Annotated in this window: 56 protein-coding genes; 18 read left to right on the forward strand and 38 right to left on the reverse strand. The window is 30.5% G+C overall.

Annotation, left to right across the window (positions count from 1 at the left end):
* Positions 1 to 61: 61 nt before the first annotated feature.
* The 6 genes from acs to SMGD1_RS02185 form a co-directional block, all read right to left on the reverse strand.
* Complete coding sequence (gene acs, locus SMGD1_RS02160; protein WP_008337757.1) at positions 62 to 2,011, reverse strand: acetate--CoA ligase; 1,950 nt, start codon at positions 2,009 to 2,011, stop codon at positions 62 to 64.
* A complete protein-coding gene (locus SMGD1_RS02165; RefSeq protein WP_008340505.1) occupies positions 2,012 to 2,629 on the reverse strand; it encodes a 3'-5' exonuclease in 618 nt (205 codons plus the stop codon).
* Positions 2,629 to 4,443, reverse strand: coding sequence for a putative nucleotidyltransferase substrate binding domain-containing protein (locus SMGD1_RS02170; RefSeq protein ID WP_008337697.1), 1,815 nt, complete (start codon positions 4,441 to 4,443; stop codon positions 2,629 to 2,631). Before SMGD1_RS02170 ends, SMGD1_RS02165 begins: the two co-directional genes overlap by 1 nt.
* Positions 4,444 to 4,585: 142 nt before the next feature.
* Positions 4,586 to 6,256, reverse strand: coding sequence for a cation acetate symporter (locus tag SMGD1_RS02175; RefSeq protein WP_008337816.1), 1,671 nt, complete (start codon positions 6,254 to 6,256; stop codon positions 4,586 to 4,588).
* Positions 6,257 to 6,571: a DUF485 domain-containing protein gene (locus SMGD1_RS02180; RefSeq protein WP_008340506.1), complete on the reverse strand. Its 315-nt coding sequence runs from the start codon at positions 6,569 to 6,571 to the stop codon at positions 6,257 to 6,259. It abuts the gene before it with no gap.
* 21 nt (positions 6,572 to 6,592) lie between these two features.
* Positions 6,593 to 7,921: an OprD family outer membrane porin gene (locus tag SMGD1_RS02185; protein ID WP_008337706.1), complete on the reverse strand. Its 1,329-nt coding sequence runs from the start codon at positions 7,919 to 7,921 to the stop codon at positions 6,593 to 6,595.
* 243 nt (positions 7,922 to 8,164) lie between these two features.
* Between SMGD1_RS02185 and SMGD1_RS02190 the strand changes: the two genes are divergently transcribed.
* A complete protein-coding gene (locus tag SMGD1_RS02190; protein ID WP_008338006.1) occupies positions 8,165 to 9,031 on the forward strand; it encodes a hypothetical protein in 867 nt (288 codons plus the stop codon).
* Here the strand turns inward: SMGD1_RS02190 and SMGD1_RS02195 are convergent.
* Positions 9,028 to 9,684 (reverse strand): response regulator transcription factor, encoded by a 657-nt coding sequence (locus SMGD1_RS02195; RefSeq protein WP_008337767.1) that lies wholly within the window; start codon positions 9,682 to 9,684, stop codon positions 9,028 to 9,030. The two genes, SMGD1_RS02190 and SMGD1_RS02195, sit on opposite strands and share 4 nt — an antisense overlap.
* A complete protein-coding gene (locus tag SMGD1_RS02200) occupies positions 9,684 to 10,901 on the reverse strand; it encodes a sensor histidine kinase (protein WP_008337810.1) in 1,218 nt (405 codons plus the stop codon). The genes SMGD1_RS02195 and SMGD1_RS02200 overlap by 1 nt, the downstream gene beginning before the upstream one ends.
* Before the next feature lie 111 nt (positions 10,902 to 11,012).
* Here SMGD1_RS02200 and SMGD1_RS02205 point away from each other — a divergent pair, with 111 nt between their 5' ends.
* The 13 genes from SMGD1_RS02205 (at position 11,013) to SMGD1_RS02265 (ending at position 23,634) form a co-directional block, all read left to right on the forward strand.
* Entirely contained in the window at positions 11,013 to 11,516 is a 504-nt protein-coding gene (locus SMGD1_RS02205; protein ID WP_008337781.1) for a peptidylprolyl isomerase, read from the forward strand.
* Positions 11,517 to 11,522: 6 nt separating this feature from the next.
* The gene (locus SMGD1_RS02210) at positions 11,523 to 12,605 is read left to right on the forward strand and encodes an epoxyqueuosine reductase QueH (RefSeq protein WP_008340510.1); all 1,083 of its coding nucleotides are present in this window, start codon (positions 11,523 to 11,525) and stop codon (positions 12,603 to 12,605) included.
* A gap of 47 nt (positions 12,606 to 12,652) precedes the next feature.
* Positions 12,653 to 13,102, forward strand: coding sequence for a 3-hydroxyacyl-ACP dehydratase FabZ (gene fabZ, locus SMGD1_RS02215; protein WP_008337906.1), 450 nt, complete (start codon positions 12,653 to 12,655; stop codon positions 13,100 to 13,102).
* An 11-nt stretch (positions 13,103 to 13,113) separates the two neighbouring features.
* Complete coding sequence (gene lpxA / locus SMGD1_RS02220; protein WP_008337780.1) at positions 13,114 to 13,902, forward strand: acyl-ACP--UDP-N-acetylglucosamine O-acyltransferase; 789 nt, start codon at positions 13,114 to 13,116, stop codon at positions 13,900 to 13,902.
* Positions 13,899 to 15,143 carry an ATP-dependent Clp protease ATP-binding subunit ClpX gene (gene clpX / locus SMGD1_RS02225; protein ID WP_008337734.1) on the forward strand — a complete coding sequence of 415 codons (1,245 nt, stop codon included), beginning with the start codon at positions 13,899 to 13,901 and terminating at the stop codon, positions 15,141 to 15,143. The genes lpxA and clpX overlap by 4 nt, the downstream gene beginning before the upstream one ends.
* 11 nt (positions 15,144 to 15,154) lie before the next feature.
* Entirely contained in the window at positions 15,155 to 16,192 is a 1,038-nt protein-coding gene (locus SMGD1_RS02230; RefSeq protein WP_008337815.1) for a rod shape-determining protein, read from the forward strand.
* Entirely contained in the window at positions 16,185 to 16,946 is a 762-nt protein-coding gene (mreC, locus tag SMGD1_RS02235) for a rod shape-determining protein MreC (protein WP_008337907.1), read from the forward strand. Before SMGD1_RS02230 ends, mreC begins: the two co-directional genes overlap by 8 nt.
* The gene (locus tag SMGD1_RS02240; RefSeq protein WP_008337694.1) at positions 16,943 to 17,680 is read left to right on the forward strand and encodes a MipA/OmpV family protein; all 738 of its coding nucleotides are present in this window, start codon (positions 16,943 to 16,945) and stop codon (positions 17,678 to 17,680) included. Before mreC ends, SMGD1_RS02240 begins: the two co-directional genes overlap by 4 nt.
* An 86-nt stretch (positions 17,681 to 17,766) precedes the next feature.
* Positions 17,767 to 21,024, forward strand: a complete 3,258-nt coding sequence (gene carB / locus SMGD1_RS02245; protein ID WP_008337892.1) for a carbamoyl-phosphate synthase large subunit — start codon at positions 17,767 to 17,769, stop codon at positions 21,022 to 21,024.
* Between the two features lie 3 nt (positions 21,025 to 21,027).
* A complete protein-coding gene (locus tag SMGD1_RS02250; protein WP_008338011.1) occupies positions 21,028 to 21,459 on the forward strand; it encodes a hypothetical protein in 432 nt (143 codons plus the stop codon).
* On the forward strand, positions 21,456 to 21,899 hold the full coding sequence (locus SMGD1_RS02255; protein ID WP_008337848.1) for a hypothetical protein: 444 nt from the start codon (positions 21,456 to 21,458) through the stop codon (positions 21,897 to 21,899). Before SMGD1_RS02250 ends, SMGD1_RS02255 begins: the two co-directional genes overlap by 4 nt.
* Entirely contained in the window at positions 21,896 to 22,459 is a 564-nt protein-coding gene (locus tag SMGD1_RS02260; protein WP_008340514.1) for a Cj0371 family chemotaxis-regulating polar lipoprotein, read from the forward strand. Before SMGD1_RS02255 ends, SMGD1_RS02260 begins: the two co-directional genes overlap by 4 nt.
* Positions 22,456 to 23,634 carry a glutathionylspermidine synthase family protein gene (locus SMGD1_RS02265; RefSeq protein ID WP_008338001.1) on the forward strand — a complete coding sequence of 393 codons (1,179 nt, stop codon included), beginning with the start codon at positions 22,456 to 22,458 and terminating at the stop codon, positions 23,632 to 23,634. Before SMGD1_RS02260 ends, SMGD1_RS02265 begins: the two co-directional genes overlap by 4 nt.
* A 29-nt stretch (positions 23,635 to 23,663) precedes the next feature.
* Here the strand turns inward: SMGD1_RS02265 and SMGD1_RS02270 are convergent, their stop codons facing one another.
* From SMGD1_RS02270 to SMGD1_RS02290, 5 genes are all read right to left on the reverse strand, one after another.
* Positions 23,664 to 23,915 (reverse strand): ComEA family DNA-binding protein, encoded by a 252-nt coding sequence (locus SMGD1_RS02270; RefSeq protein WP_008337783.1) that lies wholly within the window; start codon positions 23,913 to 23,915, stop codon positions 23,664 to 23,666.
* A gap of 69 nt (positions 23,916 to 23,984) precedes the next feature.
* Entirely contained in the window at positions 23,985 to 25,715 is a 1,731-nt protein-coding gene (gene pglF / locus SMGD1_RS02275; RefSeq protein WP_008340516.1) for a UDP-N-acetylglucosamine 4,6-dehydratase (configuration-retaining), read from the reverse strand.
* A gap of 52 nt (positions 25,716 to 25,767) precedes the next feature.
* Positions 25,768 to 26,730: an MraY family glycosyltransferase gene (locus SMGD1_RS02280; RefSeq protein WP_008338023.1), complete on the reverse strand. Its 963-nt coding sequence runs from the start codon at positions 26,728 to 26,730 to the stop codon at positions 25,768 to 25,770.
* A 12-nt stretch (positions 26,731 to 26,742) separates the two neighbouring features.
* Complete coding sequence (locus SMGD1_RS02285) at positions 26,743 to 27,924, reverse strand: glycosyltransferase family 4 protein (protein WP_241761427.1); 1,182 nt, start codon at positions 27,922 to 27,924, stop codon at positions 26,743 to 26,745.
* A 20-nt stretch (positions 27,925 to 27,944) separates the two neighbouring features.
* On the reverse strand, positions 27,945 to 28,967 hold the full coding sequence (locus SMGD1_RS02290) for a lipopolysaccharide biosynthesis protein (protein ID WP_008340520.1): 1,023 nt from the start codon (positions 28,965 to 28,967) through the stop codon (positions 27,945 to 27,947).
* Positions 28,968 to 29,327: 360 nt separating this feature from the next.
* Here SMGD1_RS02290 and SMGD1_RS02300 point away from each other — a divergent pair.
* Positions 29,328 to 30,484 (forward strand): IS3 family transposase gene (locus SMGD1_RS02300; protein ID WP_430738971.1). Its coding sequence is split into 2 segments (ribosomal slippage): positions 29,328 to 29,577 and positions 29,577 to 30,484, totalling 1,158 coding nucleotides; the frame shifts between segments, so codons are not numbered across the junction.
* Positions 30,485 to 30,539: 55 nt separating this feature from the next.
* Here the strand turns inward: SMGD1_RS02300 and SMGD1_RS02305 are convergent.
* From SMGD1_RS02305 to SMGD1_RS02425, 25 genes are all read right to left on the reverse strand, one after another.
* Positions 30,540 to 31,574 carry a polysaccharide biosynthesis protein gene (locus SMGD1_RS02305; protein ID WP_008338090.1) on the reverse strand — a complete coding sequence of 345 codons (1,035 nt, stop codon included), beginning with the start codon at positions 31,572 to 31,574 and terminating at the stop codon, positions 30,540 to 30,542.
* Positions 31,567 to 32,691: a glycosyltransferase family 4 protein gene (locus tag SMGD1_RS02310; protein WP_040766395.1), complete on the reverse strand. Its 1,125-nt coding sequence runs from the start codon at positions 32,689 to 32,691 to the stop codon at positions 31,567 to 31,569. The genes SMGD1_RS02305 and SMGD1_RS02310 overlap by 8 nt, the downstream gene beginning before the upstream one ends.
* The gene (gene asnB, locus SMGD1_RS02315) at positions 32,691 to 34,502 is read right to left on the reverse strand and encodes an asparagine synthase (glutamine-hydrolyzing) (RefSeq protein ID WP_008337847.1); all 1,812 of its coding nucleotides are present in this window, start codon (positions 34,500 to 34,502) and stop codon (positions 32,691 to 32,693) included. The genes SMGD1_RS02310 and asnB overlap by 1 nt, the downstream gene beginning before the upstream one ends.
* Before the next feature lie 2 nt (positions 34,503 to 34,504).
* Complete coding sequence (locus tag SMGD1_RS15120) at positions 34,505 to 34,867, reverse strand: GtrA family protein (RefSeq protein ID WP_039920104.1); 363 nt, start codon at positions 34,865 to 34,867, stop codon at positions 34,505 to 34,507.
* Positions 34,868 to 34,885: 18 nt separating this feature from the next.
* A complete protein-coding gene (locus SMGD1_RS02325) occupies positions 34,886 to 35,536 on the reverse strand; it encodes a class I SAM-dependent methyltransferase (protein ID WP_008338003.1) in 651 nt (216 codons plus the stop codon).
* Positions 35,520 to 36,743, reverse strand: a complete 1,224-nt coding sequence (locus SMGD1_RS02330) for an ArnT family glycosyltransferase (protein ID WP_008337678.1) — start codon at positions 36,741 to 36,743, stop codon at positions 35,520 to 35,522. The genes SMGD1_RS02325 and SMGD1_RS02330 overlap by 17 nt, the downstream gene beginning before the upstream one ends.
* Positions 36,744 to 36,747: 4 nt before the next feature.
* Positions 36,748 to 38,376, reverse strand: coding sequence for a hypothetical protein (locus SMGD1_RS02335; protein ID WP_241761428.1), 1,629 nt, complete (start codon positions 38,374 to 38,376; stop codon positions 36,748 to 36,750).
* Positions 38,377 to 38,480: 104 nt separating this feature from the next.
* Positions 38,481 to 39,236, reverse strand: coding sequence for a class I SAM-dependent methyltransferase (locus SMGD1_RS02340; RefSeq protein ID WP_008337710.1), 756 nt, complete (start codon positions 39,234 to 39,236; stop codon positions 38,481 to 38,483).
* Positions 39,226 to 39,615: a GtrA family protein gene (locus SMGD1_RS15125; protein WP_316680468.1), complete on the reverse strand. Its 390-nt coding sequence runs from the start codon at positions 39,613 to 39,615 to the stop codon at positions 39,226 to 39,228. The genes SMGD1_RS02340 and SMGD1_RS15125 overlap by 11 nt, the downstream gene beginning before the upstream one ends.
* Positions 39,606 to 40,529: a glycosyltransferase family 2 protein gene (locus SMGD1_RS02350; protein WP_008337687.1), complete on the reverse strand. Its 924-nt coding sequence runs from the start codon at positions 40,527 to 40,529 to the stop codon at positions 39,606 to 39,608. The genes SMGD1_RS15125 and SMGD1_RS02350 overlap by 10 nt, the downstream gene beginning before the upstream one ends.
* Positions 40,519 to 41,604, reverse strand: a complete 1,086-nt coding sequence (locus SMGD1_RS02355) for a DegT/DnrJ/EryC1/StrS family aminotransferase (RefSeq protein ID WP_008337660.1) — start codon at positions 41,602 to 41,604, stop codon at positions 40,519 to 40,521. The genes SMGD1_RS02350 and SMGD1_RS02355 overlap by 11 nt, the downstream gene beginning before the upstream one ends.
* Before the next feature lie 83 nt (positions 41,605 to 41,687).
* Positions 41,688 to 42,617: a glycosyltransferase family 2 protein gene (locus tag SMGD1_RS02360; protein WP_008338058.1), complete on the reverse strand. Its 930-nt coding sequence runs from the start codon at positions 42,615 to 42,617 to the stop codon at positions 41,688 to 41,690.
* Positions 42,614 to 44,284, reverse strand: coding sequence for a glycosyltransferase family protein (locus SMGD1_RS02365; protein WP_008340525.1), 1,671 nt, complete (start codon positions 44,282 to 44,284; stop codon positions 42,614 to 42,616). The genes SMGD1_RS02360 and SMGD1_RS02365 overlap by 4 nt, the downstream gene beginning before the upstream one ends.
* Positions 44,272 to 45,009: a glycosyltransferase family 2 protein gene (locus SMGD1_RS02370; RefSeq protein WP_008340527.1), complete on the reverse strand. Its 738-nt coding sequence runs from the start codon at positions 45,007 to 45,009 to the stop codon at positions 44,272 to 44,274. The genes SMGD1_RS02365 and SMGD1_RS02370 overlap by 13 nt, the downstream gene beginning before the upstream one ends.
* Before the next feature lie 2 nt (positions 45,010 to 45,011).
* Positions 45,012 to 45,581, reverse strand: coding sequence for a VTT domain-containing protein (locus tag SMGD1_RS02375; RefSeq protein WP_008337985.1), 570 nt, complete (start codon positions 45,579 to 45,581; stop codon positions 45,012 to 45,014).
* Positions 45,575 to 46,720: a non-hydrolyzing UDP-N-acetylglucosamine 2-epimerase gene (wecB, locus tag SMGD1_RS02380; RefSeq protein WP_008337949.1), complete on the reverse strand. Its 1,146-nt coding sequence runs from the start codon at positions 46,718 to 46,720 to the stop codon at positions 45,575 to 45,577. Before wecB ends, SMGD1_RS02375 begins: the two co-directional genes overlap by 7 nt.
* Positions 46,710 to 47,723: a dTDP-glucose 4,6-dehydratase gene (gene rfbB, locus SMGD1_RS02385; protein ID WP_008337720.1), complete on the reverse strand. Its 1,014-nt coding sequence runs from the start codon at positions 47,721 to 47,723 to the stop codon at positions 46,710 to 46,712. The genes wecB and rfbB overlap by 11 nt, the downstream gene beginning before the upstream one ends.
* The gene (rfbD, locus tag SMGD1_RS02390; RefSeq protein WP_008340530.1) at positions 47,720 to 48,586 is read right to left on the reverse strand and encodes a dTDP-4-dehydrorhamnose reductase; all 867 of its coding nucleotides are present in this window, start codon (positions 48,584 to 48,586) and stop codon (positions 47,720 to 47,722) included. Before rfbD ends, rfbB begins: the two co-directional genes overlap by 4 nt.
* Positions 48,579 to 49,154 carry a dTDP-4-dehydrorhamnose 3,5-epimerase gene (rfbC, locus tag SMGD1_RS02395; protein ID WP_008337729.1) on the reverse strand — a complete coding sequence of 192 codons (576 nt, stop codon included), beginning with the start codon at positions 49,152 to 49,154 and terminating at the stop codon, positions 48,579 to 48,581. Before rfbC (SMGD1_RS02395) ends, rfbD begins: the two co-directional genes overlap by 8 nt.
* Entirely contained in the window at positions 49,151 to 50,041 is an 891-nt protein-coding gene (rfbA, locus tag SMGD1_RS02400; RefSeq protein ID WP_008337809.1) for a glucose-1-phosphate thymidylyltransferase RfbA, read from the reverse strand. Before rfbA ends, rfbC (SMGD1_RS02395) begins: the two co-directional genes overlap by 4 nt.
* Positions 50,038 to 51,087: a glycosyltransferase gene (locus tag SMGD1_RS02405; protein ID WP_008337640.1), complete on the reverse strand. Its 1,050-nt coding sequence runs from the start codon at positions 51,085 to 51,087 to the stop codon at positions 50,038 to 50,040. The genes rfbA and SMGD1_RS02405 overlap by 4 nt, the downstream gene beginning before the upstream one ends.
* Positions 51,084 to 51,695, reverse strand: coding sequence for a class I SAM-dependent methyltransferase (locus tag SMGD1_RS02410; RefSeq protein ID WP_008340537.1), 612 nt, complete (start codon positions 51,693 to 51,695; stop codon positions 51,084 to 51,086). Before SMGD1_RS02410 ends, SMGD1_RS02405 begins: the two co-directional genes overlap by 4 nt.
* Before the next feature lie 6 nt (positions 51,696 to 51,701).
* Positions 51,702 to 52,427: a glycosyltransferase family 2 protein gene (locus SMGD1_RS02415; RefSeq protein ID WP_008338022.1), complete on the reverse strand. Its 726-nt coding sequence runs from the start codon at positions 52,425 to 52,427 to the stop codon at positions 51,702 to 51,704.
* Entirely contained in the window at positions 52,417 to 53,379 is a 963-nt protein-coding gene (locus SMGD1_RS02420) for a GDP-mannose 4,6-dehydratase (RefSeq protein ID WP_008337784.1), read from the reverse strand. Before SMGD1_RS02420 ends, SMGD1_RS02415 begins: the two co-directional genes overlap by 11 nt.
* Complete coding sequence (locus SMGD1_RS02425; RefSeq protein WP_008337992.1) at positions 53,376 to 54,452, reverse strand: glycosyltransferase family 4 protein; 1,077 nt, start codon at positions 54,450 to 54,452, stop codon at positions 53,376 to 53,378. The genes SMGD1_RS02420 and SMGD1_RS02425 overlap by 4 nt, the downstream gene beginning before the upstream one ends.
* Positions 54,453 to 54,601: 149 nt before the next feature.
* On the opposite strand from SMGD1_RS02425, the gene rfbC (SMGD1_RS02430) reads away from it, so the two are divergent.
* The 3 genes from rfbC (SMGD1_RS02430) to SMGD1_RS02440 are packed head-to-tail and all read left to right on the forward strand — an operon-like array spanning position 54,602 to position 57,667.
* A complete protein-coding gene (rfbC, locus tag SMGD1_RS02430) occupies positions 54,602 to 55,165 on the forward strand; it encodes a dTDP-4-dehydrorhamnose 3,5-epimerase (protein WP_008337689.1) in 564 nt (187 codons plus the stop codon).
* A gap of 13 nt (positions 55,166 to 55,178) precedes the next feature.
* The gene (gene lhgO / locus SMGD1_RS02435) at positions 55,179 to 56,384 is read left to right on the forward strand and encodes an L-2-hydroxyglutarate oxidase (RefSeq protein ID WP_008337941.1); all 1,206 of its coding nucleotides are present in this window, start codon (positions 55,179 to 55,181) and stop codon (positions 56,382 to 56,384) included.
* 56 nt (positions 56,385 to 56,440) lie between these two features.
* Complete coding sequence (locus SMGD1_RS02440) at positions 56,441 to 57,667, forward strand: class I SAM-dependent methyltransferase (protein ID WP_008338047.1); 1,227 nt, start codon at positions 56,441 to 56,443, stop codon at positions 57,665 to 57,667.
* The last annotated feature ends 4 nt before the right edge of the window (positions 57,668 to 57,671 follow it).

A 57,671-nucleotide genomic window follows, 5' to 3' on the forward strand; every position in this document is an offset into this window, starting at 1 on the left:
TTATATCTGGGTATTGCTAAAGAGTAAGAGAGGAGAGTAAATGGTGGAAAAGTAGGAGAACCTACTTTACCATTGCTGCTATTTTTTCAACTATACTTGGATCTTCAAGTGTTGAAATATCTTGAGTAATCTCTTCGCCTTTAGCAATAGCACGAAGAATACGACGCATGATTTTACCTGAACGTGTTTTTGGAAGTCCTGGAGCAAATACCATATCATCACAAAGAGCGATATTACCAATCTCGTGCTTAATGATATTGTTAATAGCTTTAACTTCTTCAACTTCATCAGCAACACCGTCATCTGATTTAAGAACGATATATGCGAAGATGCCCTCACCTTTTAGTGGGTGTGGCTTACCAACAACTGCAACTTCTGCTACATTTGGATGTTTCTTGATTGCTGCTTCAACTTCAGCTGTTCCCATTCTGTGTCCAGAAACATTTATAACATCATCTGTACGACCGGTAATAGTAATATAACCATCCTCATCATAAACAGCACCGTCACCTGTAAAGTATACTGGTTTACCATCTTTTTTAACATCGCCGAAATATGATTTTACATATCTCTCTTCATCACCCCACACACCACGGATTTGCGAAGGCCATGGACGAGTTACACACATATAACCTTTTTCACCAGCTTCAACTTTCTCACCTGTTTCAGGATCTAATATCTCAGCCATGATTCCAGGTAATGGGAATGTAGCACAGGCAGGCTTAATAGGAGTAGCACCAGGAAGTGGAGAAACTATATGCCCACCAGTCTCAGTTTGCCAATATGTATCAACGATTGCACATTTACTTTGACCTACTTCTTCATAATACCATTTCCATGCTGGAGGATCAATCGGCTCACCAACTGTTCCAAGTACTTTTAATGAACTCATATCATACTTAGCCGGTTCGTGTTCACCCATTTTATGTAAAACACGGATGGCAGTTGGAGCTGTATAGAATTGGTTGATTCTATGGTTTTCAACCATTGACCATGGACGACCAGCATCTGGGAAAGTAATAACACCTTCAAACATTACAGTAGTTGCACCCATAGCAAGCGGGCCGTAAACTATGTAAGTATGACCTGTAATCCAACCAACATCAGCTGTACACCAGTAAGTGTCATTTTCTTTAACATCAAATACCCATTCCATAGTCATTTGAGCCCAAAGAATATAACCTGCAGAGTTATGTTGAACACCTTTTGGTTTACCAGTTGAACCTGAAGTATAAAGTAGGAAAAGAGGATCTTCTGAATCCATTACTTCTGGTTCACATATAGAACTTTTTTGCTCTATCATCTCATTATAAGAATAATCTCTACCAGCTACCCATTCAACATCTTCAAAATTTCTCTGAACAACAATAACTTTCTTAACTGGTGTATTACCTTCTAAAGCAGCATCAACAACTGGTTTTAGCATATATGGTTTTTCTTTTCTAAAAGCGCCATCTGCTGTAATTACTACTTTTGCCTCAGCATCTTCAATTCTATCTTTTAGAGCTTCAGAAGAGAATCCACCAAAAACAATAGAGTGAATAGCACCGATTCTAGCACATGCAAGCATTGCGTATGCAGCTTCAGGGATCATTGGCATATAGATAATAACTCTATCACCTTTTTTAACACCAAAATCCTCTTTTAAAAGGTTTGCAAATCTATTTACATGCTTATATAGGTCTAAATAAGTAATAGTCTGTACATCACCTCTATCACCTTCAAAAATAATTGCAGCTTTATTTTTGCGAGTATCTAAATGACGGTCAATACACTGAGATGCTACATTTAATTTACCACCATCAAACCATTTTACGAATGGAGCTTTACTCTCATCTAAAACATTAGTAAATGGTTCAATCCAATCAATTTTTTCTTTTGCAAAATCACCCCAGAAACCTTCATAATCTTCCATCGCCTTATCTTGAAGCTCATGGTACTCACACATATTTTTAATACGCGCATCTTTAGCAAACGCTCTGTTTGGTTTAAAAACTTGTTTTTCTGACATTTATTTTTCCTTTGTTAATTTTAAATATATCATTGCTGTCATAATTGCATCATTTACAGCATTGTGTGCTCCCATATCAGGAACATCACACTTTTTTAAGATTGTATCGAATCGTAAATCAATATTTCCTTGTGGAATTAAAGAAATTGTTTTATCAAAGTAAATTTCAGATACTTCTATCTTTTTGTTTGGAAGAGTTACTCCCAACATTGGCTTTATATACTTGTTAATCATGTTTACATCGAACTCTAGATAATACCCTATTAACGGGCGTGAACCTATAAAATTTAAGAACTCTCGTATAGCTATCTCTGTTGTTTTAGCATTTTCTAAATCTATAGGACGAATTCTATGAATTTCAATACTTTTTGAGCTGATTTCACCAGAATTTTTTATAAAAACTTCAAAAGTTTGTGAAGTAAGAATTTTATTATCTTTTATCTTTACGGCTCCAATAGAAAGTATCTCATCTTTCTTTGGATTTAGACCTGTTGTCTCTGTATCAAAAACAACATATTCACCACTCGTATCTTCTTCGAACAAGAACTCATACTCTTTATCATTGAGCTTTGAACGATTTGCTTTTGCTTTTAAATCGTTAATAAAAGAAAAAAACATTATGCAACCATATTTAAATGAAAGTGAAAAACCATAAACTTTTTAAACTTATTTATAATTTTAAAACTGTCTTTTAATAAATCTCTCTGAATCTTTTCAAGATTTTTTGGATTTATATAGTTGCTGTCTTCAATAGATTTTGCTTCTAACATCGCTTTTAAACGAATAGAACTTATAGTATCAAAACTCTCTATAAGCTCTGTTGCAAAATTCTTATCAATGACCCCTTTATTGTTTAGTTCTTTAATTCTTTCTATTGTGTTTGTTTGAGTAATTTCATATTGCAAACATAGAGTTCTAACTCCATGAACAAGTGCAAATGCCCCTCCTTTTTTTAAGTCTAATTTATTCTGATGCTCTTTTTCTAGAACAAATCCTGAAAATAGTGAAAGCGGAGTGTCAAAATAGAGTACAGCTTTCGCTATGTGAGCCAGTACATCATCTCTTTGATGAAAATGCTGGTGAAGATATCTAGTCAACTCATTCAGAAGTTCTATATCTCCTGCCACACATTTTGCATCTACAAATATACTGAGATTTTGAACATCTGAATCACTCATACTGGTAGACCATTCATTTATTAAACTTTTATAGCCAGTTACGTTTCTTCTCCAAAACTCATTGCTAACCATCACATTTCCAAGACATTTAGGAAAACCTAATTCTAGCAAGTAAGAGTTTAATTTCATCATTGGTTCACGATAAAGTTCTACATCAATTCCATCTCTTACAACAAGCGCATTGTCTTGATCAGATTTTACTGTCTGCTCATCACGACCCTCGCTTCCCATAACCAGAAGAGCACAATCTGTTTGTAGTTCTTTATCAACACACATATCAAAAACTTTTTTATAAACTTTAAGGTTTAGTGTTGATACCAGTTTTGTAATATATCTTACTTTTACACCCTTAACTCTGAGTGTAGTAATAAGATTTTTTAAATCTTCTTGAAGAGCTTTTAAATCATCGATAGTTTTAGCCTTATCGATTTGAACTGCTACAAGATGGGAGTGGTTGGCGAAGTAACTAAGTAGATCCAACTGTTCAAGAACGCCTAGTATTTCATTATTTTTCATTACAACAACTCTTTTTATCTCACTATGAGTCATTATCAAAAGAGCATTAAATAAAAAATCTTCTATATCAATACTTATAAGTCCTTTAGTAGCTATCTTGCTAATGTCTTCTTGAATATCAATCCCACCTAGAAGTACGTGAGTTCTAAGATCACTGTCTGTAACAATGCAGTAGTCATCATCATGTTTGACAATAATCACATGAGCTTTTAAATCTTCTTGTTTTTTTAAAGCACTGTATATGCTTTCATTATGCTCAACAACACAAGCTTTATGTAAAAACATATCTGATACTTTTGCTATTAAAAATCCAGATAGATCACTTTGCATATCGTAGTTTTTAAGATGCTGATGGCGAGTAACAAAATCTTGTAAGAAATAGCTTTGTACTTTTTTGTTCTGCATTAGTTCTAAAAAATCATCTTTTTTTATCTCATAACAGATAAGATCTTCATCTACAAAAAACTTTCCTTCACATTTACCATAGATTAAAGCATCTGCATCAAATGTATCTCCATGCGAATATACATTATGAATTTCGTCATCAATTGACTCTGTAACAGAACCTTTAATAATAATATAAAAAGCGATTGAAGGGAGGTTTTTAGAAATAAGAAGTGTATCTTTCGGGTAGTAGGCTATATCTATTTTTTTCATAAGATTATCGAGCGTGGTTGTACTTAATAGTTCAAATGGATGTATAGACTCAATAAGTTTTCGCTGATCTAAAATACTCAACTTTTTATTCCTTTATTTACTTTATAAAATGAAGAAAACCTATTTGTTCGTCTCAAACAATAGGTTTTCTTCAACAGGAAGAACTACGCAATGATGCCTATTTTAATTGCTATATGAAAATCTAATTTCACATAGCAAAAGATTAATGCTCAGATGCACCCTCAGCGCCTATACCAGTTTGACTTCTTATATATTGAGCTTCAAATGCTTCGATTTCTGCCGCAGCATTATGACTCTTATCAGTAATAGAGAAGAACCAAATACTTACAAATGCAGCAGTTACAGAGAACAATGCTGGATATTTATAAGGGAAAATTGCTTCTGCATTTCCTAAAATTTGTACCCATACAATTGGACCAAGTATTACAAGTAAAACAGCAGTTGCCAGTCCTATAGAACCACCAATTACAGCACCACGAGTTGTAAGTTTTTTCCAGTACATAGAAAGGAATAAAATTGGGAAGTTAGCAGATGCAGCAATAGCAAAAGCAAGACCAACAACGAACGCGATATTTTGTTTTTCAAACATAATACCCATGATAATAGCAACAATACCTAAAATGATAGTAGCAATTTTAGAAACTTTCATTTCAGCTAAGCCATCTGCTTTACCTTTTTTGATTACTGAAGCATAAAGGTCATGCGAAATTGCAGATGCACCAGCTAGAGTAAGACCAGACACAACAGCTAAGATAGTTGCAAATGCAACAGCTGAAATAAAGCCTAGGAAGAAATCTCCACCAACAGCGTGTGATAAGTGAATTGCAGCCATGTTATTTCCACCAAGAATTGGTGAACCACCGCTAACAGCTTCTTTAGCCATATCTAAGTATTGTGGATTTTTAAATACCATAACTATTGCACCAAAACCGATGATAAAAGTTAAAATATAGAAATAACCAATAAAACCTGTTGCATAAAAAACTGATTTACGAGCTTCTTTAGCATCAGCAACTGTGAAAAATCTCATAAGAATATGAGGTAGACCAGCTGTACCAAACATAAGAGCTACCGCAAGCGAAATAGCTGAAACAGGATCGCTTACAAGTCCACCAGGGCTCATAATATCAATACCTTTCATCTCAACAGCTTGAGCAAAAAGTGAACCAAAACTAAAGTCATAGTGTGCCATAACAGCTAATGCCATAAATGTTGCACCTGAAAGTAGTAAGAATGCTTTAATGATTTGTACCCATGTAGTAGCAAGCATACCACCAAATGTTACATAAAGAATCATAAGAACACCAACAAGAATTACCGCGACTTCATACTGAAGACCAAATAAAAGTTGAATAAGTTTACCAGAACCAACCATTTGAGCGATTAGGTAAAGAATAACTGTTGCGATTGAACCAGATGCCGCTAAAGAACGGATTGGAGTTTGACGAAGTCTATAAGAAGCAACATCAGCAAAAGTATATTTACCTAAGTTTCTTAGAGGCTCAGCAATCATAAAAAGAATAATCGGCCAACCAACTAAAAAACCAATAGAATAGATAAGACCATCATATCCTTTTGCGTAAACAAGACCAGAAATTCCTAAGAACGACGCAGCTGACATATAATCACCAGCGATAGCCATACCATTTTGAAAACCTGTGATTCCACCACCAGCAGTGTAGAAATCTTTTGCAGATTTTGTTCTTTTAGCTGCCCAGTAAGTAATACCTAAAGTACCACCGACAAATAGCAAGAACATAACGATAGCAGACATATTAAGTGATTGTTTTTCAACTGCACCTTCAATTGCTCCAGATGCAAATACAGCGATTGTTCCCAGTATTAAAAATAAAAATATTCTATTCATATTCATTTAGTCTTCCTTTATGCTTTGTTTGATTTTATTATTTAAGTCATCAAACTCACCGTTTGCACGTTTAGTATATATACCAGTTAAGATAAATGCGAAAACGATAATTGCCATCCCTAAAGGAATACCAACAGTTGTTACTGAATCAGAAGATAGAGGAGTCCCTAGTGCTGATGGGTTGAATGCTATTGTTAGAATAAATGTAAAATACACCACTAACATAGCAATTGATAGTTTTATCGCGAAACCAGATCTTTTAGATACTAGTTCCTGATAATCCGGATTTGCCTTGATTTTATCAACAAGTTCTTTGTTCATATTGTTTCCTTATTTTTCTAACTAGAAATTATAGTTAGCTATAAATCTATACTCTGACCAGTCTCTGTTATCACCAAAATCTGTTGGAAAGTTTCCACGAACACGTAACTGAAGTTTTTTAACAACATCTGGATAATATATAACATCAAAACCAGGTTCTTTAGCTGTTCTAGCAGTACCATATCCACTATTTGCATCCATATCAAATGAAGCATAGTAACCAGTAGCAGATAAATTAACTCCGTGTTCTTTGAAACTATAAGTTGCAGCAACTTTAGTAGCTTTAGTTCCAGCTAAGAACATGTGGCGTGTAACCATACCTTGAGTAAATGCCGGCATACCACCCCATGGAGTAATAGTTGAGTTTTCTAATGACTTTCCTGCTTCTGCATCACTCTGCTGAGAATATGCAACATATGCTTTAAATCCACCGATTCCAGCACCAACTTTAGCGCCCCAATACATACTATCTATATCTTTAACAGATGCAACTGAACCCATTCCGTCTTCTTTAATGAACTGAACAGATGCAAACGGTTTAACTGAATCACTTAATAAACATTTCCATTTAGCATCTACTTGTGCATATACTGCATTCAAAATATCGTAAGCGTAGTAATCCCATAGTTGAACTTTAAAGTTGTCATTTTTAAAAATTGCACCAACAGTAGATACACCAGCTGTCTCTTTTCCAACTGCCCATGTACCCATGTTAGTAAATTCACCTTGATACTTTGCTGTATTACCTGCAACTGAAGTATAACCACCTGTAGCACCTACAATACCACCATTATAAGCATTGGCAAATGTACCTGCAGCAAATTTAGTAACATGAGCTGCTACTACAGTTGTATTAGATATATCACTATTAGTTAAAACATATGCTTCAAACATATTTGGAATCATTCTAGCGTCATCTGCACCAGCTAATGGTGTATTTAACATTTGACGACCCATTTTAAATGTAGTCTTCGTTCCTAAATCTTTAGCGTTGTATTGAATAAATGCTTCACCTAAAATTGAATAAGATGAACCGTCATTTTTTAATAACGTAGTATTTGGTCCCATTACATCGTCTTCTAAACCTTGCAGAATACGGTTAGTTGTATGGAATGCTGCTCCAAGGCTTAAACCTTTGTATGCTGCTGTTTCATACTTTAAATGTCCACCGACAGCTGTAGCTATTTGATTACCAGCTTTAGTATTATCATCACGATTAATGTAAAAAGTACGGATTTGACCGCTTGTTTTACCTTCACTAAACATTGTACTCAAGTCTTCAGCCGCTTGAACATTAACAGAACCTAAAAGTCCTACTACAATTGCACTTAATGCTATATGTTTTTTCATATATCTTCCTTCTGAATGTATTTAACACCTCTATACTAAAATATAAATATAGCATGAACATAGCATGACAAATATTTTAGATAAATATGGACAAATTTTTATTTTTTGAGTAGATTTGTAACTTTTTTCAACATTTAATCTAACTTAAGTAAATAAGCACTCCATAATTTTTTCTAATAATATAAATATACTAGACTATAATTTTAATCTGCATAGACAAAATCTATATCATGGATAAAAGTTATGAAAGAAGTTATAAACGCTTATAGAACACAAAAAATAAATGTTGATTATTTTTTAAAAACATTTATAAATAGTCTTCCTAAAAATTATATTGACAACCCTTTGGAGATTGTAAAAAAAAATAGATTCATACAGTTGATGTACGGAGTTGATTCAAACTTTAAGCAAGCAACGCCAATTTTCTCAAAAAAAGATTCTGATTCTTCTCAAATTGGGAATGACAAGAGTCACTACTTTATGAAACTTCAACTCGATGATGATAGCATCTACATATCAAACCCATATATACACCACAAAACAGGAAAAGCAAGTCTTAGTATTGTTCAGTTAATTGGTTCTGATTATTATGTTTTTGATATCAACCTTATACATCTTTTGGAAGATTTAAAGCTTATACAATACAACAGTATTCATGATAAAGTAAAAAGAACAGTCTACTTCTTTGGTTCAACAATGCTTGCTATTGTTGCTATTGCACTTATAGCTTATGGTGGATATATTTTTTTTGCATTACTGTTTTCACTCTCAACTTCAGATTTTTTACATGACATATTTACTTCCATCATATCTATGACACTTGGTCTTGCCATTTATGACCTTGCAAAACAGATTTTTGAGCATGAGGTTATGTATCAGTCTTTTCATCAGACAGAAGACAAACAGTATAAAGTTCTTGGAAAGTTTCTAATCTCAATCATCATCGCTCTTTCAATAGAAACATTGATGGTGGTATTTAAAATAGCTTTGGATGATACTTCACAGATGCTAAATGCGTTTTATCTGCTCATTGGAACAACTATTATGCTCATAGGGCTTGGTTATTTTTATAAAACTATTCAGGAATCAACACCAAAAGATGATTGCTAGGGCTTATCTATCATGTAGCCCATACCTCTTACATTTATGACTACATCTTCTTGTAAAAATTTCTTTAGCCTGTTTATTTCAGTTCTGATTGTGGCGTTATCTATGATCTGCTCATCCCAAACATATATTCTAAACTGCTCAAAATCAACTACCATTCCTCTATTTCTTGAAAGTAAATCAATAATTTGTGACTGCTTTTTTGTGAGTACTTGAGGTTCATTATTAAAAAGAAGAAGGCTGTGTTCCTGATCGTAACTATAATTTTTAGAGAGTCTTAGATGCACTCTTGGTGTTTCTTTGTCTAGTTTCACTCTATCGATGCGAAGAGCCAGCTCTTTTAAATGAAATGGTTTTTTTAGATAATCATAGCATCCTAGATTATAAGCACGTGAAATATCTTCTATATCTACTAATGCACTAATATATATAGCAGGAACATGAATTTTAAGTGAGTGAATCTTTTCTAAAAAACTAAGTCCATCAATACCTGGAACATTTATGTCTAATAGTAACAGATCATAAGAATTATTTTTAATAGCTTCGTAAGCTTGCGAACCATCAAAAAAAGTTTCTACCTTATGTCCATCAGATTCTAAATACTCACATATTGATTCATTTAACATTACCTCATCTTCAAGCAGCAAAATTTTCATTATTCACCCATCAATTTAAATCTATATTTAAATACTGTCTGATCATCATCAGAAGATACAGAAATCATAACATCTTCTTCATCACATATTGTTCTTACTAGTCTAAGTCCAATACCAAAACCGTCTATATTTTCTTCTTCTCTATAATACTCATCAAAAACTCTATTGGTATCTTTAATAATCTTTGATTTTGATCCCATTGAAAATTCTATATATGCACCGATTTGTTCTATTTTTACATTAACTACTTCATTAGGCAGTGTGTATTTTATTGCATTTGTAATTGTGTTATCTACTATACGTTGAAGTTTTGTCTCATTAAAATATATATGTAGCCCTTTAGCATCTGGCATATAATTAAATGTAATTCTTGAATGCTGAGCGACTTCTGTAAAAAAATCTATTCTGCTGTTTGTATAGTTTTCGATATTTATTACTATTTTTGGATATTCAATCTGATCTTTTTTAACCAAATAACTCAAATCATCGTAGATACTAAATATATTTTTAACAGCTGCTTCTATTTTAGATAGCTGTCTATCTTTTGGATGATTCATTACATATAGCTCTATTGAAGTCAGTATTACACTAAGTGGAGTATTTGTCTCATGAACTGTATATCTCAAAAACTCTTTTTGTGATTTTAGTAAATCTTGGGAAAACTTTTTCTCTTCTTCTAAGTTTTTGTTTATAAGTTGAAGTGTGGCAGTTTTGTTTTTAACTCTATCTTCTAGACCTAGGTTAAGTTCTTGTAGTGAGTTTTTTTGTGCATTAATTTTTCCAACCATCTCGTTCGCATACCCAACCATAATCTTAAAATCTTTAAAAAACATAGTTTTTGGATTTATAACCTGATCTTTATGTGCAGCTTGTTCAAAAAAATCTAAAAAACTCTGTGTATCTCTATGAAGAAGTTTGTTAAAAAGATTGTGTAATCCAAGAAAAAGTGCAAAAAGTATAAAAGAGAGAGTAACAATAACTAGAACAGTCTTTATCATAAGCGCTTTTAATCTTTTTTGTTTTTGCGCTAATATTTCATTTTGAGAATTCAATTCACCATTTGTTACATAACTCTGTTCTAATGCTCTTTCATAGTCTTCATACATCTCTTCAACTAGAAGACCGACAAAAACCATAGTAAAGAAAAAGATAACCAATATTGTAAAAATATTAGCTTGTTTGATAGTTACATTTCTATAGAGTGAACTTATTTTCATGAGTGCAATTATACAGTAAATACCATGCTTCTATAAATTAAAGTGATATTTTTCTAATACTCTAAGATTAAATCATTATAATTTCAAAAATACATATATATAAGGATTCAAATGTTTGGAAGAACTGAATTAAAAAATTACGACTTAAGTGCTGATGAATTAAGTAAATTACAGTGGGCTAAAGTATCTACAAGCAAGGGTGATATCTGGATTAAACTATTTCCTGAGGAGACTCCAAATACAGTTGCGAACTTTGCACACTTAGCAAATACTGGTTTTTACAATAATCTTAACTTTCACCGTGTAATCCCTGGTTTCATGGCTCAAGGTGGTTGTCCGACTGGAAGTGGAACTGGTGGACCAAACTGGGCTATCCCATGTGAGACTGCTCTTAACACTTCTCGTCACACAAGAGGAACTCTTTCAATGGCTCACGCAGGACCAAACACAGGTGGAAGCCAATTTTTCATTACTTTTGTTCCTACTCCTCACTTAGATGGTGTTCACACTGTTTTTGGCGCGATTGAAAAAGACGATGCAGAAAGTTTTTCAGTTCTTGATTCTATCCAAGGTCAAGATGCTATCAACTCTATAGAAGTTTTAGAAACTAAATAATACAAAATGTTGGTACATATCTGTTGTAGCGTTGACTCTCACTTTTTTTTAGAAAAGCTACAACATGACTATCCACAGGAGAAGCTAACAGGCTTCTTCTACGACCCCAATATTCACCCCTACTCTGAATATCAACTTAGACTCCTTGACGTACAACGATCTTGCAAAAAACTTGGAATTGAAGTACTTGAAGGTGAATATGATTTTGAAGCTTGGATGCAAGCTGTACGTGGCTTAGAAAAAGAGCCTGAAAAAGGTGCCAGATGCGAAGTATGTTTCGATAAGCGCTTTGAAGTAAGTGCTAAAAAAGCTTTAGAACTTGGCGAAAATAAAATCACAACTACCCTACTCGTAAGCCCTCTAAAATCTCAAGAACAACTAAAAAAAAGCGGTGACGCATTTTATGAAAAGTATGGTGTTGAGTTTATAGCAGTCGATTACCGTGCTGATGGCGGGACACAAGATCAAAGCAGAGTAACAAAAGAAGAACAACTCTACAGACAAGATTATTGTGGATGCATCTACGGTCTTACTATGCAAAGAGAACAGCAAGAGCGTCTTATGGATGAGATGTTTTCCCCAATATCAAAACAAATACTTCCAGCATCTATAGAAGAACGTCTAGCGATGTACAAGAAGAGAATGCTTCTTGAAGATGAAGGTATTGAATACAAGATAATTAAAGAGAAATTTTTAAACTACAGACAATTTAACTTTAAACTTATCAAGGGCAAAAAAGAAGTTATTCCTGCCTATGCACTAACTTATTCTACACTTCCACGAAAACGTGCACAAGGACAAATAGAATTTGAAGATAAAAACATTCACTATTTTAACCGTGAAGAGATTAAATTTATAACATTAGATTATTTTAATTCCTTATGCAACTCTGAATATAAAAATATAAAAGAATTGATTTTCAATCCTCCAAATTTTGACGAAGAACTAAAGATAAGAGCTTCCATAGAGTCCAATAACTATGCCCTATCCCCAATCATAGTAGTAGAATATTTGATAGATGCTAAGCTAACTGTAGCAATAGATGCAAAAACTTACGAAGACACCAAAGAAAAACTAATCATTTTATAATCTTTTTTTAGCTAAAATATCCAAAATTATTTACAAGGCTTCTACTTATGACTATGGATGTTATGGAAATTCAAAAAATTATACCTCACCGCTACCCTTTTTTACTTTTAGATCGTGTTACTGATCTTGTAAAGAATGAAACTCTAGTCGGTTTTAAAAATGTAACTATTGGCGATAATATTTTTCAAGGCCACTTTCCAGGTCATCCAATCTACCCAGGTGTTATGATTTTAGAAGGAATGGCTCAAGCTGGTGGAATCTTAGCATTCAAAAGTATGGATGGAATGACTGAAGAAGAAGTTGCAAATAAAGTTGTTTATTTTATGAGTATAGATAAAGCAAAATTTCGCGCTCCTGTAAGACCAGGGGATAGACTAGAGTATAGAATCAGCGTTATCAAGCAAAAAGGATCTATCTGGATGCTAGATGGCAAAGCTTATGTTGATGATACTTTAGTTTCTCAAGCTGAATTAAAAGCTATGATTGTTGATAAGTAGGCACATAGATTATGAGTTGTAAAATTTCCCCACAAGCTATTATAGAAGATGGCGCAGTTATAGGTGAAAATGTTGAGATTGGAGCTTTTTGTTTTATTTCAGCCCAAGCCACTATAGGTGATGGTACCAAAATTGCACAAAATTCTTGCATCTATGGCAAAACAACTATAGGGAAAAATAACACTATCTTTTCTCATGCTGTAATTGGTTCCATTCCTCAAGATTTGAAATTTGCCGGTGAAGAAGTTGAGCTAATCATTGGTGATAATAATAAAATCAGAGAGTTCACGCTCTTTAACCCAGGAACAAAAGGTGGTGGTGGAAAAACTATCATCGGTAATCATAATCTTTTTATGGGTTACGTTCACTTAGGTCATGATGTTATCATCGGAAACCACTGTATTTTAGCAAATGCAGCAACTTTGGCTGGACATGTTGAAGTTGGAGACTATGCTGTTATTGGCGGTATGACACCTATTCATCAGTTTGTTCACATCGGTGACTATGCTATGATTGGAGGAGCTTCAGCACTAGCTCAAGACGTACCTCCATTTTGTATGGCTGAGGGTAATCGTGCATCTCTTAGAGGTTTAAACCTAACAGGACTGAGAAGAAATCTAAATAGAGACGATATAAATGAACTTAAATCTGCTTATAGAGAGCTTTTCGAATCTGGAAGACCTCTAAAAGATAGTGCAAGTGAACTTTTAGAAAGTAATAAAAATCATTATGTAAATGATTTATGTAACTTTGTTCTAAAAACAAAAAGAGGAATACCATTTGAAAGGAAAAGCATATGATTCATAGACACTGTAGTTTTTGTGATGCAAGCGAGAGTGAAGAAAATCCACTAATAGCCGGAAATGGTGTATATATCTGTAAGAACTGTGTTATTTCTGCATATAAGATCATGTTCGGTGATGAAAAAGAGAGTGAAATCTCAAATTCAGATGAACTTCTTGAAGCAGTAAATAACCTTATGACTCCAAAAGAGTTAAATAACTTCTTAGGTGATTATATCATTGGTCAAGAACGTGCCAGAAAACTTCTAAGCGTAGCAGTATATAACCACTACAAAAGAATTTTTAAAACAAAAAATATAACTGATGATGATACAGAGATTGCAAAATCAAATGTTTTACTTATAGGCCCAACTGGAAGTGGTAAAACACTTATGGCTCAGACTATTGCAAGAGTTTTAAATGTTCCTATCGCTATCGCAGATGCAACTAGTCTTACTGAAGCTGGTTATGTTGGTGAAGATGTTGAAAACATCCTTACAAAACTTATACAAGCTGCTGATGGTGATGTAGAAAGGGCTCAACAAGGAATCGTATTTATTGATGAAGTAGACAAAGTTTCACGTATGAGTGAGAACCGTTCTATAACAAGAGACGTTTCAGGAGAAGGTGTTCAACAAGCACTTCTTAAAATCGTTGAAGGTGCAGAAGTAAATATTCCACCAAAAGGCGGAAGAAAACATCCAAACCAAGAGTTCACTTCTATTGATACTACAAATATACTATTTATCTGTGGTGGAGCATTTGATGGTCTAGATGAGATTCTAAAAAGAAAACAGGGCAATAATGTTTTAGGCTTCGGTCATGACAAGAAAAGTAAAGATGAGCAAAAAATAACTTATGATATGGTAGAACCTGATGACTTGGTTTCTTATGGTCTTATTCCTGAGTTAGTTGGAAGATTACCTATTATCGCTTCACTTAACGAGATTAGCGAAGAAGATATGGTTCGCATCTTAACTGAGCCGAAAAACTCTCTTATCAAACAGTATAAAAAACTATTTTCTATTGATGATGTTGAGCTTAACTTTGAAGAAGACGCACTTAAAGCTATTGCGGCTAAAGCAATCAAAAGAAAAACAGGTGCACGTGGACTTCGCGCAATTTTAGAAGAGAATATGATAGATATTATGTATGAGCTTCCTGAATATGCTGGTTATGAGGTATTAATTACTCCAGAAGTTATTAATGGCAATGAAGAACCTGTATATATTAAAAAATCAACAAAAAAAATAGCATAAGGTAATTAAAGATGATATTTAACAAACTAATTGGACTTTTTTCAAATGATCTCTCAATCGATTTAGGAACAGCAAATACAATTGTAATTGCAAAAGGTCGTGGAATTATTATTAATGAGCCATCTGTTGTTGCAGTTAAAACTGAGAAGTTTGGTCACCAAAGAGTTCTTGCGGTTGGTAAAGAAGCTAAAGAGATGGTTGGTAAAACTCCAGGAAACATAAAAGCTATTCGTCCAATGAGAGACGGTGTTATTGCTGACTTTGATATGACAGAGAAGATGATTAGAAAGTTCATTGAAAAAGCTCATGGAAGAAGCACTTTAATTAGTCCAAGAATTATTATCTGTGTTCCTTATGGGTTAACTCAAGTTGAGAGAAAAGCAGTTCGTGAGTCAGCTTTAAGTGCCGGAGCTAGAGAAGTTTTTCTTATTGAAGAGCCGATGGCAGCAGCTATAGGTGCAGGAATCGATATTCGTCAGCCTCAAGGGAATTTGGTTGTTGATATTGGTGGAGGTACTACTGAGATAGGTGTTGTTTCACTTGGTGGATTAGTGCTTTCAAAATCAATTAGAACAGCCGGTGATAAACTTGACAAAGCTATAGTTGACTATGTAAAGAAAAAATACAATCTTTTAATCGGAGAAAGAACAGCCGAAGAGATTAAAATCAACATTGGAACTGCTGTTGCATTGACTACAGAAATCACTATGGTTGTAAATGGAAGAGATCAGGTGGAAGGTCTTTTAAGTTCTGTTGAGTTAACAAGTGAAGATGCAAGAGAAGCTATGAAAGAGCCATTAAAAGAAATTGCAGAAGCGCTTCGTGATGTATTAGAGAGAATGCCGCCGGATCTAGCTGGTGACATAGTAAACCACGGTATTATTCTCACCGGAGGTGGAGCTTTAATTCGTCAACTTGACAAGTACTTATCAGATATAGTAAAGGTACCTGTATTTGTTGCTGATGAACCGCTACTTGCAGTAGCACGTGGAACAGGTCGTGCACTAGAAGAGATAGACCTATTACAAGAACTTTTCGAAAATGAATAAAGAGCTACTTAGCTTTTTTTCACTTTTCACTGCACTCTTTGTGGGTGCACTTTATTATACAAACAATATTCAAGGGCCATTAATTTCAGCTCTTAACTACCTAAAATCAAACTATCACTATACAACAGAATTTATCCAAGACTCCATAGACAAACACACTTTTCAAGCTGACAATATTACTTCACTAAAAGAAAAACTGCAAAAATATGAAAATAATCACCTTGTAATGCAACAGATGGCTTCTGAGGTAGATGATCTTTATAAAGCGAATAAATCTGAGTTAACAACAGATCCAAAAGTAGAGTTGGTGCGAGCTATCTCTTACCAAAAATTTGGAGACTTGAACAGAGTCTGGATAGACGCTAGAGATTATAATTCATCTAAAATCTATGGCCTTACATATAATGAAATGGTAGCTGGAATAGTTGTTCCACAAAATAATAAGCCATTAGGACTTTTAAATAGAGACATACAGAGTTCATATGCAGTATATGTTGGTAAAAAAAGAGCTCCAGGAATTGCTCATGGAAATAATGCAAAAAACTTAGTAGTTAAATTTATACCTGCTTGGTTTAAAATCGAAGAGGGTGATGAAGTAATTACATCCGGGCTTGATAAGATATTTTTTAAAGGCTTAAAAGTTGGACGTGTTTTATCTGTAAAGAAGTCTCAAGGGTATCAAAATGCAATTATTGAACCTTATTATGAATCAAATGATCCAAGCTATTTTTATATGATAAAGAGAATTAGATGAAATATATATTAATTTTACTCTTAGTTTTTTTAACTTTAGAGGCCCAAGATAAAAAACAAAAAATAACTATTGGTGCTGGTCCGTTTATCCAAACACAACCATATAAAAATGTTGACAATATAGTACTTCCATCCCCTGTTATATTCTTTGATAATGGCATCGCTTATGTAAGATGGAGTAGAGCTGGCATATACTTTTTTGGAGACAAACAAGAAGATTATGCTTGGGGATTTTCTCTAACTGTTCAACCTAGAGTTTATGGATATAAATCATCCGATATAAATGGTATGGATGAAAGAAAAAATACATGGGAAGGCGGACTGGCATTTAGTGCAAAAACTGACAGCTCATACTTAGAAGTAATGCTTTTAACAGATATGCTAGATAGATATGAATCTTGGATCCTTAAAACAGAAATCGGTTACGATTTTGAATTTTCAAATTTTTCGCTCTACCCTAGTCTAATTTTCATCTACCAATCTAGTGATTTTTTAAACTACTATTACGGTGTCAAAAAGAGCGAAGAACTTGGTTCAAGAAAAGAGTATATTCCTAATGATGGTCTTCAAATTGGAGCACAGACTTATATAAAATACCCTTTTACTGAAAATTTCTCTGCACTTATAAATCTTAGAGTGGACAGAATTTCTAAAGAAGCTACAAAAAGTCCTATAGTAGATGAAGATTATATCTATTCTGGATTACTATCTCTTATATATACTTTCGAATATTAAAAAAAAGCACTAAAACTCATCAAATATTAAGTGCTTTTTACCTATAATAAAAAAATTTTTATGTATAGATTATTAGAAGGTAAAAAATGCCAAAACGCACCGACATCAAAACTATTTTACTTATAGGTTCAGGTCCAATTATAATTGGTCAAGCTTGTGAATTTGACTATTCAGGAACTCAAGCTGTTAAAACTCTAAAAGAGCAAGGCTATCGCGTAGTTCTTATCAACTCTAACCCTGCAACAATTATGACAGACCCTGAGTTTGCAGATAGAACTTATATAGAACCTATCAAAGAAGATGTAATCGCAGAGATTATAAAAAAAGAGAATGTAGATGCTATCCTTCCAACTATGGGTGGACAGACTGCATTAAATGTAGCTACTAGCATGTATGAAAAAGGTATGCTAGAAGGAATAGAATTCTTAGGTGCGACTCCAGAAGCTATTCATAAAGGTGAAGATCGTTTAGCTTTTAAAGAGGCAATGATAAAAATTGGTATGGATTTACCATTTTCAATGTACGCATACAACATGGATGATGCACTTAAAGCTGCAGAAACAATTGGTTTTCCAATCATTATTCGTGCTTCATTTACACTTGCCGGCGGCGGTTCTGGTGTGGCTTATAACATGGATGAGTTCAAAAAACTTGCTGCTCGTGGTTTAGATGAATCTCCGGTTACTGAAATCCTAATAGAAGAGTCACTTCTAGGTTGGAAAGAGTATGAGATGGAAGTTATTCGTGACAAAGCTGATAACTGTATCATAGTTTGTTCAATTGAAAACTTTGACCCAATGGGCGTTCATACTGGTGATAGTATCACTGTAGCTCCTGCACTTACTCTAACAGATAAAGAGTACCAAAGAATGCGTAATGCTTCTTTTGATATTCTAAGAGAAGTTGGTGTTGATACCGGTGGGTCTAATGTTCAATTTTCAATTGACCCTAAAACTGGTAGAATGATTGTAATTGAGATGAATCCTCGTGTATCTCGTTCTTCTGCTTTAGCATCTAAGGCTACAGGTTATCCAATTGCTAAAGTTGCAACTCTTTTAGCTATCGGTTATACACTAGATGAGATTACAAATGACATTACAGGAACTCCTGCAGCTTTTGAACCTGTAATAGATTACGTTGTTACAAAAATCCCTCGTTTTACATTTGAAAAATTCCCTGAAGCTGAAAATACACTAAGTACTAGCATGAAATCTGTTGGTGAAGTAATGGCGATAGGTAGAACATTTAAAGAATCTATTCAAAAAGCTCTATGTTCATTAGAGACTGGGCTTTGTGGTTTTGATCCAATAGATGCTGATTTTGAATTTATTAAACATGAAATCCGTCGTCCAAATGCTGATCGTATTCTATACGTAGCTGAAGGTTTCCGTAGAGGCATGAGTGTTGAAGAGATGTTTGACACTTGTCAAATTGACCCTTGGTTCCTTTACCAACTAGAAGAAATGCTTCAAGCAGAAACTACTATCACAGATAAAATTCTTTTTGATGCAAACTTTATGAGAAGTATCAAAGTTGATGGTTTTTCAGATAAAAGAATCTCTCAACTAATAGCTAAAAATTCAAACCAAAACGTTAGTGAAAATGAAGTTTATGAGAAAAGAAAAGCATTAGGTGTATCTTTAGAGTTTAATGAAGTTGACACTTGTGCAGCTGAGTTTGAAGCTCTTACTCCATACTTATACTCTACTACAAATGTTACAGCATCTCCAACTGCTAAGAATAGAGTTAGTGATAAGAAAAAAGTACTTATCCTAGGTGGTGGTCCAAACAGAATCGGGCAAGGTATTGAGTTTGATTACTGTTGTGTTCACGCTGCCTTTGCTCTTCAAGAAATGGATATTGAGTGTATCATGTATAACTGTAATCCTGAGACAGTTTCTACTGACTATGATACTTCTGATGTACTTTACTTTGAGCCGATTGACTTTGAACATGTTAGAGCAGTTATAGAAAATGAGGAGCCAGATGGAATCATTGTTCACTTTGGTGGACAGACTCCTCTAAAACTTGCAGATGGACTTACTAAAATAGGTGCTAATATTATAGGAACTACTTCTGCTGTAATCGATCTTGCTGAAGATAGAGAACAGTTTTCTAACTTTGTAAATAAACATGGACTTAAGCAACCAGCAAATGGACTAGCTCGTAAAAAAGAAGAGGCAGGCCCTATAGCTGAGAAATTAGGTTTTCCAGTTCTTGTCCGTCCATCTTTTGTACTTGGTGGACGTGGTATGAGAATCGTTTATAGCCATGCAGAGCTAGATGAGTATATGGCACTTGCAATCTCAGTTTCAAATGAAGCTCCTGTTTTAATTGATAAATTCTTAGATCAAGCAATAGAGCTTGATGTAGATGCTATATGTGATGGTACAGATGTTTATATCGGCTCAGTAATGCAACACATAGAAGAGGCTGGAATCCACTCTGGAGACAGTGCTTGCTCACTTCCTCCTGTAAACCTATCTGATGAGATGATTGAAAAGGTAGAACAGCAAACTAAAACTATAGCACTTGGTCTTGGTGTTGTTGGTCTTATGAATGTTCAATATGCAATCTTTAAAGATGAAATCTACCTAATAGAAGTTAATCCAAGAGCTTCAAGAACTGTTCCGTTTGTATCAAAAGCTACTGGTATGCCACTAGCAAAAGTTGCTACTCGTGTAATGGTTGGAGAAACTCTTAGAAGTTCTCTAGAGTACTACGATAAATATGACATCGTTCAAGAAGTAAACGGTCTGCTAAAACCTAAGCTAAAAGGTCATGTTTCTGTTAAAGAAGCGGTTTTTCCTTTTCATAAACTTTATGGTGCAGACTTAGTACTTTCTCCAGAGATGAAATCAACTGGTGAAGTAATGGGAATCAGTTCAAACTTCGGTGTAAGTTTTGCAAAAGCTCAGCTCTCAGCTGGAAACAAAATTCCAACAGAAGGAACTTGTTTCTTATCTTTTGTAGACACAGACAAAATTCATGCAGCAGAAATTGCAAGCGGTCTTCACAGACACGGGTTTAAACTTGTAGCTACTAAGGGAACTCAAATTATTCTCGAAGAAGCTGGAATCCCGTGTGAGCGTGTTCTTAAAATATCTGAAGGTCGTCCAAATATTGAAGACAGCATGAAAAATGATGAAATTTCAATGGCAATAAACACTTCTGATAACAACACTTCTAAAAAAGATGCTGTAGTTATCCGCCAAGAAGTTCTAAAGAGAAACATTCCATATTTCACAACTCTTAGTGCAGCAAGAGCTCTTATCTTAGCACTTGATGAAATGGGTGATGGCTCATGGTCAGCATCTCAAGCTTTACAAGACTTTCTCGCATAAGAAATGAAAGTCATTCTAACTCAAACCGACACTACTGTCGGTTTTTTATCTCAAGATGCTTCAAAGCTCCAAGAGATAAAGAGTAGAAACTCTTCCAAACCATTTATTAAAGTCTATAAAAACTTCAAATCACTTCTTGCATCTGGGCATAGAATTCCAGATAGATATAAAAACACTATTCGAAGATCAGATAAAACAACTTTTATAGTAAAGAACAGGGCTTTTAGGGTAGCTGAGACTTCTCTTTATTCTCAAATATTAAGAAATTCCACTTGGCACTACTCTACTTCTGCCAATGAATCAGGTAAAAATTTTGATAGAGAGTTTTGCACAAAAAAAGCTGATATAATAGTAGAGAATAAAGATGGACTTAGTCAAAACAATTCATCTTCTCTTTATATAGTAAATCATAAAAAAAGGAAAAAAATAAGATGACAAAATTATTTCAAGCTCTCTTAAGCGGTATTTTTTTTACATTTATTTTAGATTTTTTTATCTTCTTAGGTATAAAAAACAACTATATAGATTTTTATAAAATTGATCTATATTATAATATTCTCTTTGCTGATCATCAAAATATTTATGTATATATGATTGTTAGCGCTCTGTTGGGGTTTATAATCACTTATATTAATAATATTAAGCTTAGTCTCATTGTTGTAGGTTTTTTATCCATACTATCCCTATCTACACTTATAGCACCAATTGGTCATAGTCTTGGAGAGATGCTACTTATGAATAAAAATGTTACATACAAGGATAGTAAATATACTTATACTGGTGATGTTTATTATAATGGAAGAACTAAAATAACATTTTATGACTATGAGCTTAAAAAAACAATACTTCTAAATAAAAAGGATTTGATGAAATGAGAAATTTTTCGAGTATAGCAGGCGGCGTCGCACTGGGTAGTGCCGGTGTAATTATGATGAGTGTACTTAGTGGCTGTGAAGCTCCACAAGAGAAGCAGCAAAATAAATTTTTAGTAATAGAGCAACAAAGTAACGGGAAATACACTGTAGTTGAAGAAATGCCAACCGAAGGGCCAAGTAGAGCTATTATTCGTGAGAAAGACGCTAACGGTAATACAACAGAGCGTTTTATGAATGAAGATGAGATGAAGGCTTTAGCAGCACAAGAATATCAAAAAGTTCAGGATGGAACATCTGAGACTGTTCAAAGTGGAGACAGTAGTGCTGGTATGGGATTGGCTGGCACAATTTTAGCAGTAGCTGCTGGTTCACTTCTTGGGAATATGATTGGTAATGCACTGATGAACAACAAAAACTTTTCTCAACGTTCTAGTAGCGTGAATAAAAGTGCATATAGTCGCTCTGCTGCATCTAGAGCATCTAGTAGTTCTTCTAAAAAAAGTTTTTTTGGTGGAAGTAGCACTACATCTTCAACTGGAAGTAGAAGTTACGCAGGATGATAACACTTAAAAAATTAAACCCATTAGAAGATGCAACACTAGAAGAGCTAGGTTTTACTTGGCACACAGACAGTGATGGGAGTAAATATATAAATAATGAATTAGTTGAAGTTACACAAGAAGAAGCTGAGGCTTATTACGAAGCTGGCAATGAAATATATGATATGTATGTTGAGGCTGCTGAGTATGTGATAGAAAATGATTTGTTCTTTGAACTTGGGATTCCTTTTAATCTCATTGAAACTATAAAGAAGAGTTGGGAAAGTAATGTTCACTGGCATATATATGGTCGCTTTGACTTAGCTGGTGGTGTTGATGGCAAAGAGATTAAACTTATAGAGTTTAATGCAGACACTCCAACTTCCCTTTTTGAGACTGCCCTACTTCAATGGGCACTTCTAAAGCAAAACAATATGAACGAAGAGAAGCAATTCAATAATGTCTATGAAGCGATAAGCCAAAACTTTAAAAGACTTATAACTCTTGAAGATGATATAGAGCTGTTTGAAGAGCGCTACGATGGCTGGAAGATTCTTTTCTCCTCAGTAGCAGGTAATGAGGAAGAAGAAGCTACAACTAGGCTTATACAGCAAATGGCAACGGATGCTGGATTTAATACAAGCTTTGAATATCTACAAAATGTGAAATTTGATGAAGATGGAATATTTGACGCTCATGACAATCAATATGAATACTGGTTTAAACTATTTCCTTGGGAAGATATAGGAACTGATGAACCGGAGCTAGCAACAACACTAACAACTATCATGCAAAACCAAGAGGCAATAATACTAAACCCTGCATATACCCTACTCTTTCAATCAAAAGGTATTATGAAAATCATGTCTGATCTTTTTCCGGATTCTAAATACTTACTAAAAACATCATTTGAGCCATTAGAAGAAATGAAACAAGTAGAAAAAACTGTTTTCGGCAGAGAAGGTGCTAATACTAAAATCATAGATGTTAACGGTGATATTATAGAGCAGATAGATGGACCTTATAATAACTACAAAAAAGTTTATCAAGAATATACTGAGTTCAATAAAGATGCAAAAGGAGCTAAATATCAAGCTGGTGTTTTCTTCGCCTATGAAGCTTGTGGACTTAGTTTTAGAAAAGGTTCAGAGATTATGGACAATATGAGTAAATTTGTGGGACATGTCTTAGTATAGCTTAGAAAAACTCTAAGCTATACTAACAATTATTTAGTCTTACACTCACTTGCAATTAAATTATCTCTGTTTTTTTCAATAAATTTTTTGCCAATACCTTTTACTTTTGTAATACCTTCAACACTCTCAAAACAATCTTTAGCTCTATACTCAATAACAGCAGCCGCTTTCTTATCCCCTAAACCTTTTAGAGACATTAACTCTTCTTTATCTGCGGTATTAATATCTACTGCACCAAACAATATACTAAACCCTAAAATAACCATTGCTAAAATTTTCATTTCAACTCCTTTTTAATTTAAAGCAGTATATAATAAAAATAAATATTTTTCAATTATTATGGCAAATTGTCATATATTTGTTTGATGATTAAACTCTGGAACAATTTCTTTTAGTTTTCCTATTTTATTATCACTGTTTAAAAGTTCTTCAATATCTCTATTTAACTTTTCTATATCATATTTTGTAGGATGAGCAACAGTAATAGACTCATACTCTGTTTTACAGTCTGTACCATCTATTAGTAGCTCTTCATAAAGCTTTTCACCAGGACGAAGACCACTAAACTCTATCTCTATGTTCTCACTGCCACTTAACTCTATCATTTTTTTAGCCAAATCAACTATTTTAATAGGTTCACCCATATCTAGTATAAAGATCTCTCCACCTGTTCCAATGGCACCTGCTTGAAGAACAAGTTCACAAGCTTCAGGAATAAGCATAAAGTATCTTGTAATATCTGGATGTGTTACAGTTATGTTTTGTCCATTTTCTATTTGAGATTTAAACTTTGGAATTACACTTCCACTACTTCCTAAAACATTTCCAAATCTAACCGCAACTATATCAGTTCCATTTCCATTAGAGTTTTGTGCATAAAGCTCACATATACGCTTTGTTGTTCCCATTACATTTGTAGGTCGAACAGCTTTATCGGTAGATATCATTACAAATTTTTTAACACCATATTTTATAGAAGCGTCTATGACATTTTTGGTGCCAACAATATTATTTACTATAGCTTCTTGAATATTAGATTCAACAAGTGGTACGTGTTTATAAGCAGCTGCATGAATGACTATGTCTGGTTTATGAGTTCTAAATGTAATATCTAAATAGTTTGCATCTACTACGCTTTGCATAACACAAACAGTTTCTACATCTTTAATCTCTTCAGATATAGCATATAGATTATATTCACTGTGATCAAGTAATATAAGTTTTTTAGCACCAAATTTTTCACACTGTCTACAGATCTCACTACCAATACTACCACCTGCACCTGTCACTAAAATTGTTTTATCTTTAATAAAACTATTAATTTTTTCTTTATCTAAATCTTTTGGATGACGAGCAAGCAGATCTTCAACTGAAATATCTTTAAGTTGAGTGGACAAATCTTTACTATCTAGTATCTCATCCATTGAAGGCAGAATTTTTATCTCTTTAAAATATTTGCTTAAATCATTATATATTTCTTTAGTAATATCTTTTGCGACTGATGGCATAGCGATGACTAATAAATCTAGTTTTACATCTGATATATTTTCTATTAGTTTCTTCTTTGAAATAACCTTAATTGCATCTATAGATCTATTTTGAATAACTCTGTCATCATCAACAAAGTACTTCACTCTATATTCGCTGTGGACAAATTCAGATTCTAGTTTAATCCCTGCACGACCTGCACCATAAATAACTACTGATTTTGTTTTTTCTGTACGACTCTTATTTACTAAATAGTAGTACATATACATAGTGAAATTTATAGTAAAAAGATATAGAAATAACTCAGATACCATGAATGAAAATCTAATCTCACCGTAAAATATAGGCAAATAGATAAAAAATGCTGCAATATAAACAATACTTTTTATTATAAATGATTTTTGAGAGGCTTTGGACCAAGAGAGTGAATAGTCATCAAAAATAAATCTAGACGCAATCATGCGAATTATAATAACGCTTACAACTATATATATTTCAAATGGTTGATGAAAGATAAAAAATGTCCACCAAAATGTAATAAAAGTGAAAATAATTATTACTAAAAAATTTAATATTCTTTTATCTATATTCATCATTTTCCAACTGTTTTATTTGTTGCAAATGATACAATAAAGAGACTTGATGTTAATTAAAAGACTTTTTATTATCTATATATCTCATTACAGCATATAAGACAAGCAAAGAGATAAAAAATGCAATCAGTATATTAGAAATAAAATAGACTAAACAAAAAAGTGAAAAATTTACTAAGATAGAAAATATCACAACTTTATCATGAGCCCATCCACTTTGAACAAGTCTTTGATATCCATGTTTTCTATGCGCTTGTCCTAGCTTTTCACCGTTTTTATATCTTCTTACTAGTGTCAGTGTTGCATCAAACCAAAATAGTCCAAACATAGTAATCCACATCCATAGATTACTTTGTTCTTGATTTGCATAATATATTGTAAATATTGCCACATTATATCCAAGTAGTGTACTACCAACATCTCCCATAAATATCTTTGCTTTATGCCAATTCCAAACTAAAAAACCTAAAACTGCAAAAACTAAAACTAAAAAATGACTTCCACCAAAAAGCAAAAAACCAGCTATTCCTAAAAAGACAGCTTCACTCCCAGCATATCCATCTATACCATCTAAAAAGTTATAAAGATTTATAAACCAAATTACAGTTAAAAAAGCAAATATATTTGTAACTACCTGATCTTCAATAGAAAAAGACATCAAGTCTATTGTTTGTAAACCACCTAAAAAATATAAACCTACAAGCGCCACAGAAGCTTGTGTAAGTAACCTAACCTTTGCACTAAGTTCATATAAATCATCTATGTATGAAACAGCAGAAATAACTACACCTGTTAACAATGCAAAAAACAAAGAGCTATTAATATCATTTATATAATACAAATATGATATTCCAATGAACCAAGAAACAGCTATAGCAATTCCACCGCCATGAGGAGTTGGTGTGGTATGAGAGCTTCTATCGTTTGGTATATCTACTAATGATTTTCTAATGGCTATTTTTTTTATATAATAAGTAAGAATAAATGAGAGCAAAATTAAAATAATATATATCATAATAAATACATCCTAACTCTCTTTTACTAACAACTCTTCTAAAGAGTCTATAATTTTTGTTTTATTAAAAATATTTTCAGTTAAATACTCGCAGTTTTTTGTAAAAGCCAACTTCTCTTCTTCACCTAAGTTAATACTTTTTATAAAAATATTTTTAATCTCATTGACATCATTTGGATGAGCACAATAGCCTAAATTATTTTCTTTTATAATATCCGCTGTTTCTCCATTGATAATAGCAAGTATTGGTTTTTTAGCAGAGATATATGTTTGCGTTTTAGCTGGAACAGTTACAGAAAAAATTGGCTTATCCACAAGTGAAACAATTAAAAAATCACTTGCCTTATAATACATAGCCATTTCTTCTCTAGGTTTTTTACCATGAAAAACAATATTATGTTTACTAGAACTTATTTGCTTTAATTCTTCTAGATTTGATCCGTCACCAATTATATTTAACTGTGTCCTTTCTTGATACTCAATCGGAAGTAGAGAAAAAGCTTTTATTATATTTTCTAGATTTTGTACTTTTCCAATATTCCCAGCAAAAGTAAAATGTACTTTATTGTCTTTACAAAATTCAAATGACTCTAAACTCATATCTAAGTCATCTGCCCAGTTTGGTAAATAGTGAAATTCTAAATCATCTTTTACATAGGGCTTTAATTTAAATTCAAAACCTTTTCCTGAAATAGCAATTGACGTAATATTGTGATACATAAATTTCACGAACTTATCTAAAAAAAATGAAAGTAACTTTGTTTTTTTAAAGCCATAAGCATAAACACTATCAGGCCAAATATCTTGAGCCCAAAATGTCAATGGTTTACCATATAGTTTTTTAATCGTAACTGCTGGGACCATACCAGTTAGAGTACTCATGTTAAAACCAAAAATGTAATCATATTTCCTACCAATAAAGATGGCAACAATAGTTCCAAAAAACATAAAAGAAAAATATTTTAATAATTTTTTTATTAAACTTTCTCTATATCCAGTTACAGATTTAACTCTGTATATATTTATGTCTTGATATTCATCTTTCTGATAAAATTTATTTTCATAACCTTCAAAAACTACACCAAGAGGATATGTTGGAACCAATGTTAAGACATCAACTTCATAGCCTTTATTTTTCCAAGCCAAAGCGATATCGTTAATCTTAAATTCCTCAGGATAAAAACATTCTGTCACAATTAAAATTTTATTATTTTTCAATTATGCCCTTTTTTATAATTTAAAAAAGATATTATATAATTTTTATCTTCAGAAGCAAGAATATACCATGAAAACAAAATATATAATACTGACATAAAAATAAAGATAAATAATTTAACAGATAGCACATCCACAAACGTTGTAACAATGAAAGCTATAATAATATTTGGTAATAGCACCAATATAAAATGTTTTTTTTGTATTGTAAAATTTAAAACAATTTCACCTTTACTTTTCTTTTCTAAATACATTGGTAGATACTTAGCGGAGATCAAAGCAATAGCCAAGGACATTCCAATAGCTATCCCTGTTAGACCTATAAAGTAAGTCATTATTATTGATATCAACAAATTAGCCATAACTTCCTTCCATCGAATATTTATAATACTTTTTACTTCTCCAATGCTATATAGAAGAGTTATGTAAGAATTAATATATCCTGTAAAGTAGAAGAATACCCCCATAAATAAAATAAATAAGGAACCTACATAAAACTCTGAGGAACCTGTCCATATAGCTATAATATCAGACATAAAGTACAGTGTTCCAATCCAGATAAATCCACCTAAAAATGGAAGTAATAAAATTGATAAATTAAAAATTTTTCTTATCTCCACCCAAGCATTCTCAGAATAATACCGTCCATATAATGGTGCGATTACGGTGTTAATAATAATAAAAGCATAAAATATATAGACATATATTTTCATTGTTAAGCTATATACTGTTACATCTTGCAATAAGAGCATATGACTTACTAATAGTATTCCTGTTCCCCATATAATAGTTTGAGTAATAGATAACTGAAAAAACAGTACACCCCCTCTCAGAAGTTCCATGCTACTTATATTTTCATCTATATATTTATTTTTGAAAATATTATATCTTATTGACATATGAATAAAAGACACTACACTTACAAGTAAATCTAAAAGACCTGCCCATAAAGCAAAAAAGACTATACTCTCATTATTATAAACAACAAAGAGGACTAATAAAAAATTAGCAAAAAGATTCAAAATTTTATATATTTTTTCTATATAAACTTCATGAAGCCCTATAAATACAGATAAAGATAGCTCGAATGGAATTTTTAATAATGCAAAAACAACTAATATATAGAATACACTTATTACATCTTTTTCATTTAATGCATATACATCACCTAAAAATAAGCGCCAATCACCTATATAATAGTCTAAGATAAAAAAAGAAAATAAAACAAATAGAATTATTAAAATTAAAAGTAGAAAATTCTTTTTAACAATAGTAATATTAAAAGCGATATCTGGAATGTCCCCTATAAACTAGACAACATTTAATTCAGTAATTTAGATAAAATAATACGAATGTATTATAAGATTTAATAGGATTAAAAAATGGCAAGAGTAGTTTATAGTGAAGAGTTCAGAATAGAGGCAGTCAAACAAGTTACTAAAAATGGTTATAGCATTAACGATACTGCTGATAGACTAGGTGTCCATCCAGATTCACTCAGAAACTGGATTAAAAGATTAGAGTCTCCACAAGCAATCCAAAAACATAAAATATTAGATGAATCACAAGCAGAGATAAAGAAACTCCAAAAAGAGCTAAAAAGAGTTACAGAAGAGAGGGACATTCTAAAAAAGGCCGCGGTGTACTTTGCAAGCCACACAAACTAAAATATGCTTTTATCAAAGAGTATAGTGAAGTTTATGCAGTGCATAGACTTTGCAAAGTTATGCAAGTGCACCGCAGTGGATATTATCAGTGGCTAAATCAACCTATTTCTGATAGAGAACTTGAAAATCAAGAATTACTCATACAGATTAAAGATGCATTTAAAGAATCCAAAGGCGTTTATGGTCACAGAAATATTCATAAAGATCTAAAAGAGCTAGGTATTCATGTAAATAAAAAAAGAGTCGCTAGACTTATGAGTGAGGCTAAACTCTATGGTGTAGGTACCTACAAACGCAAGCCGTACAGTAAACCTGGTTCAGTCCATAAAGCACATCCTAATCATCTGCACCAGTGCTTTATAGCAGGTCAGCCAAATGATACGTGGGTAAGTGATATAACTTACATTAGAACTAAAGAGGGATGGATATTCTTAGCTACAGTTATAGATTTATATAGTCGCAAAATTATTGGATGGGCAACTGGACATCGTCAAACTACACCGTTAATTATCGAAGCATTAAAAATGGCAACAACAAGACTAAGTAAAAACAATAAAGTTATTCTCCATTCAGATCAGGGGAGTCAATACAGCTCTTATGAGTATAAAACATTTGCAAAAAAGCATAATATTACTCTTAGCATGAGTAGACGAGGTAACTGTTATGATAATGCTGTTGCAGAAAGCTTTTTCAAAACTCTTAAAAAAGAGCTTGTCAGAAAACAAATATTTTTAACTCGAGACATTGCGGCATCTAAAATATTTGAATATATAGAGATGTTCTACAACTCTAAAAGAAGACATAGTTATTTGGATTATATTTCACCAAATGAGTTTGAAAAAAGGTATAATTTAGAGTCTTCAAAAAAGTAGGTTTTTACTGGGTTAGTAATTGTCTAGTTTATAGGGGACATTCCAGTCATTACCTTCATTGCTTTTCCCCTCTAATTGCAAACTTCTTTAAATCTTCTTCTATCTCTTTCAAGCTAAACAACATTTCTTTCATCTCATCTTCGCTTAGTCTTTTGGTATTATGAGAGTTATAATCTTCCACTTCTCTTATATCTTCACCCTCTTCATAAAATTTATGATAATTTAGATCTCTTGTATCAGCTGGTATTCTATAATACTCATCCATATCTACTGCATGAACCATTTCCTCTCTTGTTAAAAGAGTTTCATAAAGTTTTTCACCATGTCTGGTACCAATAACTTTTATAATTTGCTCACTTTTATTAAAAATATTTTTTAATGTATTGACCAAAAGTTCAATAGTTACTGCCGGAGATTTTTGTACAAAAACATCTCCATTTTTTCCATTTTTAAAGGCGAACATAACCAAATCAACAGCTTCATCTAAGCTCATCATAAATCTAGTCATATTAGGATCTGTAATAGTTATTTCCTTGTTATTTTTAATTTGTTCTATAAAAAGAGGTATAACGGAACCCCTACTTGCCATAACATTTCCGTATCTAGTACAACAGATTATAGTTTCATCGTCATTAATATTTCTTGATTTAGCAATCATAACTTTTTCCATCATAGCCTTACTAATACCCATAGCATTTATTGGGTAAACTGCTTTATCGGTACTAAGAACTATAACTTTTTCAACTTTATATCTAATAGAAGTGTTTAACACATTTTCAGTACCTATAATATTAGTTGCGACTGCTTGCATTGGATAAAACTCACAAGAAGGCACCTGCTTAAGAGCAGCAGCATGGAATATATAATCTACGCCCTTGATTGCGTCTTCTAAAGAATTAACATCCCTAACATCTCCAATATAAAATTTTAATTTATCATTATTATATTTTTTTCTCATATTGTCTTGTTTTAATTCATCTCTGGAAAAAATTCTAATTTCTTTTATATCAGTATTTAAAAAACTACGTAAAACTGCATTTCCAAAAGAACCTGTTCCCCCTGTAATTAACAGTATTTTATTATTAAACATCTGTATCCTTTAAAATAATTTCATTTATGCTTTCTAAATATCTCTTAAGAACAATTTTTTCATCAAACTCTCGAACTATTTTCTCTCTACCAGCTTTACCCATCTCTTCTCTCTGTTCATCTGATAAGTTTATTATCATTTCAATTTTATCAGCTAGGTTTTTACTATCTTTAACTTCACACAAATATCCATTTACTCCATCATCCACAACTTCTTTGCATCCAACGACATTTGTAGCTATAATCGGCTTTTCCATAGCACAAGCTTCGAGTAAACTTCTAGGTGTACCTTCTCTATATGATGGTAATACGATACAATCAGCTTCTGAAATGACGTCTTGCACATTATCAGTAACACCCAAGTAATTAATAAGTTTATTATCAATCCAAACCTGCAGCTCTTCTTCCGTTATCGCTGTATTATTCTCAACACCTACAGCCCCTAATATTTGAAACTCTATATTCTCATATTTATTCTTAATTATTTTTATAGCTTCAATATACTCTAAAATACCTTTATCTTTCAAAAGTCTCGCTATTAATAAGAACTTAAGTTTATCATCGCTTTTTTTCACAATCGGGATAAATTTATTTAAATCAACTCCACTACCTGGTAGTAAATCTGTTTTTTCTTTTTTTATTAAACTATTATCAATAAATAAGTTCATATCATCACTATTTTGAAAAAATACTTTATTATTAAATCCAAGTGCTATCTTGTATAATAACTTTGCCACCTTGGTTACAAGAGTTTGTTTGATAAATATAGTGCCTAATCCAGTAATATTACTTATAACTTTAATATCTAATACTCCAGTAACTATAGAACTGTATATATTCGGTTTGATTGTAAAATTCAACACAATATCAGGTTTTATGCGTTTGTATAATTTATACAAAGAAACCATAGTTTTTAAATCACTAACAGGGTTTATTCCTTTAGCATCTATCTTTATATGGTGAAAGTTAAATTCTTCTTCTATCAATTTACTGTACTTTTCATCATATGGGGCTATGAAACAAACTTCATAATTAGCGTTTTTTAGGCTTCTTGCTAGATTAAATCTAAAATTATAAGCTTGCCAAGCTGAGTTCAATACAATAGCTACTTTTTTCATTACTGATTTGCCTTGAAAATTTCTAAAGTATAGAGTGTCCAGAGCATTTTAGCTCTTTTCTCATCCGAAACATCCAACGCTCTACTTAGTAGTTTATCAATAAAATTCCTATCAATAAAATTTTGACTATAACAGCTACTTCCTAAAGTATCAAATATATTATCTTTTAAATCATTTTCTACCCAATTCTTTAATGGTACTTCAAACCCTCTTTTTGGCTGCGTTATAAGCTCTTTTGGTAGATATTGTTTAGCTAAATCCCTCAAGATATATTTTGTAGTTTTTCCATTAATCTTATACTTATCAGATAATGTTGGTACAAACTCCAGCATATACTTACTTAAAAATGGGCTTCTACCTTCTAATGAATGAGCCATAGTGGCAATATCCATCTTTTTCAAGAGATCACTTTGTAAAATAAGATTAAAATCCATATATAACATTTTAGATAAACTTGAAATATTCTCATTTTCTACACTGTTTATAAAACTATTCATTTCAGAAAATGTATGATTATTTTCAAAGCTGTATATATCTTCAAATATATCATTAGTAGCACTATTATAAAAGTCCAAGCCTTTTTTACCAGACATTGCTAGCAATCTATAAGCATAATTATAAATAGACTTCTTATTGTGAGGTTTTGGTAGCAACTTTGTTAGTGATGAAAAATATGAAGCCACACTAAGTAAATTGTTTGCACTTGGTACATATCTACGATAACCTCCAAAGAGCTCATCTGCACCATCACCGTTTAGTATAACTGTAACATATTTTTTGGCCTCTTGGCTTACATAGTAGCTAGGTATAGCACTACTGTCCATAAAAGGCTCACCATAGTTCAATAATATTTTCTCTATGTCATCTTTTAAGTTCATGCTTATACTCAACTCATAATGTTGAGTATTGTATTTCTTAGCTGTAAGTTTTGCTAGATGCGATTCATCAAAAGCACCATCAAATTTCACTGTAAATGTTTTAAGATTTTGTATATATTCACTTGCTACTGCAACTATCAAGGAACTGTCAATACCACCACTTAGAAATGCTCCAACTTCCAGGTCAGATGATAGTAATCTATCTTTTACACTTTTATGTAGGATCTCATCAAGAGTTTCTTTAGCATGCTCATAATCATTAACTTTATCTTTTTTGTAAAAATCCAATATATCAAAATAGTTTTCTTTTTTTATATCTAAACTTTGGCAATCAATCTCGTAAACTAATCCAGCTTCTACTTCAAAAACATTTTTATATGGAGTCTTACTTTTAAAGAAAAACCCATTTCTTATATATGAATATATTTCATCTTCATCTATATTAAGATTTGTAATTCCAGCTTTGATAGTATTCAGCTCACTAGCGAACATTAAACTATCGGAATCTTTATAAACATATAATGGTTTCTTCCCCGCTCTATCTCTACTAAAAATTATTTTATTAGAACTCTTATTAAGTATCGCAAAAGCAAACATACCATCAAGCATATCAAACATCTTATTTTGATATTTGATATAAAGATAAAGCAATGTTTCTGTATCAGAGTTTGTAGTAAATGAAAAATCTCTTAAATATTCTTGTCGTAAATCCAAATGATTATATATCTCACCATTAAAGACTATGACATATTCTTTGTACTCAAATGGTTGGTGACCATTTGATATATCTTGAATTGAAAGTCGTGTATGAATTAAGTTAATATTTTTATGTTTATGAATAGCTTGCTCATCTGGTCCTCGATGAAGTAATGAGTTTTTAATCAGTTCAAGGTTTGGATTGTTTAAGTTTATTGTTCCTGCTATTCCGCACATATTTAATTCACTTTCTTAAAAACGTAATACTTATTTAATACAAATGAATTGCAAGCCACTATTATGGTAGCGAATAATCCAGCTAGATAACTGTTATATCCAAACTTTTTAAAGAAGAAAATTATTATTATATTTAGTAAATAATTGATTAGCGTGACTAAGATAAATTTTGTTATTAACTTGTTGTCATTACTTTTAAATACAAACTTACCGAATGTTTTAAAACTAAAGAACATTGCTATAACTGCTGCAATTGTCACTGCAACAGTATAATGAAAGCCTATAAAGATGAATAGAGCATACGTCAAATAAAAAAATACCGTATTTATTCCACCTATAAATAAAAATTTAAATAAATGTTTCAAATCTACTTATCCATGGGCTTACAATTCTTCAAACGTAAATATTGCTACTTCAAATAATGGTATTGGCACAATATACTTTGGTATAAATCTTTTTTCTATTTCTTTAAAATTACTTTTCTTCAAAAAGTTTATTACATGATTTGAACTATGGTAATGGTCTTCAGGTTTTTGTTTATTTACTATTTTTCTTCCTAGCTCATAAACCCAATTTTCAGTAGGAAGAGTAACCAATAAAATACCATCTTTTTTTAAAAATTTATTAAAAAAGTTTATAGGTGCTTCTAAATCATAAAAATGTTCTAATACATCTGTAGCGATAATAACATCATACTTTCCATCCATTTTATATTTGTTTATATCTTCATTTATCAAAGTTACATTATTAATATCGTAATGAGAAATAATATTTTTTGCTTCATCTACATCTAAATCTATTATTGACACATCATCATAATAAGATGCTAATGTTTTACAGAACACTCCACTTCCTCCACCAAAATCTAAAATTTTATCAGTAGGTTTGGTATATTTTTTTAAATACTTAAATGCATATTCTAATCTTTGCCAAAAGATATCTCTCGCTAAAAATAGTGGATGCGTGTATATATTTCTCTCTTTTGTTGCATCTGTTAATTCCAATAAAGTATCTCTGTCAATTCTTACTTCCATAAATCCTCCTATATATAATTGCTATAACGTTACTTGATAGTAATATCATAAATGGCTCAAGTGGTAATCTATATCTCAATGAGGCTATAAATACCATATGTAAAAGAGTAAAATATATGAATAAAATATATATTGCAGTAAGTCTTTTATAATATTTAGCATGAATAACAATAGAGACTAAAAATAGCGTAAATATGCTACCATAACTAACAAGTGTAATCCATTTAAAGTACCCTTGTTTGTATTTATCCGCATTAGGGATTATATTATAAAACCTTTTAAACTTTAGTAGCATTAATTCAAAAAACCGATCTGGGTTATTTTTGATAAATTCTATTGCTTTATACTTAAATAATTTATTCCTTTCTAATTCATCATCAATAGTACCAATAGATGTAAACTCCTTTCTATCCACATCTACTGCCATATCACATCCTCCATACTTGTTAGCTGGATTATTACCCAAATATAATACCTTTCCACTACTTGTAGTGAATGGAACAAATTGATCAAAAATCATATAGTTTCTTATCCACCAAGGAGTCATTAAAAAAATATATATTAGTGTAGAATATAAAAAAACTTTTATAGCAGATTTTAATTCTAATTTATTAACTACAAAAAATACAGTCAATAACAGTGGAGGGAGTATTGACAATGTTCCTTTAATATATATTGATAGTAGTAAAAATATATTTGCAAGTAAAAAACTCGTATCTATTTTAAAATCATCTTCATACCATCTATAGATAAAATAAAATGATACGATCAAAACTGTATTAAAAAATGTTTCACTTAGTAAAAGACCTTGGTAAAATATAAAAAATGGATAGAATAATGTTATTGTGAAAGCTATTAATGCACTTAACTTATTATCAAATATTTTTAAAGATATTTTATATAATAAAAAAGCTTGTAGTACAAGTAATAATGGCTGAAATAGCCTTACAAAAATTATTAAATTTCTTTCATTTTCAAATAATGAATAGAATATAGAATATATTACCGCTGTAAGAGGCATCTCCCATGCTCTATCTTTGTAATTCCAAAATTCACCACTCTCACTTAAAGTAATTGCTTCAGCAATGAATCTTGTTTCATCTCCAAAAACTGTTCCTATCGAAAAGTATATAAAGTTAACAATTATATATACAACATAAGCTAAAATAGATACAAGTGCAATATAGTTTTTATTTAAAGGTAACATAAATCTATCCTTTGTAATATAAAATTATATTATGGTCCTCATATATAATTTTTGAGTCTTTTAAAACTATTATATTCTTGAATTGATTTTTATTTAGCAAAATATAGCCCTTATAATTATTTTTACTATCTAACAATTCATCAAATCTTTTAAAAATTAAATCTTTTAAATCTTTCTCTTGTATATTACTTCCATACTTATCTAAAGATTGATATATTTCATCTACTTGATCATTTAGAAATATGATGTACTTTAAAGGTTCATAATTTTTATGACCTTCAATGAAACCAAAATTAATTCTATTAATATTTTCAAATGTATTTACTTTATTAATATCATGTAATAATGAAGAAAGTATATATTTATCAAGATTTCTCTCTATATCTATTTGTATCTCTCTCCCAGAAAATGTAATATAATTATAATGATTTGTTATTGTGCTTCCTGCCATAATGAATAATGGATCTAAAGATAATACTTCTTTAGCTTTTACATAAGCAGATATATTATTATATGAATTATAAATATCTATTTGTTTTGTTAAATATGTATTTTTATTTTTTATATATGTATTAGAATAATTATAATTAGACAATAAAAAAATAGCTGTTATTATAAAAATAATTAATGAAGCATTATTTCTGATAAACAATACTTGATACGACCAAAATATTAAAGATATCCATTGCAATGGTTTTAGTACATATATATCAATATGCCAATTTTCTATCTTATACCCTAAAACTACATTAAAATGATAACTAACTATTCCAGCCAATAGCATAATAATAAAAATTTTGGAGATGTTATTATTAATATTCTTATTATAAACTATATTTACAAAGTGAATAAATATAAATATTCCATTTATCAATAAAGTTTTCACATCTAAACTTCTATCAAAAATTAGTGTGTAAATAAAATCTGAATCATGAGAAACATATATTTTACCTAGAATGAACCATAACAAGAAAAAAAGATAGTTAAAAAATATTGCTACCAAGAATCTTTTTAAATACGACCTCTCAAAATAAAATATATATACAAGCATAAAACTTACAAATGTCAGTGTATACAATATATAGTATGGATATGAAAAATTATTTATAAACGTAATAATTATCAAAGGAATAAGAAAAAAGTTTCTTTCTTTATAAACATAATTATATAAGATTATAAAATATGATAAAAGTATAAATAATACTGTTGATGGAGATTCTTGTCTTGCTATTGGTGGGAGGAACCATTGATTATTCAAATCTATAAAAAGTGGTTTAATCATAATATAAGTTGTAGGTCCATAACCAAAAGTTATGAGCATCAAAAGAGATAAAGCAATAGCAAAGTTAGTTTCAAATCTAAATACTTCTTTTGCAATATAATAAAATAAATATAAAAGGATAAGTCCAAGTATAATATTTATAATGATAGGAAACCAATTAAATCCAAAAATAAAATATATTATAGAATTAAATAAAAATGGAAATATATTAAAATCAATTTTTGAAAATGTTGATTCAATACCATCGTGATAATTTAAAAAACCAAGCTCTATGAATCTAGTTATTCTATTAAAATAATAAATAACCTCATCCCATGTATGTATTCTATAATCAACAGTGTAAAATGCCAATGTTGTATCATATTGAATGTACAAAACCATATAGAATATAACTAATGACGCTAAAAAGAAGATTATTGACAATGTCAATAGAGTTTTATTTAACGTATTAAAAATCATTTAACATCTTTTTTTAAAACTAAAAATAAACTACTTCCAAAAGGCTTTTTCTTAAAAAATTTATTTTCAAATGAAACTATTTTGTATAATATATTATTTACAATGGAAGAAGGCATATCTATATCAGATTTAATTTCAATATTTTTTTTAGACTTTAATTGTAACCTTTGCATATACCTAACTAAAAAAATAATTGGAGATAACAAAAATGGCCAATATATCTTTTTAATAATTCTATACTTGGAACTATCAACCATGCTTGACACCATTTTCTCATTAAATCTCTTTGTGATGCCAACAGCTTCATCGTGACTGCCACTAAATATGTCAAGTGATGGTAAATTTAGTATAATAATGCCATTATGCTTTAAAGATTTATAAAATTCATTTAAAATTAATGTTTGTTCTTCAAGAGTAAAAAAATACATTGTATCATTTGAAATTATTACGTCATATAATTTATTAGTATATTTATATTTTTTTAAATCCATATATTCTACTTTTAAATCTTTAGATTTTGCTATTGAAATAGCTTCTTCGGAAATATCAAAACCTTCTAATGAATAGTTCTTATCTCTGCTAAGAAAGTGTAAAAGACCTCCTGTACCACATCCAGCATCAAGTATTGATATATTTGAGAAATAAAATTGATCTCTAATTGTAGATAAAACTAATTTGTGCAAAGATTTATACCACCAATGTTTACTTTCAACATTATTCATTTTAATATATTCTTGTTTATTATTTACCATTTTCACACACTTTAAATATATAGTATTTATAAAATAAGAAAGAACTAATTGCAATAACTATTAGAGTAAATAGTTGTGATAGATAAGCATTGTTTTCAAAAACATCTATTAATAAATACAAAATAGCTACATTTATTAAAAAAATAAATACATTTGAAATAATTGCTTTGATTATAATTTTATGTCCTATTCTGCCATTTACATTAAATGTATATCTCTTATTTAGCATTAAGCCTAAAAATATACCTACAACATAATCAATTAACAAAGCAATAATATAATGGCTACCAAGGTATATAAATATAGAATAGATCAAATATGCAACTGAAGTATTAAAAACACCAATGATATTAAAAGTTAAAAACTTTTTTATAAATATTCCTTTTTAACTACAGCAGATGGTGTCCCATTTTGATCTAAATATTGTTTTCCAAGGTACTCCCCTATTATTCCCAAAAATACAAGCTGTATACCAGATAAGAAAAGGATAGACACCATCAAAGATGTCCACCCCATTGAAGTGTCTGGATGTATTAATTTTTCAATAATAAAAACAATTCCTAAAATAAAACTACAAAGCGAAATTGTTACACCGACTACTGTTGCAATTCTTAATGGCTTTATAGAAAAATTTACAAACATGTTAAGCCATAAAGATATCAATTTACTAAGTGTATAGTTTGACTCACCCTCTTCTCTTTTACTGTGTTCTACAGTTCTAACTCCAATATTATCAGTAACTCTCAAAATAAGACCATCTATATATGGAAATGGTCCTTTATATTTTATAATCTCATCAACAACTTCTTTTTTTATTAACTTAAAGCTAGAAAGATATAAACCTTTAGGTTTATTTAATAACCAAGTTGCAACAGAGTCATTAAATTTACTACCTAAATTTCTAAACCAATGATGTTTTTTTTCTTCATACTTCGAATAAACTACATCATAGCCCTTTTTAGATTCTTCAATTAAAGCTATTATTTCTGATGGTGGATTTTGAAAGTCATCATCAATAATTACACAATAATCGCCAGTAATATAATTTAATCCACACAATACAGCATTATGCTCACCAAAATTTTTCCTCAGTGCAATAAACTTTACAAAATCATATTTTTTTGAAATATCTACGCAAACATCTTCACTATTGTCTTTACTGCCATCATTAATTAGAATAATTTCAAGTTCATACTCATTAAGCTTTTCTTTTACTTCTTCAACTAATAGTGCAATTGTTGCTGCACCATTATATACAGGTATGCAAATAGAAATTTTCATTTTATCTATCATAATTATTTATTACCTCTACAACTCTTTTGATATCATTTTCTGTATGATAATATGAAATTGGTAATGATAATATAGTTTCGTGTATCTCTTGTGAAATTGGAAAGTTATCTGTAATAATATTTTTCATGGCTTCTTGTTTGTGTGGAGCTACTGGGTAATGTATCTCAGTCTTAATATTATTTTGAAGTAAATATTCTTTTAACTTATCTCTTCTTTCATACCTAATTGCAAAAATATGATATACATTTTTATATCCTTCTTTTTCAATAGGTTTAACAAATCTATCATCCAAATTTTCCATATAAATCTTCGCAAGATTTCTTTTATGATTTGTAATATCATCTAAATATTTTAACTTTACATCTAAAAAACATGCCTGCATTTCATCAAGTCTTGAATTATAACCAACTAGTTCATTATGATATTTTTCACTACTTCCATAATTTCTTAATTTCATAATCGTATCTTTAATAATATCATCATTTGTTGTTACTGCCCCACCATCTCCTAATGCTCCAAGATTCTTAGTAGGGTAAAAACTAAATGCTCCTATTCCAAATGTACCAACCTTCTGTCCAAAATATTCAGCACCATGTGCTTGTGCACAATCTTCTATTATTTTTAAGTTATACTTATTTGCTATTTCTAAAATTGGTTTCATATCACAAGGTTGTCCATAAAGATGAACTACCATGATCGCTTTTGTTTTATTAGTAATTTTTTCTACTATTTTTTTTGGATCTATATTATATGTTTGAATATTTGGCTCAACCAAAACGGGCTTTAATCCATTGTGAATAATTGACAATATTGTCGCTATATAGGTATTAGAAGGAACAATTACTTCATCATTTTTTTCAAAATTAAAAGCTTTTAATGATAAAACTAAAGCATCTAACCCAGATGCAACACCAATAGTATATTTTGAACTATTAAACTTTGAAAAATTCTCTTCAAATTTCTCAACATCTTTTCCTAGTATATACCAACCACTTTCTAGCACATCATCAAATCTACTCTTATATTCTTCAAAAAAAGGCTGATTTAATTTTTTAAGATTTTCATATTCTATCATTTAATTCCTCTCATATATACTGTATTTTTTACAATAAGCTTTAGTATTAATAATTTAAAAGTATCTTCCAATTTAATACTTTCCTATAAATTATTTATTATTTTATTTATATACAATTCATAACTCTCTCGATGTTGCTTTACAATAGTATCTAATATAAAACCTGTAAAAAGTGAAATTACAGATATCATCATCAAACCCGTAGATAAAATTGCTGAAGGTATTTTATTTATCAATCCGGTATTCATAAACTCTATAATAACAGGTGCTCCAGTAAGTAATGCCAATATAAAAATAAATAATGCTAAAATTGAAAAAAATGCTAATGGTCTGTAATCTTTAAATACCCAAAGTATTGTCTTTAGTACTCTCATACCATCACTAAATGTATTTAATTTAGAAAAACTTCCTTCTGGTCTATCTCGATATTCAATAGGTATCTCTTTTATAAGAAATTTTTTGTCTAGAGTATGGAGTGTCATTTCTGTTTCTATTTCAAAACCACCACTATTGATAGGCATTGTTTTTACAAATTTTTTACTAAATATTCTATATCCACTCATTATGTCATTTAAATTTGATCTAAACAGTTTGTTAATTAAATACTTGACTAAATGATTACCAAAATTATGTAATGCCCTTTTATTTTCATCTTTATATGTTCCATTAGAATGTCTATCACCGATTACTATGTCTGCTTCTTTATCTATGATAGGTTTGATTAAATCATGTACAAATTCAGCTGGATATGTATCATCCCCATCAATCATTATGTAAATATCAGCATCTATATCCCTAAACATACTTCTTATTACATTACCCTTTCCCTGTCTAAACTCTTTTTTTACAACTGCACCATTTTGTCTTGCTATTTCGTAAGTTTTATCTGTTGAATTATTATCATATACATATATAATAGCTTCTGGCAATTCTTTTCTAAAATCTTCTATTACTTTAGCTACAGTTAATTCTTCATTGTAACATGGAACTAATACCGCTATCTTTTCATTCATTTTTTACCTACTTTATATATTTTTATTACTGGACCACTTCTTTTCATATGCTCTAATGAATAATGAAAGTTTCTAAAATCTAGTGAAAAATCACCTATCTTTTCTCTATCATCAGGTTCTTTTTTATATGGTGCAATCTCTTGTATTTGTGTAATAGTATAGTCTTGGCTCATTTTTTCTATATATTTTTCTGTTCTTTGATGATGGTGCACAGTATTACCAAATCTTTCATGTATAATTATTGGCTGATATCCACTTGATAAAAGTACTTCTATTAACTCTTTGGGAGAGTATCCAGCTTGTTCAACTTTCCATAATATCATACCATTCACTTGCTCATTTAAATCATATTTTAAATAAAGCTTTTCTCTTGTTGTTAAAGAATTTGGCAAGTTGTCGGCAATTATGTTTATCCCACTTTTTGTAAGCGGCAAATAATTAAATCCTAAAGTAGAATACAATATAAAATTTTTTTCTTTATAATTTTTTTCAATCCACTCTTTTGCTAAAACTCTAGTGTCTTTTTCATCTAAGATATTCAACCATCTAATTATATTATAAGTATTAAAAAACATATACATAGTAAATATAATTATAAATACATTTTTATGTTTATCATATAAAAAATATAAAAAATAACTGGCTAATAATAATGAGTCTACAACAAAGAAAACTGTATAGTAATTACCAAAAACACTATGAGAAGACATTACTATCATATTTAGCAAATACGGTACTAATACTATTAATAATTTAAAATGATTTTTTTCATACCTAGAAAATATAAGTAAAAATAGAGAAGCAATAAAACTAATAAATAAAAATGTATCAAATTCTAGTTGATTATATAGATAATCTTTTATAAACTCAATTTTAATGTTAAACTTTAGATAGTCACCTCCAGCGACTGTAGCTATATTACCACCTTGACCCAAATTAGAAGACAATACTACAAATGCAATAAATACAGATAAAAATAGTATCAATTCACGAAATAATATTTTATGATTATATGGTTTGTACCTATAATGAAGTAGTATAAAATATACTCCTAAAAATATTAAAGTGTATGTTGTCATTATAGCTATACTAAATAATACAAAAGAAATTAGAACATATAAAATACTATTACTAACTTTATATCTATAATAAAAATAAAAACTAAAAAAAACTAAACTAAAGTCCGGAATCCAATGCTTGATATTATGTGCATTTATAACTATCCATGGTGATAATATAGCTATTATCAAAAAAATGTAAGCCTGTGTTTTATTAATTGATTTTTCTATTACAAATTTTAAAGCAAAGAGTGAAGACAAAAAAAACAAACCACTAAAAACTCTAAGAGTTGGGATCACGGTATGATAATTATTCATAGCATAAAGTTTCAAATCAGATATAGAATTTATATCACTATTAAATAGATATTCGAATCCCCAATAAAATATGGTTGGAATTAAATAGAAATAATGAATCCAAGCAGAATATGCGCTTTCATATGGCATAATTAATGTCTTAAATTGAAGCATCCCATAAATATTCTTTAATTGAGTCACTTCATCTGGGTGAACGACAATTGGCATACCGTAATTACTTGCATATGTGAGGATTATCGCTCCAAATAAAAATAAAACTATATCAATATAGTTATTTTTTATCGCTTCCATATCATCCCTAATGTTTTATATATTGTATTTAGTATTTGCATACTTGAAGAATTAATTTTGTTGGAATATTTTAATATCATTGGAACTTCAACAATTAGTGGTTTAAAATAATTCATCTTTTTAAGAACTTCTCCAGTCGCAGCGAAACCTTTTTCTTCTATTATGTCACCTTGGTATTTATAAATAAATTTCTTCACTAATGAACCTCTATAACATCTAAAACCACATGTATAATCTTTTACACCATCAATATTCCATGTAAAAGAATATATATACTTAGCACATATACTTAAAAAGATTCTAAATTTACTTAATCCGTATATCCTTGATTGTTCTAAATACCTTGACGCAATAATAATATCAGCACCTTCATCTACTTTTGCTATCATCTGCCTTATAAGATATGGGTTGTGAGTATTATCACCATCCATCGCCACCAACATATCTGAATCTTTTATATCTTTTAAGGCATGAAAACCTGTAGTGAGTGCTCCGCCTAAACCTTTGTTCTGTGTATGTTTAATATACTCTATATTTAAATTATTAAATTTATCTATTGCTTGTAAAATATACATTTCTGAATCATCTTGACTACAATCATTAATTACTATAATATTATTTTCATAATTAATATTTTTGAAAAACACACTATAGACTTCCAATAAATCATATATACTTTTTCCCTCATTGTATACTGGTAATATACAGTAAATCACTTGATTCATTTTCAGCCTTTTCGTTTTAAATATAAAGTAAACATTTTTTGTAATATAACATATAGGACTATTAAACCTAAAGAGTAATAAATCATATTATTATCTTTAGCTTCAAAAAAACTCTTACCGTAACTACCTGCTAATACAAATGCAATTATAGATGGTAATGCACCAAAATATACCGCAAATATATTTATCTTATTTTTATGTAAAACACCTAGTCCTAAACTTATTAATAAAAATGGAACAAATAAACTAAAAATAATAACATGTACAAAATTCATTTTTTTTAATTTTGACATGTGTTTACCTAGTCTGGCATCTATTAATCGTTTTATAAATGAAATTTTATGAAATGAACTACCAATATAATAGTATGTTGATATTGAAAGAAAATAACCAATAGTTGCAATAATTACACCTAAATTAAAACCAAGTAAAAGACCAGACAAATACATGGTAGCCATAATAGGGATAAATAATATGGGACTGATAACAGATAAAAAAATTACAATTAACACTTTTACAGCTATCGACAATTCTTCAATATATTGGTAACTATCTAATATAAAATCTAACATTCTAACTTCAAGTAATCTATAATTTTTTTACAAGCGGTTCCATTTCCATAAGGATTAGATAGTTTTGACATTTTTTCATACTCTTTTTTATCACTTAAAAGAGTACTAACAGTATTGACAATTAACTCTTTATTCGTACCAACTAATTTAACAACACCTAAGTCAACAGCTTCTTGTCTTTCAGTAATATCTCTCATAACAACTACAGGTTTACCCAAACTGGGTGCTTCTTCTTGAATACCACCACTATCTGTTAGAATAAGATAGCTTTTATCCATTAAGTAAACAAAACTTTGATATTCTAATGGTTCTATTAAATAGATGTTATCAATATTTGTCAATATGTCATTTACAGGGCTCTGAACATTTGGATTTAAATGAACTGGATATACAATATCAATATCCGGATTTTTTTCTGCAATATCTTTAATAGCATTACATATATTTAAAAAGCCATCACCAAAATTTTCTCTTCTGTGCCCTGTAACTAAAATAAACTTTCTAGTAGAATCTATTTTATAACCTTTTTCATAAATTAGTTTACTTAATGATTTTGCCAATCTTTCATCAGATCTTATTTCTGAAACTACTTGAATCAAAGCATCAATGACCGTATTACCAACAACTGTAATTAAAGAGTTATCAACTCCTTCATCAAAAAGATTTTTTTCTGACAAAGAAGTTGGTGCAAAATGATATTTAGCAAGTCTAGTAGTTAATTGTCTATTCGCCTCTTCTGGATATGGAGAATAAATATTATAAGTTCTTAGTCCAGCCTCAACATGCCCAACATCAATTTGTTTATAAAAACAAGCTAACGACGTGGCAAATGTTGTAGTAGTATCGCCATGAACAAGGACCAAATCAGGATTGTAAATTTCTAAAATCTCTTTCATTCCATTTAGTATCTTTGTCGTAATATTAAATAAATCTTGATTTTGCTTCATTATATTCAAATCAAAATCTGGCTTAATTTTAAAAATATCTAGCACCTGATCTAACATCTCCCTATGTTGAGCCGTAACACAAACTTTCGTTTCGAAAAAATCATTATTTTTTTGAAACTCTTTAACCAATGGAGACATTTTAATTGCTTCTGGTCTGGTTCCAAAAACAATAAGAATTTTTTTAGTTAACATATTTTTCCAAATACCAATTAACTGTCTTAACAATCCCACTTTCAAAATTCTCATCAGCTATCCAGCCAAGTTCATTTTCAAGTTTTGTTGCGTCTATAGCATATCTTCTATCGTGTCCTGCTCTATCTTTTACAAATGTTATCAGTTCTTTATAGCTTGAATTTTTTGGAACTTTTTCATCCAAGATAGTACAAATAGCATCTACTATCTGAAGATTTGTTCTCTCGTTTCTTCCACCGACATTGTAAACATTGGCTTCTTTGCCAGTGTGGTAAACTAAGTCTATTCCCTTGCAGTGGTCAAGTACATAGAGCCAGTCTCGTATGTTTTTACCATCTCCATAGATTGGAATATTTTCACCGACTAAAGCTTTTCTAATAATAGTAGGGATTAGCTTCTCATCATGCTGTTTTGGCCCATAGTTGTTTGAGCAATTAGTAATAACAGTGTTGAGTCCGAAAGTCTCTTGATAACTTCTAACTATCATATCAGAACTTGCTTTTGAAGCAGAGTATGGAGAGTTTGGAGCGTAAGGTGTGCTTTCTGTAAAAAGATCAGTCTCATTAAGCGTTCCATACACTTCATCTGTACTAATATGATGGAATCTACAATTTTTGTACTTTTCTTTATAGTTAAAAGGAGAACTCATCCAGTAGTTTTTAGCAACATCAAGTAAAGTGAAAGTTCCATTTACATTTGTTTCAATAAATACACCTGGATTTTTTATAGAATTATCTACGTGAGACTCTGCTGCAAAGTGAATAACACCGTTTATATTGTATTCATTGAAGATGAATTCAACTAATTCACGGTTACAGATATTTCCTTTTATAAATTTATATTTAGTGTTGTTTTCACACTCTTTTAGGTTCTCTAAGTCACCGGCATAGGTAAGCAGGTCAAGATTTACAATATTATATTCTGGATATTTTTCTAAAAAATATGGGACAAAGTTACTCCCTATAAAACCAGCACATCCAGTTACTAAAATATTTTTTATCATTTTCTCTCTCCTAAAACTTTTAGACATGCGTCTAAACTATCTTTCCAAAAAGGAATTTCTATATTGAATTTTTGTTTTATTTTTGATTTATTTAACAAACTGTAATGTGGCCTATTTGCTGGTGTAGGATAGTCTTTTGTCTCTATTGGATTGATTTTACAATCTCTTTTTGCCATTTTCATAATCTCTTTTGCAAAGTCATACCAAGATAGAACACCTTCATTTGAGTAGTGGTAAATATCCACATTCTCATTTTGAACATTTGGCAGTATCTCTAAAATAGTTTTAGCCAAGTCTCTTGCATAAGTGGGAGTACCAACTTGGTCGAAAATAACACCAAGCTCATCTTTTTCACTTCCTAGTCTAAGCATAGTTTTAACAAAATTAGCTCCAAATGATGAGTAAACCCAAGATGTTCTAATGATAATAGAATTTTTTGGATTGATTTTTTGTAGAGCTTTTTCAGCATCAAGCTTACTACTTCCATAGACACTATTTGGAGCTGTAAAATCTGTTTCTATATAGGGTTTGTAGTTCTGACCACTAAATACATAATCAGTTGAGATATGAATAAGTTTAATGTTTTTCTCTTTTGATATTTGCGCTAGAGATTTAACTGCTTTATGATTGATAGCGTCTGCCATATCTTTTTGGGATTCAGCTTTGTCAACTGCTGTATACGCTGCACAGTTTATAATAATGTCTATATTATGTAGGTCTATAAAGTCTCTAATGCTCTGTTCATCAGTTATATCAAGAGAATCTCTATCTGTAAAGAAAAAATCATATGGGTATAAAGATGCTAATTCGTTAAGCTCACTTCCCACTTGCCCTTTCGAACCAGTTACTAAAACTTTATTCATAATAGTTTACACCATACTCAAATAAATCATTTGTTGCTTTCAGCCTTGGTTGTTTGGTGTCTTTTTGAGACAGATTAAGTAAAGAGAAATCTACTTGCCAGTCAATTCCTAAATCTGGATCATCAAAGGCAATACCTCTGTCATTTTCTGGAGAATAATAGTTGTCAACCTTATAGGCAAATATTGTGTCGTCTTCTAAAACTACAAATCCGTGAGCAAAGCCATGAGGTATAAGCAGTTGTTTCTTATTTTCTGCTGTCAATTCTATACTTACATGTTCTCCAAAAGTTGGACTGTCTTTTCTAATGTCTACGGCTATATCTAAAACTCGTCCTTGTATAACTCTAAGAAGTTTCGTTTGAGAGTATGGTGGCAGTTGATAATGCAACCCTCTTAAAACACCTTTAGAGCTTTTAGATTCATTGTCTTGACAAAAATTTATTTTAAATCCTAAAAACTCTTCAAGTTTATCTTGGCGAAAAGTTTCAACGAAATAGCCACGAGTATCTCCATGTATTTCAGGCTCGCAAATAATAATATCTTTTATCGTTGCTCTTGTAAGCTTCATAGTACAACTATCCCTTCTTGAGCTCTTCTAATTAGATATTGTCCATATTGATTTTTCTTTAAAGGTTCTGCTAATTCAAGAAGTTTTTCTTTTGAGATATATCCCATTTCATAAGCTATCTCTTCAATACAAGCTACTTTTAGCGATTGACGGTTTTCAATTGTTTGAATAAATTGAGATGCTTCAAGCAAACTCTCATGAGTACCAGTATCAAGCCAAGCGTAACCTCTGCCCATAAGTTCAACTTTTAGTCTCTCTTCATTTAGGTAGTTTTGGTTTAAAGTCGTAATCTCCAATTCACCTCTGTCACTTGGCTTTACATCTTTAGCTTTTTTAACCACATCATTTGGATAAAAATATAGACCAATAACTGCGTAGTTAGATTTTGGCTTTAACGGTTTTTCTTCTATGCTAGTAACATCACCATTTGTATTGAACTCAGCAACACCATATCTTTCAGGATCTTTTACATAGTAGCCAAAGACTGTTGCTTTATTTTCTATTTCAGCATTTTTAACACTTTGAGCGAGAAGATCAGTTAATCCATGACCATAGAATATATTATCACCAAGAACTAGACAAACATCATCATTACCAATAAACTCTTCCCCTAAAATGAAGGCTTGAGCAAGTCCATCAGGAGATGGTTGCTCCACATAACTAAAGTTCATACCTATATCAGAGCCATCACCTAAAAGCTCTTCAAATCTCGGTAAATCATGAGGAGTAGAAATAATTAATACTTCTGTAATTCCAGCTAACATTAATACTGAAAGGGGATAGTAAATCATAGGTTTATCATAGATTGGAACTAACTGTTTACTCACACCTTTTGTTATTGGGTATAGTCTTGTACCACTTCCACCTGCTAGAATTATACCCTTCAATTTTTTTCCTTAAATGTTTTATTAATAAATAAATTAAATTCTTTAAAATATTTTTGTATTGAATATTCATATGCATTTGATTTTGCTTTCATTGCAAAATCATCATACATTTTTTTATCATCATAAAGCTTTTGGATAGAGTCTATCCAAGATTCTTCATCATCTACTAAAAAGCCTGTTTTATTATTTTCCAATACATTGCAATTTTCACCGATACTACTTGCTATTGTCGGTAGTCCAGCAGCCATATATTGAATAATTTTAAATGACGACTTACCTTGAGCGAATGTATCTGCGTCTAATGGCATTATACCTATATGAGATTTTTTTAAAATTTTTACTTCATTCTTAGTTGACCAATCATAAAAATCCATGTTAACACCGACGATAGCTTCGTCTATTAAATCTTTAGAAGCGATTATAACTAATTTATAATCAATTATCTTTGAAAGTTTTTTAAAAATATGAGAATGAGATGTTATATATTTGTATGTAGAAGGGGAACCTATCCAAACTAAAGTGAACTTGTCAAATTTTATTATATTATTATTTTCATAATCATCTATGTCAATAACTGTTGGTATTTTTATAATATTGTTATTTAATTTTGAGACTTTCTCTTCTAGAAAGCTATTTGCAACAATTACACCACTGGCATTTTCAACTAAACTATCAAGTTTATTTCGTAACAATAGTTTATTTTCATAATTTGACCAAATATTATCATCAAAGTTAAGAATATAGTTTTTATTTTTAAGAAATAGTTTTTCTATAAAATATGGAATATATGGTAATGCTTCATATTCTATCAAAAGATTCTTTGAGCTATTAATTAGAACAAAGAACCTTTTGATATATGCTATGATAATTTTAAATTTATTTTTCTTTTTTTTACTATAAAGCCTATGTAAATATGATGTATCTAAGAAAGAATCAATCTCTATATTTGTATCTTGTTTTAACAAATCATTAATATATAAAAAGTACCTATATCGACTAGAAGCACCCTTAGAAGTGTACTTTGTCAAAATAGTAATATCTATCATTTATTAATCTTTGTTAATTCAAATTTTATTTCATAAGGTGGTATTAAATAACAAAAATTTTCTTCATGAAACTCTTTTGTATATGTACATAAATTTACAAAAAAACCTACTATCTTTTTAAATGCATATCTACCAACAAAGGGCGATGTAAAACCTAATTTCACATCAGATACTTCAAAAAACTCTGACATATAAAAGGTTGGCACTTTTCTTTTAAATAGTTTTTGTTCTTTATCAAAATAACTAAAACTGTAAAGCCCAAAAAAGCTATTATGAGTAGGATCTGAGTAAAAATATGGATTAGCAAAGTGTGGTACAGTTCCTATCTTTTTTCCATTTGGCTTTAACACTCTATGAATCTCTTTTAATACAAACTCTAAGTCAGAAACATGTTCTAAGAAATGGAATGAATAAATTTCATCTATTGAATTGTCATCAAATGGCAGGCCATTATTTATGTTGGCGACTATATCCACCTCATCCAAATCAACAATATCTACACTTATCGCATCTTTTATCTTTTTATTTGGTCCACACCCTAATTCTACTTTGATAAAATCTTTTGATTTTAACTTTTGCTGAGAGTTATTTTTATATAAAACTTCCATAATCAATTACTTCCATAAACTTTTTATATAAAACTTTAAAAGCTTTAATAAATAAATAGGAAAAGCTTTAGCTATCTTTTCTCCATTTTCGATTTTTATAAGCATCTCTTCTGTAAATGACCTAAATATATTGTTCGAAGCTAAACCACCAACTCTAAAAAATGCAGTTTTCTTTGGTAAATATATCGGTTTAATATTATAAACATGATAAGCCCTGTACATAAAATCGTAATCTGCCAATATTTTATACCACAATCTATATTTACCAATTTTATCATAAACTTTTTTAGGACAAAACATTGAAGGATGAGCACCGAATGCTCCAATCTTTACATTTTCTTGTCTCCAGCCCTTAACAATATCTCCATCATGAAACATATCTCCAAAGAAAATATGTTCTTCTAAGCTTTTCCCATCAAATGCTTTTACTACATCTACAAAAATATCATCAAAATAGTAATCATCCGCATTAATCATACCTATAATATCACCAGTAGCTTTTTCTATACCTTTATTCATGGCATGATATAAACCATAATCAGGTTCACTTGCCCAATAAGCAATTCTATCTTCATACTTTTTTATAATATCTAATGTTCCATCTGTTGAACCACCATCTATTATAATATATTCTTTATTGTCATAAGGTTGATTTACAACAGAGTTTATTGTTTCTTCTATCGTGTCTGCCGCATTAAAACAAACCGTAATTATTGATATTTTATTTTTCATAATTTATAAGTTCTTCCTCAATTAACATATCTAAAACCTCTATAAAGCTATTATCATAATTCCATTTCAATTTTTCTTTTGCTTTTTTATTTGACCCATAGATATCATATATTTCAGTAGGTCTATATAAGTTATCATCTATTACTAACTTTTCATGTTCTATTTTCAACTTGTCAAAAACATAAAAAATAATTTCCTTTAATGAAACTGATTCTCCAGAGCAAATAACAAAGTCTTCAGGAGTTTCTTGCTGCATCATAGAATACATTGCTTCAATGTATTTTGGGCTATATCCAAAATCTCTTTTTATCTCAATGTTACCTACTTTGAGTATATCTTTTTTACCAAAATAGATATCTATAGAATCTTTTATTATTTTTTTAATAAAGAAATTTTTACTTCTTAAAAAAGATTCATGATTAAATAAAATACCACAACATGTAAACATCGAATAAGATTCTCTATAGTTTATTGTTAGCCAGTGAGCTGAAGCTTTTGAAACGGCATATGGACTTAATGGATGGAATGGAGTATCTTCACTAATTGGTAAATCTTTCACTTTACCATACATTTCAGAACTTGAAGCTTGGTAGAATTTTATATTTTTATTTACTAATTTTATGCTTTCTAGAATATTTAATACGGAAGTAGTATTATACTGAAATGTGCCTATAGGTTGATCAAATGAACTTCCAACTGAACTTTGTGCCGATAAATTATATATTTCATCAGGCATATTTTTTGTAATGACATTTAAAATATTAGAGAAGTCTAATAAGTCACACTCAAGTATGGTTATAGAGTCTTGTATTCCTAAATATTCCAACTTATATAGATTACCTGCTGCATAACTTCTTGTCAGCCCTATTACTTCATAGCCTTTTTCTAATAAAAGCTTTGATAAATATGCTCCGTCTTGTCCTGTAACTCCAGTTATTAATGCTTTTTTCATAGTAGTTTATTGTATACAGCTATTGTTTGCTGAGCTGTTTTCTCCCAACTAAATTTTTTTGCTTGTATAGTACCTAATTGTTTTAATTCTTCACGTCTGCTATTATCATAATATAAACTTTTAACAGCTCTTAGTATAGATTCTAACGAATTAGGATCAAAATATTCTACTGCATCTCCACCCACTTCAGGTAAAGAGCCTTGATTACTCAAAGCTACAGGGCAACCACAGTTAAATGCTTCTAATACAGGAATACCAAATCCTTCATACAACGAAGGAAATACAAAGCATATAGCTTTTTGATAAAGGTTAGCTAGTATTTTATCGTCTATATTGAAATACTTTACTTTCTCCATTATGCCAAGTTCTTTAAGATTCATCTCTTCATCTTTAGAAAATGCACCACCTCCGGCACAAATTACATTTAATTCATTTTCTTCATATAATAAAGGTGCAACTGCTTTTATAAACGCATTGAAGTTTTTATATCTACTTCTATTGCCAACAAACAAAATGTATTTTTCAGGTAGAGACAGTTCTAAATCTTCATTTATTATTTTCAATGAACTTGACAAGTATACTACATCAATTTTGTCTGCTGAAATTCCATAATATTTAATAATATCTTGTTTTGTGTTTTCAGAGATGGCGATTATTCTATCTGCCTTCATAGCACACTCTTTTTTCCAAGCAATATTCATATCTTTTGATGAGAACATATCTTTGAATTTTTCATGCATAAAATCATATATTGTTAAGACATATGGTTTTTGTAGACTCTTTAAAAAATACGGATCATAGTAAGTAGGGTGAAATATATCAAAACTATTTTCTTTAATATATTTCTTCATAATTAAACGACCCATGTAAGAAAATAATTTTTTAGAAAATTTATTTTCTTGAAATGGCTTGATCTTTTTTATATCTTCTAAATATACATTATTGGAATAATAAACAGGCAAGCTGTATTTTTGGTTTAGAGAATCGAACTTTTTAACAAGTTCAACAAAATATCTGGAGATTCCACCATATTTCTGTGCTAAAAAGATTTGATGATCAAATAAAATTTTCATAAATTGTTCATAATAAGTATATATTTCATGATAGAGATTCTAGCTAAATTATACTTATCATACAATAGATTTTTAATAGAACATAGAAAATGCTCTATTAAGATAAAATACAGTAGAATATTTTCAAAAAATAACAACAAAGACAATTAATGAAGATTGAACAAACAAAACTTAGTGGAGTATTAGTATTAACTCCAAAAATATTTAATGACGAAAGAGGCTTTTTTTATGAAAGTTACTCTAAAAATAGTTTTTTAGAGCATGGAGTAAACCATGATTTTATACAGGATAATCACTCTTACAGTAGAGATAAATATACATTTAGAGGGTTGCACTACCAGATGAATCCAAAAGCTCAAACAACATTGATAAGGGTTGTTTCAGGAGAGATAATGGATTTTGCTGTTGATCTTAGAAAAAACTCTCCAACATATGGACAATATACTTCTGTATTATTATCTGCAGAAAACCATAAGCAACTGTTAATTCCAAAAGGTTTTGCACATGGATTTTTGACATTGACAGATAATGTTAACATTTTATATAAAATGGATGATATCTATGCTCCTGAATACGACAGAATATTAAACGTTAGAGATCATCAAGTTGATATTAAACTAGGTGTTGATTTTGATAAAATCACAATAGCTAAAAAAGATGAAAAAGCACCGATGCTTGAAAATATAGAAAATAATTTCATCTATATAAAATAGTATTGAAGTAAATATGAATAACACTAATAGCTATGATTACTTAATAATTGGTGCCGGTATTATTGGACTTGCAATTGCTAAAACTTTAGTTGAAAAATATCCTAAAAAAAAGATATTTATTATTGAAAAAGAAAATCAAGTTGCATGTCATAGCAGCGGCCGTAATAGTGGCGTACTGCATGCTGGATTCTATTATACGTCAAACTCTTTAAAAGCAAAATTTACAAGAGATGGGAATATAGAAATGACACAATTCTGCTTAGAAAATAACTTGAAAATAAATAGATGTGAAAAAGTTGTAATTGCCAATAACGAAGATGAATTAAAAACACTTGAAGAGCTTTATCATAGAGGTATAGCTAATGGTGTAGATGTAGAGTTAATATCTGAAGATGAATTAACTATAAAATTTCCAAATGTTAAAACGTTCAAGAGAGCCCTTTACTCTAAAAACACATCAACTGTAGACCCAGTTGAAATATCATTATTTTTACATAAACAATTAGAAAACAAGGGCATTGAATTTAGTTTTAATGAAAGATATATCACAAATTTAGGTAATAATACAATAAGAACAACTAAGCACCAAAAAATACATGCTAAAAAAATAATTAATTGCGCAGGACTATATGCAGATAAGATAGCAAAAGATTTTGGTTTTTCTCAAGACTACACAATCATTCCTTTTAAAGGTTTATATTTAAAATATACTAAAACTGATAAACCTATAAATACAAATATATACCCTGTACCTAATTTAAAAAATCCGTTTCTTGGAGTTCATTATACAATTACAGTAGATGGAACAATTAAAATCGGTCCTACGGCGATACCTGTATTTTGGAGAGAAGGCTATAAAGGACTAAAAAATTTTAATTTAAGTGAGTTTTTTGAGATCTCAATGTATGAATTAAAGCTATTCGCTACTAATGCCTTTAATTTTAGAACTTTAGCGTATGAAGAAATGAAAAAATATTATAAAAGCTACTTTATATCTTTAGCTTTAAAAATGACCAAAAAAATTGATAAAAATGCTTTTAATGAGTGGAGTAAACCTGGGATTAGAGCACAACTTTTAAACACAAAAACATTAGAACTTCTTCAAGATTTTGTAGTAGAATCAGATAATAATTCAGTGCATGTTTTAAATGCTGTAAGCCCTGCATTTACAAGTAGTTTTCCATTTGCAAGATGGGTTGTAGAAAATCACTTAGAGTAAATTAATTATAAGTTAGATAAGATGTCGTTACAAAAAATAACAAGGTTTAATAGTCTATGAAAAAATGTTTGATATGTAATTCTGAAATAGAAAAATTTATTGACTTTGGTCAACAGCCAATAGCAAATGGCTTTTTGTTAGAGGAACAGTTTGAAAAAGAGTACTTCTTTCAAATGGAAGTTGGCTTTTGTCCAAAGTGTAAGATGGTTCAGTTGCTAGAACAACCGGATAGAGAACAGATGTTTCATGAAAATTATGCATTTTTTTCATCAACTTCAAACTATATGAAAAAACATTTTAAAGAATTTGCAGACTCAATAATTGAACTTCAATCTTTACAAAAAAACTCCTTTGTCGTAGAGGTAGGTTGTAATGATGGCATTATGATTCAAAACTTCATGCAACAAGGTATAGGGCATTTGGGCGTAGAACCATCAAAAAACGTCGCACAAGTAGCTAAAGATAAAGGTATAAATGTAACAACAGAATTTTTTGATGCTACATTAGCAGAAAACACTATACCAAAGTATGGAAAAGCAGATGCAATAATAAGTGCCAATGTAATGTGTCATATTCCATATATGCACTCTATTTTTGAAGGGATTGAAAAACTATTAAAAGATGATGGTGTCTTTGTTTTTGAAGATCCTTATGCAGGAGATATAATACAAAAAGCTTCTTTTGACCAAATTTATGACGAGCATACTTTCTTATTTTCTGTACTATCAGTTAGCTATTTGGCGAATATGCATAATCTTGAAGTTATTGATGTTCAACATCAGATTACGCATGGTGGTTCTATGAGATATACTTTAGCACATCGTGGTAAGAAAAAAATTTCTTCAAATGTAGCGAAACAAATCCAAATAGAAAAAGACTTAGGTTTAGATTCACTGCAGGCATATCAAGAATTTACAAATAAAGTACTTATAGTTAAAAATGACTTAATGAAACTATTAAATCAACTGAAAAAAGATGGTAAAAAAGTTGTTGCATATGGAGCGACATCAAAAAGTACAACTGTTACTAATTACTTTGGAATAACACCTGAACACATATCTTTTATATGTGATACTACGCCTACTAAGCATAATAAATTCTCACCTGGGGCTCATATACCAGTAGTTCCATATGAAAATTTTAGAGAAAGTGATCCTGACTATGTTCTACTATTTGCATGGAACCATGCAAAAGAGATTATGGAAAAAGAAGAAGAGTATATGCGTTCAAACGGTGTTAAATGGATTATGTATGTCCCTAATGTTGCTACAATAAATTATTAGCAAA

The organism is Sulfurimonas gotlandica GD1 (genome assembly GCF_000242915.1).
GTDB lineage: Bacteria > Campylobacterota > Campylobacteria > Campylobacterales > Sulfurimonadaceae > Sulfurimonas > Sulfurimonas gotlandica.

What these genes read in the sequence shown, in the direction of transcription:
- SMGD1_RS02230 (WP_008337815.1), top strand. Translation starts at nt 15,155, where the DNA reads ATGATATTTAACAAACTAATTGGACTTTTTTCAAATGATCTCTCAATC.
- SMGD1_RS02260 (WP_008340514.1), top strand. Translation starts at nt 21,896, where the DNA reads ATGAGAAATTTTTCGAGTATAGCAGGCGGCGTCGCACTGGGTAGTGCC.
- asnB (WP_008337847.1), bottom strand. Translation starts at nt 34,502, where the DNA reads ATGTGCGGAATAGCAGGAACAATAAACTTAAACAATCCAAACCTTGAA.
- SMGD1_RS02310 (WP_040766395.1), bottom strand. Translation starts at nt 32,691, where the DNA reads ATGAAAAAAGTAGCTATTGTATTGAACTCAGCTTGGCAAGCTTATAAT.
- SMGD1_RS02270 (WP_008337783.1), bottom strand. Translation starts at nt 23,915, where the DNA reads ATGAAAATTTTAGCAATGGTTATTTTAGGGTTTAGTATATTGTTTGGT.
- SMGD1_RS02425 (WP_008337992.1), bottom strand. Translation starts at nt 54,452, where the DNA reads ATGAAAATTTTATTTGATCATCAAATCTTTTTAGCACAGAAATATGGT.
- SMGD1_RS02185 (WP_008337706.1), bottom strand. Translation starts at nt 7,921, where the DNA reads ATGAAAAAACATATAGCATTAAGTGCAATTGTAGTAGGACTTTTAGGT.
- rfbC (WP_008337729.1), bottom strand. Translation starts at nt 49,154, where the DNA reads ATGAAGCTTACAAGAGCAACGATAAAAGATATTATTATTTGCGAGCCT.
- rfbD (WP_008340530.1), bottom strand. Translation starts at nt 48,586, where the DNA reads ATGAATAAAGTTTTAGTAACTGGTTCGAAAGGGCAAGTGGGAAGTGAG.
- SMGD1_RS02340 (WP_008337710.1), bottom strand. Translation starts at nt 39,236, where the DNA reads ATGGTAAATAATAAACAAGAATATATTAAAATGAATAATGTTGAAAGT.
- SMGD1_RS02410 (WP_008340537.1), bottom strand. Translation starts at nt 51,695, where the DNA reads ATGGAAGTTTTATATAAAAATAACTCTCAGCAAAAGTTAAAATCAAAA.
- clpX (WP_008337734.1), top strand. Translation starts at nt 13,899, where the DNA reads ATGATTCATAGACACTGTAGTTTTTGTGATGCAAGCGAGAGTGAAGAA.
- mreC (WP_008337907.1), top strand. Translation starts at nt 16,185, where the DNA reads ATGAATAAAGAGCTACTTAGCTTTTTTTCACTTTTCACTGCACTCTTT.
- SMGD1_RS02355 (WP_008337660.1), bottom strand. Translation starts at nt 41,604, where the DNA reads ATGATAGAATATGAAAATCTTAAAAAATTAAATCAGCCTTTTTTTGAA.
- rfbB (WP_008337720.1), bottom strand. Translation starts at nt 47,723, where the DNA reads ATGATAAAAAATATTTTAGTAACTGGATGTGCTGGTTTTATAGGGAGT.
- SMGD1_RS02365 (WP_008340525.1), bottom strand. Translation starts at nt 44,284, where the DNA reads ATGGAAGCGATAAAAAATAACTATATTGATATAGTTTTATTTTTATTT.
- fabZ (WP_008337906.1), top strand. Translation starts at nt 12,653, where the DNA reads ATGACTATGGATGTTATGGAAATTCAAAAAATTATACCTCACCGCTAC.
- SMGD1_RS02250 (WP_008338011.1), top strand. Translation starts at nt 21,028, where the DNA reads ATGAAAGTCATTCTAACTCAAACCGACACTACTGTCGGTTTTTTATCT.
- SMGD1_RS02370 (WP_008340527.1), bottom strand. Translation starts at nt 45,009, where the DNA reads ATGAATCAAGTGATTTACTGTATATTACCAGTATACAATGAGGGAAAA.
- lpxA (WP_008337780.1), top strand. Translation starts at nt 13,114, where the DNA reads ATGAGTTGTAAAATTTCCCCACAAGCTATTATAGAAGATGGCGCAGTT.
- SMGD1_RS02165 (WP_008340505.1), bottom strand. Translation starts at nt 2,629, where the DNA reads ATGTTTTTTTCTTTTATTAACGATTTAAAAGCAAAAGCAAATCGTTCA.
- SMGD1_RS02350 (WP_008337687.1), bottom strand. Translation starts at nt 40,529, where the DNA reads ATGATAGATAAAATGAAAATTTCTATTTGCATACCTGTATATAATGGT.
- wecB (WP_008337949.1), bottom strand. Translation starts at nt 46,720, where the DNA reads ATGTTAACTAAAAAAATTCTTATTGTTTTTGGAACCAGACCAGAAGCA.
- SMGD1_RS02325 (WP_008338003.1), bottom strand. Translation starts at nt 35,536, where the DNA reads ATGGAAGTAAGAATTGACAGAGATACTTTATTGGAATTAACAGATGCA.
- SMGD1_RS02190 (WP_008338006.1), top strand. Translation starts at nt 8,165, where the DNA reads ATGAAAGAAGTTATAAACGCTTATAGAACACAAAAAATAAATGTTGAT.
- pglF (WP_008340516.1), bottom strand. Translation starts at nt 25,715, where the DNA reads ATGAATATAGATAAAAGAATATTAAATTTTTTAGTAATAATTATTTTC.
- SMGD1_RS02210 (WP_008340510.1), top strand. Translation starts at nt 11,523, where the DNA reads ATGTTGGTACATATCTGTTGTAGCGTTGACTCTCACTTTTTTTTAGAA.
- SMGD1_RS02360 (WP_008338058.1), bottom strand. Translation starts at nt 42,617, where the DNA reads ATGAATGAAAAGATAGCGGTATTAGTTCCATGTTACAATGAAGAATTA.
- SMGD1_RS02265 (WP_008338001.1), top strand. Translation starts at nt 22,456, where the DNA reads ATGATAACACTTAAAAAATTAAACCCATTAGAAGATGCAACACTAGAA.
- SMGD1_RS02415 (WP_008338022.1), bottom strand. Translation starts at nt 52,427, where the DNA reads ATGAAAAATAAAATATCAATAATTACGGTTTGTTTTAATGCGGCAGAC.
- SMGD1_RS02375 (WP_008337985.1), bottom strand. Translation starts at nt 45,581, where the DNA reads ATGTTAGATTTTATATTAGATAGTTACCAATATATTGAAGAATTGTCG.
- SMGD1_RS02240 (WP_008337694.1), top strand. Translation starts at nt 16,943, where the DNA reads ATGAAATATATATTAATTTTACTCTTAGTTTTTTTAACTTTAGAGGCC.
- SMGD1_RS02180 (WP_008340506.1), bottom strand. Translation starts at nt 6,571, where the DNA reads ATGAACAAAGAACTTGTTGATAAAATCAAGGCAAATCCGGATTATCAG.
- rfbC (WP_008337689.1), top strand. Translation starts at nt 54,602, where the DNA reads ATGAAGATTGAACAAACAAAACTTAGTGGAGTATTAGTATTAACTCCA.
- SMGD1_RS02255 (WP_008337848.1), top strand. Translation starts at nt 21,456, where the DNA reads ATGACAAAATTATTTCAAGCTCTCTTAAGCGGTATTTTTTTTACATTT.
- SMGD1_RS02420 (WP_008337784.1), bottom strand. Translation starts at nt 53,379, where the DNA reads ATGAAAAAAGCATTAATAACTGGAGTTACAGGACAAGACGGAGCATAT.
- SMGD1_RS02195 (WP_008337767.1), bottom strand. Translation starts at nt 9,684, where the DNA reads ATGAAAATTTTGCTGCTTGAAGATGAGGTAATGTTAAATGAATCAATA.
- SMGD1_RS02205 (WP_008337781.1), top strand. Translation starts at nt 11,013, where the DNA reads ATGTTTGGAAGAACTGAATTAAAAAATTACGACTTAAGTGCTGATGAA.
- SMGD1_RS02280 (WP_008338023.1), bottom strand. Translation starts at nt 26,730, where the DNA reads ATGATATATATTATTTTAATTTTGCTCTCATTTATTCTTACTTATTAT.
- carB (WP_008337892.1), top strand. Translation starts at nt 17,767, where the DNA reads ATGCCAAAACGCACCGACATCAAAACTATTTTACTTATAGGTTCAGGT.
- SMGD1_RS02305 (WP_008338090.1), bottom strand. Translation starts at nt 31,574, where the DNA reads ATGTTTAATAATAAAATACTGTTAATTACAGGGGGAACAGGTTCTTTT.
- SMGD1_RS02405 (WP_008337640.1), bottom strand. Translation starts at nt 51,087, where the DNA reads ATGATAGATATTACTATTTTGACAAAGTACACTTCTAAGGGTGCTTCT.
- SMGD1_RS02175 (WP_008337816.1), bottom strand. Translation starts at nt 6,256, where the DNA reads ATGAATATGAATAGAATATTTTTATTTTTAATACTGGGAACAATCGCT.
- SMGD1_RS02200 (WP_008337810.1), bottom strand. Translation starts at nt 10,901, where the DNA reads ATGAAAATAAGTTCACTCTATAGAAATGTAACTATCAAACAAGCTAAT.
- acs (WP_008337757.1), bottom strand. Translation starts at nt 2,011, where the DNA reads ATGTCAGAAAAACAAGTTTTTAAACCAAACAGAGCGTTTGCTAAAGAT.
- SMGD1_RS02330 (WP_008337678.1), bottom strand. Translation starts at nt 36,743, where the DNA reads ATGTTACCTTTAAATAAAAACTATATTGCACTTGTATCTATTTTAGCT.
- lhgO (WP_008337941.1), top strand. Translation starts at nt 55,179, where the DNA reads ATGAATAACACTAATAGCTATGATTACTTAATAATTGGTGCCGGTATT.
- SMGD1_RS02440 (WP_008338047.1), top strand. Translation starts at nt 56,441, where the DNA reads ATGAAAAAATGTTTGATATGTAATTCTGAAATAGAAAAATTTATTGAC.